Genomic DNA, 57,671 nt, shown 5'->3' with positions numbered 1-57,671 from the left:
CGGCCAAGCGCTGGATTGCCAAACTTTAGACTGTAAGTGCTTAGGCATTATTCCAACAGAGATTGACGAGCTAGACCGTCAAACGCTTAAGGCCGAAGGTTTACCTCTGCCGCACATGGGCTGGAACCAACTGTCCTTTAGCAATCCGTCCCAGGTTCACCCGCTGTTTGCCGGTGTTCCAGCCGGCAGTTACGTGTATTTTGTGCACAGCTACCGCGCACCATTAAGCGACTACACCTTGGCACAATGCCGTTATGGTGAGGACTTTAGCGCCGCCATCGGTAAAGACAACTTTATGGGCGTGCAATTTCACCCCGAGAAGAGCGCCGCCGTGGGCGCACAAATCCTAGGTAACTTTTTAAAAATGCAGTAAATGCAATCGCTTATTAGCTTTTGACTGAGCTAAGTGCGGGGGAGCTAAGTTTCTGGAACCTAAGTTTGGCTGAGCCAACTTTTTTCAGCCACAACTTTCAGCAATAAAGCGCGGCAGCAAATGCGCCAAAGAATTAAGGACAACAGATGATCATTCCAGCAATTGATTTAATTGATGGCAAGGTAGTTAGGCTCTACCAAGGGGATTATGGGCAGCAGACCACCTTCGATTTAAGCCCACTGGCCCAGTTGCAATCCTACCAAGACCAAGGGGCAAACTGGCTGCATATCGTGGATTTAACTGGCGCCAAAGAACCCGCTAAACGCCAAACGGCTTTGATTGCCAAGCTGACTACAGGGCTTAACGCCAATATTCAAGTGGGCGGCGGGATCCGCACTGAAGAACAAGTTGCCGAGTTATTATCCCTTGGGGTTAAGCGCGTGGTGATAGGCTCGCTCGCCGTCAAAGAGCCCGAGCTAGTCAAAGGCTGGTTTAACAAGTTTGGCAGCGAGGCAATTTGCCTCGCACTGGATGTGAATATCAATCAGAGCGGCGAGAAAATCGTTGCGGTTTCTGGCTGGCAAAGCGGTGGCGGTAAGAGTCTAGAATCTATCGTTGAAGACTTTAGCCAAGTGGGACTTAAACATGCGCTGGTGACTGACATCAGCCGTGATGGCACCCTCACAGGCGCCAATACCGAGCTCTATCATGAGCTATCCAGCCGCTATCCCGATATCGCTTGGCAAGCCTCGGGCGGCATTGCCACCCTTGAGGATGTTGCCGCCGTCAGAGACAGTGGCGCCGCGGGCATCATTATCGGTAAAGCTTTACTTATCAATCAGTTTAATGTGGCGGAGGCAATCCAATGCTGGCCAAACGAATAGTCCCCTGTTTAGATGTGAAAGATGGCTGCGTGGTCAAAGGCGTACAGTTTCGCAACCATGAAATTGTTGGTGACATAGTACCACTCGCGGCGCGTTACGCCGCAGAGGGCGCCGACGAACTGGTGTTTTACGATATCACCGCCAGTGCCCATGACCGTGTGGTCGATAAGTCTTGGGTGAGCCGAGTGGCGGAGCAAATCGATATCCCCTTCTGCGTCGCCGGCGGCATTAGAACCATCGGCCAAGCCCGCGAGTTATTGGCCTTTGGCGCGGATAAGATTTCGGTAAACTCACCCGCTCTTAGCGATCCGAGTTTAATCTCACGCCTGCAGGATGAATTTGGCCGTCAATGCATAGTGATCGGCATAGACTCTTTTTATGATGCGGCAAGCGACAGTTATAAAGTGAAGCAATTTACCGGCGATGAAGCCGCCACCAAAGAAACCGCTTGGTACACTCAGGATTGGGTCGAAGAAGTACAAAAACGCGGCTGCGGCGAAATCGTGCTCAACGTGATGAACCAAGATGGCGTGCGTGGTGGCTATGATATCAAACAGTTAAGCCTCGTACGCCAGCTGTGCGACGTGCCCTTAATCGCCTCGGGCGGCGCTGGCACTATGGCGCATTTTCGCGATGTGTTTATCGAGGCTAAGGTGGATGCAGCGCTGGCGGCCAGCGTGTTCCATAAAGCCATTATCAATATCGGCGAGTTAAAACAGTATTTAGCGGCCGAAGGCATCGCCATTCGCCAGTAACTCAACATCAGTAGCGATTGATAGAAATAATAAGGTATGCAGATATGACAACTGGAACCACTTCAAGCTGTTGCCAAGGCCCTGCAAGTGCAGAACTGGTTAATAGCCTCGACTGGGAAAAACAACAGGGGCTTATCCCAGCGGTTATCCAAAATCACCTATCGGGCAAAGTGTTAATGCTCGGATTTATGGATAAAGCCGCGCTGCAGCACACGCTGGCGACCGGTGATGTGACGTTTTTTAGCCGCTCTAAGCAACGTTTATGGACCAAGGGCGAAACCTCAGGCCATACCCTAAAATTGGTTGCCATCGATAAAGACTGTGATAACGACAGCCTGCTGGTGCAGGTGTTGCCCAATGGCCCAACCTGCCATAAAGGCACCGAAAGCTGCTGGCTCGATGGCAATGCTCACCCGTTTTTAAACAATCTAGCCGAACTTATCGCCTCACGTAAGGGGCAAAACCCTGAGTCGAGCTACACCGCCTCTTTATTTGCCCGAGGCACCAAACGCATCGCCCAAAAAGTCGGTGAAGAAGGATTAGAAACCGCCTTGGCCGCAGCGACTCACGATAAAGAGGAGCTGATTAACGAGGCATCGGATCTGGTGTATCACTTGCTAGTCTTGCTTGAAGATCAATCACTAAGCTTAAGTGATATTAACGCCAACTTGCTTGCCCGCCATCAAAAAGCGCAGCAAAAGTAGTCCGCTTTCAAACCTCGCAGTACCTCTCTGCCGCATGCCTTTGGGTCTACGGCAGAGTATTCTTGATTTTGCATTCAGTTACGGCCTATTCACCTGCCGTAACCAACAAAAGTTCAGCCTCCATAATCCACCTTGCTACTCTTAACCTCTGCTAAAAACGGCACGACGTCACACAAATTGTACACTTGGCTCCTGACAAAAAATCAGCAAAATACTGTTGTAATGGTTGACAAGTACACCTTAACTACCTATCGTAGCCAGCGTCCTCGAACCCGCACCGAGGCATTAACGCAACTTATTAACATTGAAGATAAATTTTAAAAACAGACGAGTTGCCTTAGTTATGTGATGTGACCAAGCCATTAGATGTGCTCAAGTCACTCGATGTTATTAAGTGCCGAATTAACCCCAAGCAAAGGCGAGTTTTATGCGTATTACCACAGCTTATTATCCCTATCTGTAGCCGCAATGGCATAGATAGGCACACTCGCCTGACCTTCCATTGTGGCCATATCCCCAACGATCCGCAGATTGCGCCACGATCACAATACAGGTACACCCACGTACCCTTTAGTTCCCAGTATCACGCGCCACTCTGCACTGCTCCTCAATAAAGCACTCAACTGAGACAGTTGAGCCATTAATAAAGACGTTTGAGCGTAAAGTTATGACACAAAATAAATTTTTCGGCAGTTTGCTACTGATTGCAGGCACCACCATTGGCGCGGGTATGCTCGCACTCCCTATCGCCTCTGCAGGACTCGGTTTTGGTGTATCGAGCATCATTATGTTGCTCCTCTGGGCGCTGATGGCCTACACCGCCCTGCTGATGGTTGAAATCCATCAATTTGCCCCGAGCGATGCGAGCCTGAACCAATTAGCCCGCACGCTTTTGGGCGCTAAGGGCCAAGTGATTGCCAGTGTTGCCCTGATGTTTTTACTCTACGCCCTGTGCGCCGCCTATATCGCGGGTGGCGGCGAGCAAGTCAATCAAAAGCTCAATGTTTGGTTAGGATTAAATCTGCCGCCACAGGCTGGCGCCATCTTCTTTACCCTGTTAGTCGGCACCATTGTCGGCTTAGGCACCCATTGTGTCGATTTGATCAATCGCGTGCTCTTTAGTTTGAAAATCATTGCGTTAATCCTAATGCTGGCCCTATTACTGCCGCAGGTCGAAGGCACACATTTACTCGAGTTGCCACTAGAGCAAGGGCTTATCGTGTCGGCCATTCCAGTGATTTTTACCTCCTTTGGTTTTCATGGCTCGATTCCGTCCGTGGTGCGCTACTTAGGCGTTGAGGTAAAAAGCCTGCGTAAAATCATGCTGCTCGGCTCGGCGTTACCGCTACTGATTTACCTGCTGTGGCAACTGGGCAGCCAAGGCGTACTCAGTCAAAGCCAACTGATGACGAATCAGAGTCTTTCAGGCTTTATCAATCAGTTAGCCAGTGTACTGCACAGCCAATACTTAAGTTCTGCCATCAGTGTGTTTGCCGATCTGGCGCTGGCCACCTCCTTTTTAGGGGTGAGCCTCGGTCTGTTTGACTTTATGGCGGCGAACTTAAGGCAGCAGGATAATGCCGCGGGTCGCAGTGTTACTGCCGCCATTACCTTCGTGCCTCCTCTGGGTTTTGCCCTCTTTTACCCGCAGGGATTTATTACCGCCCTCGGTTATGCGGCAATCGCCCTCGTGATCCTCGCGATTTTTTTACCCGTTGCCATGGTGTGGGTACAAAGACAAACGCGTGATAAAGCGAATCTGCCACAGGGTTACCGCGTCGCAGGGGGTAAGCTCGGTTTACTGTTGGCGATGCTCTGCGGAGTGGCCGTGATTGGCGCTCAACTCTTGGGATAAGCGACGCGGATAAACAATTGAGATAAACGCTATTTTACTTCAAGCCGTATAAGTGCCTGTAAAATCAAGATGAATAATCTCAGGCACTCAGTCTTGCTTCGCGCAAGATTGCCAAGTTCTTTATTAGTCAGCCAGCGGCTTGAGTGTTAAACTGCCGCTAATCCCGCTTGCCGCTCAGCATCGGCAGCCCCAAATCGCCTCACGCTCCCACGAGGAACAATAGCAAGGCGCTGATGATAAGGATGACATTCGAACCCCATGGTTAACACGCCGACATCGCCAGAACAGGAGACTGCCGAGCACGCGCATCAGGCGATGCCTCAAGAAGCGACGGCGGCCGCAGCGCCAGATTCGGCGCACCGCCGCGGTTCTACACTCAAAAAGCGCTTAAAACAAAGCCTGATTGCCACCACTGGGGCGGGCCTGTTAGCTGGCGCGGCGCTAACCATTTGGATAGTCAACAGTCAAACCGAAGCCCTGATCCTTCGCGTCGCGAATTATGCCTTAAGCGGCATGGACGGTGAGCTTAGCGATATTCGTTTAGGCCCCATGGGTTTAGAACATTGGCACATTCACTCTGCGAGCCTGCGTGTACATGACTCGCATTTAGTGATCAATAACCTGGATATTCAGCTTGAACTCAACTGGCCCAAAAGCCTTGAAGAACTGAAGCAACTTGTCCAGGTTGAGAGTTTAACTCAAAAAATCAAGCGCATTAGCACGGGCGAGATAGACGTTGAACTCGGCGCATCGCTGCTGGAGCGAAGCCCCACCATCGCCGATGAACAAACGCCAGCGTTGGCGTTAAATATCAAATCCTTACCTTTAATTGATATAGGTAAAACCACACTCAGATTAGCGCCGCAGGCAGAGCTTCCGGCCTATCAGCTGGTGATGGATAAACTCAGCCTGAATCATCAAGCTGAATTAACCACAGCCTTTAGCAGCCCTGAGGGTGAACCGTTAGCCCAGCTTGCAGCGACGCTTGGCAACGAACAATGGCGCTTGAAGAGCGAACTGAATATCGCGCCGCTACTGGAAAACCTGCATCAAATTGGCCTGCGCCAAACCCAAGGGAGCATCCTCAGCCAATTAACCCTGTGGGATCAACAGTGGCAACAACTTGGGATAGGACTAAGTGGGCAACTCAGTTCTGAGAGCACGATGACACTCGCCAGCGGCGAAATCACCAGCCGACACCGCATTCAGCAGCCCAGCATCAGCTTAAGCCATTTTGCCGACTTAACGCTCACGCCCCAGCCAGCTTTAGGGTTTGAGCTTAGTGGATCACTTGCCTCACTTAATCTCACCCTCGAGCCTTTTCGTCTTGCGCTCACGCCCAATACGGCACAGCACGCGCAGCTATTAGCCGCACTTAATCAGTCACTGCAATTGAGCGATGAAAACTCTCAAGCGCTCCTTACCCTGCTGTCGGGGCTTAAAAGCACCGAGGCGCCCGTGGGCCTTGCCTTTTCGATGACTGCGCCACTGCATTATGCGCTGACATCTCAAGCGAGCAGCCATGACCCCATAGCGCTGCCCGCATTCGAGTTAAGCACCCTAGGCAGTAAGCTTGATACACGCATTCACTTACAAGATATCCAGTTAACGCCCACGCCAGATGCTTGGAAGGTCGCGAGCCGCTGGCAACTGGCGCTTACGCAAACGACCCCGCTGTCGCTGCGGGAACTCTGGCATGCAGCACCGCAGGATCTCAGTTGGAGCGCGGGAATACTTCAAACGGCGGGACATGTCAGCGTTGCTCAGTCGGCTCAAGGGCTGAATTGGCAAGTGAGCACAGCGCCTGTGACGAGTGACTCGAATGTCTCAAGCGATACCTTACAATTTGCACTTGAAGATCTACAGCTACAGCAAACTGCGCAAGCCGCCGAGCATCAAACTAAACAGACGCAGTTAAGCCTTGGTAATATTCAGCTCAACGCTAAGGCTCCCATGACCGCGAGTGCTACCCCGTTAGCGACTCAGGATACGACTGGCGCGCAATCAACCGAGTTTGCCTTCAATCTACCGCCGCTCTCTCTCGCCCTGTCGCAGCTGCGCGTGAGCCAAGCGGTAGAGAATCTTGCGGGCACCGCCGCGAGCGCAATGCAGAGCAGTCGCAACGATATTAGCCTCAAGACGTTCTCCCTTGAGACATCAAAGGCGATGACCCTCGATTACTCCTCGTTGCAATCCATTGAAAATGCTATTCAATCGAGTCAGTTGAGTAATCAAGTGAACTGGCAAGCGCAGCAACTCTTGATTGAAAAGCAGCTCAGCGCCAAAGGCCGCACACGTAAACAGACTGTGCTTAAACTGGATAATTTGGCACTCGCGCAGACGTTAAACTGGCAAAACCAACGTCTTCACGGCCATGAACAGTGGCAAGTCGGCACGGTTGAGCTGCAAAGCGACCATCAATTACAGTTCGCCGCGCCTCACAAATCACTGCTGTTAACCGGCCAATGGGTTGTCGATACCAGCATGACAGAAGCACTATCTTTGCTTAATCAAACCCAGCCCTTGCCCGCTGAGTTAAATGTCACAGGCCATAACCAATTACAAGCACAATTTAAGCTGACACATGAGCCAGAGCAGACCCAATTTGCCATGCAAATTACCCAGTCGATGACAGAGCTGGAAGGTTTTTATCAAGACACGACCTTTGAAGGCGGGAAATTACAGGCCCAATGCGAGTTCACTTGGGGGCAATCCTATAAGGCGCCGCAAGCACCAGGCTATTTCAGCAGTTTAAGCCGACTAAACTGCCCGAATACCGTGATGACCTTTAACTTGTTCGATCCCGGCTTTCCCTTGACCGATATCGAAGTGGAGGCCGATATTGTCCTCGCCAAGGATGCCGAAAAGCTTCCCGACAATTGGCTGCAACAACTCACGGGCTTGAGTGATACCGACGTGTCTATGACTGCTAAGGGCAAAGTATTGAGCGGCCAGTTCCTACTGCCTGATTTTAATTTAAAATTACAGGACAAATCCCACGCCTATCTATTATTGCAGGGCATGAGCCTTGAGGAAGTGCTGCGCATTCAGCCGCAAATTGGTATCTATGCCGATGGTATTTTCGATGGTGTATTACCCGTGGATTTGGTCGATGGCAAAGTCTCGATCAGCGGTGGCCAACTGGCGGCCCGTGCGCCCGGTGGTCTTATTGCGATTTCGGGCAATCCGGCAGTCGATCAAATGCGTCAATCGCAACCTTATCTCGACTTTGTATTTTCGGCACTAGAACATTTAGAATACAGCCAGTTATCCAGTAGTTTCGATATGGATCAAACCGGCGATGCCAAGCTCCTAGTGGAAGTCAAAGGCCGCAGCCGAGGGATTGAACGCCCCATCCACTTGAATTACTCTCATGAAGAGAACATGCTGCAATTATTCAGGAGTCTTCAGATTGGTAACGATCTGCAGGACAGAATCGAAAAATCCGTGAAGTAACAAGGAAACCTCAGTGAAGATCATTCAATTACAGCAAGTGAGTTTAGGTGCATTGCTGCTACTGGCGGCATTGCAAGGCTGTGCGCCAACGGTAAAGATTGAGCCGCCTGATAAACCGATTGTGATTAATCTCAATGTGAAAATTGAACACGAGATAAAAATCAAAGTGGATAAGGAGCTAGATCAGCTTCTATCAGATGATAAGTTGTTCTAATCACTAAGAATTGAGGAATATACAATGAAATCAATGCCACTCAAAACCCTGCTACAAAAGCCAACATTACTCCTGTTGCTCGGCCTGAGTTTATTCAGCTTAAATGCCTTTGCCATGTCACTACAGGAAGCCAAATCCCAAGGTTACTTAGGTGAGCAGCTCAATGGCTATTTGGGCCTAGTGCAAAATAATAGCGAGGCCAAAGCCGTGATGGACGATGTGAATAACAAACGCCGCGCCCATTACGAAACTATCGCTAAAAAGAACAATATCTCCGCCGCCGATGTGGCCAAACTTGCCGGTGAAAAAGCCATCGCCGCCACAGATAAAGGCAACTATGTGCAAAACGCCCAAGGAAAATGGGTTAAAAAGTAAAGAGTTAGCACTGCTTAGCGACTAAGCACTGACAAAAACGCCTGCAATTGCAGGCGTTTTTGTCTCTATCATTGGTCACGGAATGAAAAACGTACCTGTTTTATGCTGAGGCTGTACGCCCATATCGCATCGATTACAGCACTTTAAGGAATAAGCATTTTTAGCTATCAGAACAGCCAGCGAGCCTAATATTTGATGCCTGAAATAAAGTTTGCTCAATCCAATCCCGAAAGTATGAAATACGTGAGTAATGTTCAATCACGCCATACTTGCCCTCTTCCCAATTGGTTGACTCGGCATTTTGCCATGAGCTGACACCGATAAGACAAACTGAATCGGCCGAGACGAGATACGCGGGGCCGCCCGAATCTCCTGGGCCACTTATCCCCTCCAATGGTAAGGCATTCGCATCGCGGTCAAAGATAAATTGCAGCCATTGCTCCTGCACCCCGACCACGGCGTTGTGTGCCGCACGTAATTGTTTGTCGGCTCCCGCAACGCCCACCAGCCCATTACCATAATCGCCACGTCCGACGAAGGTGGCGATTTTGCCCGTTTCGGTTGAGGTACGATTCAACTTAGCGAGTGTTGCATCCTCAATGGGAGAAGCCAATTGAACCAAGGCAATATCGTAGGGAAAGTGCCTTTCTTTCCAAAGTGGATGTTTTATCACGTCTTTAATCGGGTAAAAATGCTTTTTAAATTGCACCTTATTGCCGACCGTTAGCTCATTAGCCACGTGCGCCGCCGTCACAATCCATTGCTTATCGATAAGGCTGCCAGTGCCAAGCACGATTTCATCGCCTTTATAAAGTCCTAAAAAGCTGACCGTCGAATTATCGCTTTGCGCCGCCGCTTGATATTTCGCGTCATCCACATCATGCCTGATAATCATGGCATTGGCGGTACTGGTTATCGCCAGTAATAGTACGAACATCCATTTCATATTGAGCTCCTATCCTTGCGTATATTAATTCGCCAATATTGTGTGATGAGAATATCGAGAATGAATCATCATTAATGTCGAGAACTTAACAGCTTTTTCTCATTTGAGATATAGCCGCTGCATCCAGATTATTCAGGCGTGATTGATCAACATGACATGTTGAATGACATAGCAATTTATCCGTATAAAACAAAAGCGCAGCGAACTTGTGTTCACCGCGCTTTTTAATATTTACCCCTAGGCTTTAACTCTAAAGTTTAATCCTGAAAGGGGTTAACGATTGGCAGCCTTATTTAAAATACAAGCTATGGAATTTTAGGTGCTCTTCAATAAAGCTCGCAATAAAGTAATAGCTATGGTCGTACCCCGCCTGCATACGCAAATCTAAGGGGTAGCCTTTTGCTTTGGCGATATCACTGAGCGTTTGTGGCATCAGTTGCGCCTCTAAAAAGCTGTCGGCATCACCTTGGTCGACTAATACAGGCACTTCGTTAATCGCCAGTTTTAGCAACTCACAGGCGTCATATTGACGCCAATGCTCGCGATTTTCCCCTAAATACTCGGTAAAGGCTTTAATCCCCCAAGGCGCATTGCTTGGATTGCTGATAGGACTAAAGGCCGAGATTGAGCTGTATCTGTGGGGATTAGTTAACCCTATCACTAACGCGCCGTGTCCGCCCATGGAGTGGCCAGAGATGGCGCGCTGCCCGGTTACGGGGAAATTCGCTTCAATCAGCGCAGGCAGCTCATGCACTATATAGTCGTACATTTTATAGTGGCGATTCCAAGGCGCTCTGGTCGCGTTTAAATAAAACCCCGCACCAAGACCTAAGTCATAGGCTTTATCCGGCGCATCGGCGACATCATCGCCACGAGGACTCGTATCGGGGGCGACGATAGCCATTCCCAACTGAGCCGCAATACGCTGCGCGCCCGCCTTCTGCATAAAGTTTTCGTCGGTACAGGTGAGACCCGATAGCCAATACAACACAGGCACAGGTTTGTTGGCCGCCTCGGGTGGCAGGTAAATCGCAAAGCGCATCTCGCAATTCAGCGCCTGAGATTGATGGCGATACTGTTTGTGCCAACCACCAAAGCTCTTGTTACAGCTGATATTTTCTATGGTCATTTCAATCCCTTTCCTGTTCACTTTCAGCGTTTCGCTTGCCGTTCAAGGCTCTATCACAAGCTTAAAACGCATAAGCAGCAGACAAACCGTTAGCGGTTATCTGCTGCTGTGATGACAAACTGAGCGTTTATTTATCGAAATGGATCACGCTGCGAATGCTCTTGCCTTCATGCATCAAGTCGAAGGCTTCGTTGACTTGCTCAAGTCCCATAGTGTGAGTGATAAAGTCATCAAGCTTAAACTCACCTGCTAGGTATTGTTCAACGATTTTAGGTAATTGCGAACGTCCTTTCACGCCACCGAAGGCTGAACCGCGCCATACACGGCCCGTCACCAGTTGGAATGGACGGGTGGAGATCTCCTGCCCTGCGCCTGCAACACCAATGATCACAGACTCGCCCCAGCCCTTGTGACAACACTCGAGCGCGCTGCGCATCACATTGACATTACCGATACATTCGAAGGAGTAATCCACGCCGCCATCGGTCATCTCAACAATCACCTCTTGAATAGGTTTGTCGAAATTTTTAGGATTAATACAATCGGTTGCCCCTAATTTACGGGCAAGTTCGAATTTAGATTCATTGATATCGATAGCAATAATCCGGCTGGCTTTCGCCATGGTCGCACCAATAATGGCCGAAAGACCAATACCACCTAGGCCGAAAATCGCTACGGTCGCGCCTTCTTCCACCTTAGCGGTGTTCATTACGGCGCCCATACCTGTCGTCACACCACAGCCCAGCAGACAGATCTCTTCTAATGGCGCAGTTTTATTAACCTTAGCCAATGAAATTTCAGGTAATACTGTGTATTCAGAGAAGGTAGAACAGCCCATATAATGGAAAATGGGCTGGCCATCTTTATAGAAACGCGTGGTGCCATCTGGCATTAAACCTTTACCTTGGGTCGCGCGGATCTTCTGGCACAGGTTTGTTTTACCCGATAAACAGAATTTACATTCGCCACACTCAGGCGTGTAGAGAGGGATCACATGATCGCCCACCTGCACGCTGGTCACGCCTTCGCCCACTTGCTCAACAATACCACCGCCCTCATGGCCGAGGATCGCAGGGAATACGCCTTCTGGATCGTCACCACTTAAGGTAAACGCATCGGTATGGCACACCCCAGTCGCCACGATGCGAACTAATACTTCGCCGGCTTTAGGTAACATCACATCGACTTCTTCAATCTTGAGCGGCTGTCCCGGCCCCCAGGCCACGGCGGCCTTTGACTTGATAAACTGTGGTTTTTCGTTCGACATGCTTGTCTTTCCTTCTTTTAATCAATGGGCTTATCGATTTACGGCTTACCCTAGCCCTACTCGCTTGTAAGCATAGATTGAGGCGGATGGATAAGCTTAAAAATAGTGTGCGGTAATGCAGTCACTAGATTGTATTTATTTCCTGAGGATTGATAATCTAGCATTTTGGCAATTCATTTTTACTGAGAAGCAACAATGTACCTTTGGGATGGCATATCAGAATTTGTAGCAGTGGCCGAGGCCGAGAACTTTACCTTGGCCGCACAGCGCCTCAATGTGTCCACCGCCCACGTGAGTCGGCAAATCGGCGCGCTGGAAAATCGCCTCGGCACTAAGCTGTTTTACCGTACGACTCGCAAGGTATCGCTCACCGAAGAAGGCACGATTTATTATCGTCATTGCCGCCAATTGCAGACTGGACTCGAGGAGGCCGAGCGGGCAATTACTGATCTAAAAGGTTCGCCCCAAGGATTGGTAAAACTCACCGCGCCCGTGGCCTACGGCGAAAAATTTATCATGCCGTTACTCAATGATTTTATGGTGCAATATCCCAGCGTGGAATTTAATGTCGACTTGACCAACAGAACCTTAGATTTGATTGAGGGCGGCTATGATTTGGCCATTCGCCTTGGCAAACTCGCCGATTCCAGCCTGATGGCCAAACCCTTGAGTAGCCGCACCCATTATGTGGCTGCCTCGCCCAGTTACGTTGAAAAATACGGTGAACCCCACACGCTTTCGGAGTTAAATCAACATAATTGCCTGATCGGGAATCACAATTACTGGCGCTTTATTGAAAATGGCCGCGAACGTAATATTAAGGTACGTGGCAACCTTATCTGCAACAGCGGCTACGCCCTGCGAGATGCGGCATTAAAGGGCATAGGGATAGTGCAACTACCTGATTATTATATTGAGGAAGATATTCATGCAGGCCGACTCATCTCCTTCCTCGACGCGCACCGCGAAGCTAAAGAAGGCATTTGGGCGCTCTATCCGCAGAATCGTCACCTGAGCGCCAAAGTAAGGGTATTAGTGGATTATCTCGCGGAAAAACTGGCGATGGAGAATGCGTAGTAGCGAGTTCATCGCGGCGAACCAGAGTAACAAATCACCCAATATTGCGACCAATAACGCCGCTTGAGCTTGACGGATGACTCACTATTTAGCGCCAATTTTCCCTCAGCGTGTAATACAACATCCCTAGCGCAAGGGCCTGATTACCAAACCATTCATTCAATGGGATCCGGATATGACGCATGGCGGCGAAGAGATCGAACTCTCGCATTTGACCATCGATCGCCTGCCCCATGATCTCGGCCATAATATGGGAAGTCGCCACGCCATGGCCCGAATATCCCTGACAATAGAAGATATTCGGCGCAATCTTGCCCAGCTGGGGAATACGGTTAATCACTATCCCTGCCATGCCAGCCCAGGCAAATTCAATGTCAACGCCTTTTAACTGGGGGAAAGTGCGTTCAATCGCCGGACGCAGCTCGGCGGCAACGTTTTTAGGATCGCGGCCGCTGTAATTGGTGCCGCCCCCAAACATCAAACGGTTATCGGCGGTTAAGCGGTAATAATCCAGTACAAAGCGGCAATCATACACAGCTAAATCCTGCGGATTGAGTTGCTTAGCTAAATCTGCTGGTAATTGTGCTGTCGCACAATTACCAAGGGAGGCCGGAAATAACATGCCCCGCAGCTGAGGTCGGCCCAATTTGTGATAGGCATTACCGGCAATAAGCACACTGTTTGCCTTCACCCTGCCCTTTTGCGTGACCACAGTAGCAAGCTCTCCTTGCTGAATATCCAGCACCTGTGAATGTTCAAAAATCTTAGCGCCCAATGAAGCCGCCGCTCGCGCCTCACCAAGACATAAATTCACCGAATGCAGATGCATATTACGCCGATTGACCAGCCCACCGTGGTACAAGGGCGAAGCTAAGTAGGCGGGCATCTCATGTGCTGGCACTAAGGTCATCAATTCCCCCATGCCACGGCGATTAGCTTCATCAAACATTTGCTGTAACTCGACCATATGTGCGGGGCGATACGCCGTTTGGATATGGCCAAATTTTAAATCACAATCAATGCCATACTTCGCCACTCTGTTTTTGATAATATCGTGGCCGCGCCAACGAAGGTTCCACACATAATCTTCAGCCTCCTGACCAAGCTGACGCCGCAATTGCTTGGTCATGGCGGCATCGCCGGACAAACTCCCCGTCACTTGGCCGCCATTTCGCCCTGTCGCGCCCCAAGCAATCTTATTGGCCTCAAGTAACGCCACTTGGTAACCCTTTTCGGCCAATTCGACCGCCGTTGCCACACCGGTAAATCCACCGCCGATAATGGCCACATCGACCCGAATATCGCCTTCAAGTTCAGGATAATCAGACTCTTGCTTGATGGTGGCATTGTAATAAGACGCGCAGCGTTTAGCAGACATAGGGATCCTTTGAACAGATTTAAGCTGTTTTTGTTTTATATTTTTTACATTTGTTCAGAATTTTTGAGTATATCTAAGCTAATATCGTGGTCAACAGAAGATTGTAGAGCCGAATGAAACTCAACCCGTGCGGCCATCCCAAATCGTGCTTATCAATAGAATTTAATGCCGCATTGGCTTAAGCTACAGGCCATTACGACCGCGATGCAGACTGACACCGCGTGTTTATCAGACAAACACTTTGCCTGCCCCGCAAGGATAAATTTAGGACATACCATGTTTCAGGATCCTCAAACGCCGCCTAGCTTACTGCCTTTTTCTCAAGCCTGTGAAAATAACAAAGCGCCAATACTCGCCGTGCTACAAACCGCCTTTGCCAGCGCCAAACAGGTGCTGGAAATTGGCAGCGGCACGGGACAACATGCAGTTTATTTTGCTGAAAATCTACCTCAGCTTTTCTGGCAAACCAGCGATCAAACCGCTTACCTTGCGGGCATTAGCGCAAGATGTCGCCAACAAGGGCATCAAAAAGGTATCAACAACCTCGGCTTGCCCTTCGCACTCGATGTCACCCAACCTTGGCCCATTAATGACACCCGTATCGACGCCGTCTTCAGCGCTAATACCCTGCATATTATGAGTCAAACCATGGTTGAAGCCTTCTTTGCTGGCTTGGGTCAATACTTGCCACAACTCAATACCCTCTGCATTTACGGCCCTTTTAACTACCAAGGCCAGTTTACCAGCGACAGTAATAGTCAATTCGATCAGTATTTAAAACAAAGAGATAGTGAGAGTGGTATCCGGGACATAGAATGGATTATTCAGCTCGCCCAAGCGCAAGCCTTCACATTGGTTGCAGATACCGCCATGCCCGCCAATAATCGGCTGCTGCATTTTTCAAAACAGGAAAAATAATATTGCCGTGGTGTTATGTAACGTAATGCCAGAACCTTGAAAGACTTCATCGCCAGCATAACTCAGCAGATGCGAACCTATAATTCGCATCACTTAGAATGGAAAACTGATTTACATAAAGTTGAGTTTCGAGAATGTCAAAGTTTGGTGTGTTATTAAACCTGAAAATACTATTAGGCCGAATCACCATTCTTTTAATTGTTGAAGTGACTTTATTCGATCTCGCTGAAAAAGCATCGCTTCAAATACATCACCGAATTGATCTGTATTAATACCTAAGCCTGGCAGCGCAAAACTTGCCTGCGTAAAAAATACATTTTTGTTTTCGCTCCAAGCAATCTCCCACCAATCAAGAATCCTATCCTTAGATTGCTGCATTCTCAATTTTGTCGGAAGACGATCACTTTTATTAGCATTAATAGAGTGCTTAGTCGGAAGTAGATTCCAAAGATCGTTATTAGGCCATCGCGCAAATGGAAACGCATGGTCAATCGCAAATTCACTATGATCCAACAGATCACCACTCCAACAACAGTTCAGATCCGCAACTTGTTGCAGTTCTTGTACTCTGTCTCTGATCTGCTGCGTATTACGCTGAGCATCTTCCCACTTAAGCGCAGCATAAAAATCGACCTGGCTATAAGCATGCTGTTTATTAAGTTCATATCCAGCCATAACTGAACACCACTCGTTGATTAGTGCTGGTTCAATCCAAATACTGTACTGGGTTAACGAATCCCAAATTCGTTTGGGTACTTTAAAAATACCAAATGACTTCAGATAATTGAAATCTATTGATAGATAGCTTTTCGGGGATCTATTCGGCAGTATTTCAACTTCAAATACTGCCTTATCAGTACCTGGCAAGGTAATATATTTTGCCGGCATATTTTTGATAGTGGAGCTAATATCTTTTAGTGTGTGATGCACCGCATCTATTAATGAAGTCTCGACAAACGCAGCACCTAAATAAAAATCGTTGTTAGCAAAGCTAGCCAAACTCCCCCAGCCATTTGGTTTTATAAATCCGAGCCCTTTATTGACATTGCTGCTTTGCTGCATCGGTTTAGGGCCATCCACTAGCGGTTTATATAATTTGAGCCAGTATAACGCCACGAGTCCTAATGGTAGTAAAACAGAGTCTTCATGTTGTTCGATGACAGCTCCAGCATGCCCTTCAGCAATTCGTAATAATGCCCTCAGTAAAGCCAACTTATAGGTGGATGACTTACTATCATTTACCACGATATTTCTGATCAGTGGAAATGCGCCAGTGCCGTCATCAGGTAAGGTACATATAACTGTTTCCCAAACAACTTCGGATCTTCCAAGCTGATCAGCTTGAGATGCTCTACCTATCTCAAACTGTAAGCCGAATTGGCTTGCTAATTCAGCCACTTCTGACGAACTCACATCAAACATCAGCCTGTCATCAGGACTAGCGCCATGTCGTAACGAGATCACCATCTTCCCATTAGGTTTGAGCAATGAACTCAATTTACGAAAAGCGCGTTGGCGGAGAGATGGCGGGGTAATCATCCCGTAAATTAACTGGCGTCAAAAGTAGAATTTTCTCATAACATAAACGCAGGAGATTCTGCATGAAAACATCAAAATTTAGCGACAGCCAAATTCTGGCTATTTTAAAACAAGCCGAAGCGGGTGCGCCGGTTCCACAGCTGTGTCGTGAGCACGGCATCAGTTCGGCCACGTTCTACAAGTGGCGAGCAAAATTTGGCGGTATGGATGCCTCCATGATGGCACGGTTAAAAGAGCTGGAAACAGAAAATGCCCGGCTCAAAAAAATGTATGCCGAGGAGCGGCTCAAAGCCGAAATACTCAAAGAGGCTATCGAAAAAAAGTGGTAAAGCCGTCGTGCCGACGGGAGTTAGCGCAAAAGGCGGTGCGGGAGAAATCCATTTCGGTCAAATTGGCCTGTGCGGTGTTTCGTATCAGCGAAACCTGCTACCGCTATCAGACCAAACTGAATGACGAGAACGCAGAAATTGCGGACTGGCTGCTGCGCTTAACCACGACTTACCGGAATTGGGGCTTTGGCATGTGCTTCTACTACCTGCGCAATGTAAAACGTTGTGGCTGGAACCATAAGCGTGTGCTGCGCATTTACCGCGAGCTGGAGCTGAATTTAAGGATAAAACCCAAGAAACGGCTGACACGTGAAAAGCCTGAGCCTTTGGCGGTGCCACAGATGAAGAACCAGTGCTGGTCGATGGATTTTATGCATGACCAACTGGAAGATGGCCGCAGTTTCCGGCTGCTCAATATCATTGATGACTTTAACCGGGAAGGCTTGGCGATAGAGGTCGACTTCTCGCTGCCAGCTGAGCGTGTTGTCCGCACGCTTAATCACGTGATTGAATGGCGTGGCAAGCCCAAGGAAATCAGAAGCGACAATGGTCCTGAGTACATTGGCTCTGTCCTCAAAAGCTGGGCAGAAGCCAACGATGTGACACTGAAGTTTATTCAGCCAGGCAATCCACAGCAAAATGCCTATGTGGAGCGCTACAACCGTACAGTTCGCTACGAGTGGCTAAACCAATATTTATTCAGCAGTATTGCCGAGGTTCAGGAGTATGCGACAGAATGGCTGTGGTTTTACAACAATGAACGACCAAACAAAGCCTTGGGTGGGATACCACCCAAGTTTAAAGATAACTTAATAACTCAGACTTCTACTTCTGGCGTCCATTAAAAATGGGATGATTACCGAAATACCATTGCTCGCTATTATCGCTATCTTGTTTGATATCTTTCACGTAAAGCTGAGCAATCTCCTCTGCCCTTGCTCCTGTATAGGCCAGAATAACAGGCAACCAATAGGGAGCTTCACCGTACCTTGCCTTTTGAGCATTGGTACGTTGCCTAAACAGTGGTAGGGAGAAAATCTTTGTCAGTTCGGCATTTGAATAGCCCGGATCTCTAATCACCCTCACCGTTTCTTTGCCGGGCGATACTTGATGGCAAGGATTCTTCGGCAAGATGTCCAACTTGACTGCCTGTTGGAAATACCCCGAAATCAGCTTGAGTTCCTTGTCAGCAGTATTGATGCTCACACGAGCCAAGCCATGTTTATCTGCGATATCAATTTGCTTCTTGAAGGATAATGCTCGTATCTCTTGGCTCGGTTTACTCGGGCAGCGAATAATCCAATTGAAGAAATTACGCATGTCTAGCTTTTGGATTTGACCAATAGGCTTATCGGCAAAAAACTCTATCAGTCGCTCACAAGGGCGATTGCGGTCACCTTGCCATGATCTAAAGGCAACCTCTGAGCTCACAGTCTTCTTCTGATTATTCACCCAGTCAATCAGTTGTGAAACACTAGAAGATGCAGATAACTCACCTTCACTTTGTTTACTTGGAGTTGAACTGCTGGTGGATATAACGACAAAACCTAAATCCTTAAGCTGCTGTAATGCATCACCACTCGGTTCTGTAGGTTCGATCTTCGTATCAGGTAGATTTGGCTCAAAGCCTCGATTTATATCCCGCCGAGCGAGTTCTTCATGGTCGATTGCAGAATTACAGAGCCTGATACAAGCTTTTGCTAATTGGGTAGCTAGATACAGTCTTACAGAATGTTCATAGAGTTGACATTGTGAAAGTTCAAGAGCTTCATCAATAAATGCACTCATGTACCGCACAAAGAGTTGTTCTTCTGCCTGTTGACGGCTTGTGTCTCTTGCAGCATAGAGCACTACTAGCGGCTCACTAAACCACTCCGTCATCGCTTCGAGTCCATCGGGAGTCTCGAGCAGATATCTTGCTTGAATGTCAGCCAACCTCAGCCGCCCATGCTCACGAGCCATCCAGTAGCTGACAATAGTATCTAACTGAGCAGGCGTTATTTTCAGCTCGTTCTCTTGATTATCATAACGTGACTGAGCCAGAGCAATAATAGACTCGAACTCCGCGATCACTTCAGCAGCCTTTGTTTTGGCTTCATAGGCATCTTGAGTTTTTAGGCTTCGTTTTAGCTCTACTTTGCCATCAAGAAAGGGGCGTAAATGCTGAGGAATGCCCTTGCGGATTTTCCAGATTCGTGACTTTGGATCGCGGTATGGTTGAGTCATAAATGCCATCGTTTTGTACCACCCTTTTGTACCACCTTAAGGTGCCAAAGGTTGGTAAGCCATTGGATTTAGCAACTATAATTCATAGGTTTATGATAGAAAAGAAAAAACCCGACCATGTGATCGGGTTCTTAGAATGTGGCGGTGAGAGAGGGAGTCTACTTCATGGCATAACGTATTGAAAAACATAATCAATATAAGTCAAACATAGGGCTGCATTACTTTTTGCATTACTTCTGTTTTTTGATATTTTCTTCAATTAGACCAATGACTTACCCTGAGAATCCGACTCCTTAATTTCAGTTCAAAATAACAACATAACCAATTGTATTTAATGGCTTTTGCTCCATTTCAAAAAAATCAACAAAAATTTAAAACAAATAACGCTAATCGTCATTTTTGACTAATATTCGCACATCTGTGATTTATTTTGATAGCTTCAATGCCTAGATCAGACATCGTTTCAGTAACGGCTTCATCACTAACTGGCAAACGTAAGATAACGCTTGCATGATCTGTAAGTTCTAGTGGATCGCAACAAGATTTAAATGTTACCTTTGTTGCATCTTTTTGATACGCAAGCTTACCGATAGCACTCTCAAAGGCTTTCTCATCAATCCAACCTGTACCGAAATCAATTTCCACATGCTGAGCCCGTATCAAGCACAATTCATGATTTGAGTTTTTCACAAACGTATCCTGGTTTTTGTGAAGAAACGAGTTCACTTGGGACTTATCCAGTCCCAGCTCCTTGGCAATTTGACGTCCTTTCAGGCCTGGTGACCCATCTAACAACTCTGAGACTGCCTTCAGCAAACCATCACTCCTTTCTACCTACATACCTACCATTCGTTGCATACTTTGCGTCCACGATGCTTTAAATGCTGAATCCCCTGCGAACAACTTGTAGAGCTCAAGTTCATCTTTACGGCGTTGCAGCATAATTTCCTTGAGCATTTTTTCGAAAGCCAAATCTCTATTATGAGGATCTGGGTTGTTTTTGTATTTAGATTCGAAATCTGGGTGATTGCGGATACTCTCAGCGATGTTCACAAACTTAACTTTTTGCTCTTCAGGTGTGGCACTCCAGCCTTGGAACCATCGCTCATTAAATGTGCGAATGATTTCATCCAGCGGGTCAGTTTCTTTTTCACCGCCATGCGCCCCACGTGGGTTCGGATTTTGAGGATCAAGCTCCGCTTCTTGGTCACTAAGTTTAATGCTGTGGTTAAGCTTCACACGTTGCAAACCGTATGAACTCAGATCGACAGAATCGAGAAGCTCATCAATAGCATCTGCATCGGGATCTTCCACTTTCAATTTTGGTATTAAAAACTTCAGGAACCAAAACAGTTTTTCCCAGCAGACCATTTCATAAGGCATGATAGAAGCCATCTGCCCATAGATTTTCACGAACTGCTTGGCTTTAATCTTAAAGTCCACTTTAGCTTCAGCTTCAAGCTCCAGCTCATGGTCAAACCGTGCTGCTGCGACATCAATGATTGGGCTGAGTGTTTGGGCGTCTTCATTCTTGAAATAACGTGTCACAAAGTCTTCAACTTCATACCACTCGTACACACCTACATCATCCATTTCATCTTTCAATTCGTGCAGCACGTTTATATCTGTAGCCTGGGACAACGACGTTGCTGTGTAGAAAGGATCGAATGCTGACTGAATATCTTCAACCGAGTTGAAAAAGTCTAAAACAAACAGGTCTTCTGTTTTTTTACCCCATTTAGGCGCACTTCGATTGAGACGAGATAATGTCTGGACACACAAGACACTGGCGAGCTTCTTATCCACATACATGGCACAAAGCTTAGGCTGGTCAAACCCAGTCAGATACTTGTTTGCAACCACTAAAAGTCGATACTCATCAGTATCAAACATATCTTTGGTATCTGACTCGGCAAAACCATTAATATCTGCTTCGGTATATTCAATACCATCAACTTCTTTGGTTCCTGAGAAAGCAATGGCAATTTTAAAGGGGTTCCCTTGCTCCTCAAGTATCCGCCTTATCGCTTTGTAGTATCGAATGGCCGTCTCAATATTTTGAGTGACCACCATTCCCTTACCTTTACCTTTGAGCTTTTTCGCATTCACTACATGTGGAACAAAATGCTCCAGCATAATCTCTGCCTTGGTATCAATCGTTTGCTGGCTTCGTTCTACATAAGCTCTGAGTTTTTTCTGCGCCTTTTTGGTATCAAACTCAGGGTTATCAGCGATTGATTTCTCAATCTCATAATAACTTTTGTACGTCGTATAATTTGCCAGCACATCCAAGATGAAGCCTTCTTCAATGGCTTGTTTCATGGAATACAAGTGAAACGGCTTGAAAGAGCCATCTTCTTGGCGTTGACCAAATTTCTCTAAAGTGCTGTTTTTGGGTGTGGCTGTAAATGCCAAGTACGATGCATTCCCTCGCATCTTGCGCGATTTCATCGCCTGAAGGATTTTATCCTGGGCATCTTCGGCCTCATCGACTTCAGATTTGCCCATCGCTCGGTTCATATTGTCATGCGCCGAGCCAGACTGTGAGCTGTGTGCTTCATCGATAATCACCGCAAAGCGCTTGTCACTAAGATCAGCGATACCATCAATAATGAACGGAAATTTCTGAATCGTCGTTATGATGATCTTTTTGCCATTTTCGAGCGCCTGCTTAAGCTCAGATGACTTGTTCGCCGGGGCAATAATGTTCTTTACTTCAGAAAACTCTTTAATGTTATCCCGCAACTGCTTGTCCAATAGGCGTCTATCGGTAACCACAATTACAGAGTCAAATAACGGCTGCTCCAAGCTTTTTCCGCCTGCCACATCAGACGATGCAGGATAGGTTTCAATTAACTGATAAGCTGCCCAGGTAATCGAATTAGACTTACCTGAACCAGCCGAGTGTTGAATTAAATAAGTCTGACCGACACCGTGCTGGGCAGCATGGTCTACTAATTTTCTCACCACATCCAATTGATGGTATCGAGGAAAGAACAGAGTTCGCTTTGGTAATGGATCTTTGCTTGACCCATCCAGACGCACAAAATGCTGGATAATATTTGCCAAGCTTTCTTTGGTGAATACTTCATGCCATAGGTATGCCGTTTTATGGCCAGATGGATTCGGCGGATTACCTTGTCCAAGATTGTGTCCTTTATTGAACGGCAAGAAGAAGGTACTGCCACCCGATAACTTGGTGGTCATATACACTTCGTCGGTATCGACCGCCATATGCACTAGGCAGCGGCCAAAGGTCAGCAATGGCTGAGATGCATCTCGATCATCTCGATACTGCTTTTGGCCGTGATAACGTGCAGTTTGCCCCGTCCATGCGTTCTTCAACTCTAGCGTTATCAATGGTATTCCGTTGATAAACAATACCATGTCGATTTCTTGTAGGGGATTTTCCATGGAATAGCGCACCTGCCGAGTACAACTAAACACGTTATCCGCAAAGTTTTGCTTTACCTTCACACTACTGCTTGCCAGAGGGGCTGGATAGAGCAAATTGAAATGAGCATCGTCTACGCTTAGCCCTTTCTTAAGTAAATGAAGAATGCCATGCTTCTTAATCAGTCGGTCAAATCGTTCGAGTAACTTACGCTGCCAATCTGAGGGATTGTTCTTTTGCAGTTTGGCCAGCTCTACTTCTTGTGTCTTTTGCAGAAATTGCCAGAAGAAACGTTCATCAATGGCATATTGCATATTGAAATCAGATGGAAAGCCTGACATGTAGCCGCAATGGTTCACACCATATGGCGTAACAATCCCATCAGAAATGCCTGCTTTTTGATCTTCAAGGCAATGACCTGTGAGGGCTCTTTCAATACTAGCCTCTAACGCCTGCTCGTTAGTACTACTGACCATTGACTACTCCTTCCATGTAATGTTTTTCCAATAATTTCAACATTTTTTGCTGATGTTTATCTATTTCGATAGCAGACCATTGGCCATTTGATTGTGTGTACGTCTCAAAAATATCTTTCAGCTTTAACGCGTCGTAGCGCGGCTTGGAATCAAAATCCGCTTTTTTCTTTGCTACCGTTTGGTTGCTATATGATGAGTTTTCACCAAGGCTTAGAAGCACTAAATTACCAAAAGCATTTAATGGGCTCTTTTCTAGCTCATGATGGTACTCTTCATTTTGAGGATGAACGTGCTCAACCGAATTTTTCGAAGTGATCCGATAACGTTTTAACTTATCATCATTGGTTTTATCACCGTTTTTCCAGAGTAAGTATTCCAGCTTCTGAAACCAATAATGTTCGAATCGAGTTCCCAAAGAACTTTTAAGATAGATAGCTTGATCTTCCCAAGGGATCGTTTGTGGCGAAATATCTGATGCAAGTTTAAAGCTAGCTTCTTTTTGCGTTTCCCTAGTAAGCGACATTTTATTGTCGATGCTCTCCAATAGCGTAACCACGTCTTCATCATTCGCTTTAGGATCAGCAACCAATCGACATAAAAACGCTGTTAACCAATACTGGGCTGAGCGATCACCTGTAAAGTTTCGCACGGCTTGCAATTGTGCCAGTAAACCAAGTTCTTTGGCTTTACGATTGATATAGGCTTTATTCTTACTAATCGAGGTTAAACGTAACTGAGCATCTTCTCTGTCATCATGCTCGACCCATTTCACAACCCAGGTATCGAACTGATAACGAACCTGCCATAACAATTCGATAAACGATTTAATGGTTCGTTCATCATGTTGTAGTAACCCTTCAAAACACAACATCAGATTGCTAGCACGGATACGAGGAGTAAGATCATCCCACGATTTCTGGGTACAAAAAATTCTGAGTGTATGAATCAACAGCAACTCAAAACTGATAATTGAACGACAATAAACGGTCTCATCGTCAAAATCATCGCTTTGACTTTCAGATTGTTCAGGTTCGACATCAAAGTCCAATGATCCAGATGCTATCTCAGCAATTGACTTACCAACTCGTTGAACACTATTACTAGAGCTGACTAGAGGAAATAGCTCTGCCTGATAGTTGGCAAGATCGGTATACTCCAACGTTTGCCAGTCGGCATTTTTGAATATCTGTCTCAGATTTCGCTCAAAATAGTTATCGGTATGTTCACACGCTTGCCAAATACTGCTGTAAACGGCTTTATCTGTTGTTATGTGTTTGAACAACTTTGCTTTCAATAAATCAACTGGTTCTAGCTGTATGCCACCTGTATTTAAACTCGAAAACAACCGGTTCAAATCCATAGATGCTGGAACAATATTATTTACCCACTGCACTTGGTTAAAAATGTAGTCAGCAAAACCTTGGATATCGAAGTCTGATTGCTCTGCCAACTTATCGACTTGCTGTCTCAGAATCGTAAGGTTAGCTTCTAAATGTACTAAATACTCATCCTTACGAATATCTTCTTCACCGGGTTTCGTAATCTTGTCCAGTCCCGCGTAGCTGCCAAGCAAGTTCCGCACTGACTCTCTGATTTCGAACGTTAATCTTGGATTTTCACCTTTGATACTCACATGAGCCAGCTGAGTCTCAATCCCTACAGCCTTGAAGGCAAGTGATAACAACATCAATGTTGTGGTTCTTTGCTGCCCATCGATCAGCTCATATTCGCTTTTATCACCATTTAACGCACTCAAGACACTGCCAATAAAGTAATGTGGCTCTTTAGCTAAATAAGCATCTCGAACGTCGTCAAATAACTTAATCACTTCTTCTTCACGCCAGACGTATGGGCGCTGATAGCAAGGAATAACGAAGCCCAAATCTTTTGTCGCGATGATTTGTAATGAAAGCAGCTCTGTTTCAACCTTTGAGCTCATGCTGCCTCCGTCATTTCGGTGATATTGCAGGTTAATGAGTTAGCAAATGAAGCCGCGTACTGTTCTGGCGACAAATCCAGCTGAAAATGCTTACTTACTTCAGCAATAAAGCGCTTCTTAACACTATTGGTATCTGATTCTAAATTGCTAGGATCGACGACCAAATCAAACGCATCAAAAAAGGTAAAACACTGCTTAGTTGTGTAGCTCAAAGCAATCCAATCCAAAACTGGATAGTCCCTCACAAAACTTGAAATGGAATTTTCTCTCACCGCCTTCTGATTACTCACTCTGCGGGAGTAAACGACTCTGAATAATTTGTTCGCCGCCAACTCCAACTGATATTCACCAAACTGGCTGATGTACATCATCAGACATGCTTCATATAAACCTTGTAGATAACCACATCCTTCCAAGCCCTTAAGCCAGCATACAAAACGGTTGTAGCCTTCTAGATGCGGTAACGTCGGATGAATCCAGTACTTCTGATATAAGTTTTGAAAATACGACAAGTAACGAATAGTGTTAATACCCGCATTTAGCGGTTGTCTGACTTCGTATCCCTGTTGCGCGGCTTGTTGGACAACGTCGCCACCAATCCCGGTTAACCGCAGTATCTGACCATAAGCAATGTCATCACCTTCGGTAGTTTGTTCACCAAGTTCAGCAACGATTTGATCCCTTACCACTTTGGTTTGTAGATGTGGTGCGAGTTCTCGCAAATTCAGCTGTTGCCAATATCGTCCTTTCAAAAGAAATTTGACTGAGTTATCTAACTTACCCAAGCCTTCCCATTGGAGCGCAAATCTTGATTGATGAACCTTAGGAACCGCCCTTAAATGATGAGCTTTGATAATGTCGGGACCACCAAGTCTCACACCGCCAGTATTTTGCGTTTCAAAAAAGCGGTACGCATCATCTTCTGACTCAGTGACTACCAATGAAAACTGAATACGTTCAAAATTGATAAGCTTCGCCCACTTTGACTTATGATTTGCTATCCAATCAAGATTTGCCTTAATTTGCTGTTGGCTAAGGGGCGATTCAAAACGTAGGTCAAGCTTTTGGTGCTGTTGTAAGAGGAAACCGAATAAAGCTAAGGTTGTTATACGCTGTTGACCATCGATGATTTTCAGCTGTTGTTCATCATGGTGAAGAATAAGGCTACCCAAATAATACGATAGCTCACTATGCTTATGAAAATGCGCTTCTAAATCTTCTAGCAAGCTATCAATTTGCTGGCTTTGCCAACAATAAGGCCGCTGGTATTCAGGAATAACTAACGTTCCAGTAATCTGCTTACCATTACTCCCAAGTATTTTATGGCCTTCAAAAAGTTGTTGCGCTGAGCAAGTTGCGACACTTACCGTCATTTCACATCCTTATGTTTTAATCTCTCTGAAGCTTGCAGCAGCGGTGCCTTAAGTACCTTTTCCAGTTTAACCATATGCTCAAGATGCCAGGTAATATGATCCAGCCAAATGTCTTTATTGAATCCATCGGCTTTGGTAGAAAACTGAATACGCGATTGTTTTTTGTTATCGAGGCGAAGCCATTCGAGCGGTTCACCAAAGGCTAAATCTATCTGATCTTTTTGTTTTACCAGTTCGTCAAATAGCCACTTGTTTTCGTCACTATTAGCTCGACCTAACCATAGCTCAACGCGTAGTTCTTTTTGATTAAAAATCAGGCTAAATGGACAACCTGTTACGCCAGAGCCCGCGCATAACCAATGATCTTTGGTGGTACTGATGTTGTTATAGAGTTGGCAAGAGCTTTTCTGAAACGCCTCTAAGGCACGCTCCCAGTACTCGCGACGCACCGTATGGCGGTTTTTCAGTACCACTTCGGTGGTTTTTTCTTCCGCTTCCTTGGCATTAATGCCGATCATCAACTCTTTCGCTTCTGGCGTTGGGATGATCTGGTCAATATTAATCAGTAGCTGTTCACCCAGTGAATAAGGAGTGATTTTGAAGCAGGCAATGCTAATGCCTTGACCCAATAACCATAGCGCTGTGCTGGTCACTTCCTTGCGAAAGTTTGCCGCAACTAACATAATGCGCTGGCTGTTACCCAGGTTGAGCTTTAACTCATCCAAATCGGGCGCATCCAAAAACTCACATATTCTCACTGAGGCACTTTCAGGGGCATTTAACAGGTCAACCTCTCCTGTTACAGGCTCATAGCGGTCTAAGTACTGCTGGTAAACTTCAACTATTTGCGCTTTGGTTAAACTGGCGCAGTAGGAGGCATATTTAAGTGCTTGCCACACCACATCTCGGCCACTGTCGTCCAGCTTGTTTTCAATAATGACCAAGTTGCCATCTTTATCCAATGCCAGTAAATCTAAGCGTTCACGGCTTGCGTCCAGCACAAAAGGAAAAAGCGCAAAGCCATCAAACTCCTTTTGAATAATCAGTAGCTCTTCACCGAGTGCGGAAGGCTCGTGTGCCAAGCGGAGCCCTGAGCGGGTAGAAAGCTGAAGATGCTTGCGCTCAGTAAAGCCCAACTCACTGAACTTCTTCGTCCTAACAGGACTAATCCTGTTGGTTTGATGATTTACCGTGAACATATGCGCGTCCTACTGCTCAAACATTTCCGGGGTGATTTTTATTTTTCCTGTCACGGCGCTGTTGATCAGGGTAGTTTTGTATTCTTTGAGTTTTTCAATTTGCGACTTTTGGATATCAATCGTGCGGTTCAGATCTGGCTCAATTCCTTCAATGAACGAAATTATTTCTTGGATTTCATCTTTTGGTGGCACTGGAACCAATACACTTGCAAGACGGTCCCTTGTTAATTTTGGCTGTGCCGCACCAGAAATAAATACCGTATAGTCCAATCCGCTTAATAACTCAGCCCAGTATTTAAAACCATGAAATTTTGGCTTAATAATATGTGCATGGTTATTCACCCAATACTTTCCAGTTGCAACGAAAGCCAATGGTGTTGACTTGCTTAGCAAATTCGCGCCATCTTCAGCGATCAAGATTAAATCTTCATCAAAGATGTAGTCATCAACATAATCGATAACACCACTTGCACCGTAATACGGATATTCGCCTTGTCTCGACTCTCTCTCAACTGCACTTATTGGAACTCTTCTACTATTAAGAAACTCAAACGCATATCTCAATGACATTAAGCCCCAATGCGCTGGAATCTTACCTATCCAATCCACACCGGAGTCTTTCATTGGCACATTCGGGTCAAGTCCTTGGGTTACCGCCTGTTGGATGATGATCTGCTTACGCTCTTTCAGCAGGCTAATTTGCTGCTCTTTGATCGCAATCGCGTCGTCGATTTGCGCGGTTTTCTTGTCTAGAAAGTTGGCGATACGGGTTTGTTCTTCTAGTGAAGGAACAGATATAGTAATCGTCCGCATTTCATCGTATCGAGTAGTCCACAAATCTGCGACTATTCCACGTCCAACACGATAGTACTCCTCAATAAATGCATGACTTTTCAAAAGGTGCTCAGAAAACTTTGGATGAATCCCTTTTGGTTTAAGCACTATATTTATAAGCGATACTGATCCATCTCTGTCAGATACTCCACTAGAACCCTTCCGATCAGAGCGGCTATTTATAACAAAGTCACCCTCTTTTACTAGCTTTCTGTTATCGCCATCTTTTGTTTTGGCCGCATTATCCAATTGAGGTAGAACGCCTTTTTTTGTTACGGAGAGTGCGGGGTAGTCAATGTCTGAAACTTTAGATCTACGCTCATTAAAGCGAGTGCCTAATCGTGTTAATTCCCAAGAGGCAGGTACTCGTCCCAACCATTCAACCCCAGAATCTACATAATCGTCATATTTCGGCATCAATGCTAAACTTTGACTCGGGCTGTCCATGCCCTCGCGCTTCGCGCCAACGGCAGTGCCGTTGTTCAAATTTATTCCCGATAAATTTGTCATTAGGCTTCTCCCTGAACTTCCGCCACGTTCACACCCAATATCTGCGCAATAAGACCTTCGGCTTTTTGTTCTAGGTTGATGATGTCAGTTGCGACATCGATTAAACTACGCAGCGGTTTATGACGGTAAAAATACTTATTGAAGCTGATTTCATAACCAATTTTCACCGTATCCAAGTTTATCCATGCTTCATCAACATGAGGCTTCACTTCGTCTAGGAAGTACTGATAAATGCTTTGCTTCAGCGGGACAGATTCTGTGTCTCGCAGGTCTGCGCTCGTTTCGTAAGTGATGAACTCACCTTTTTTACCTCCTTCTTCTCTAGGAACGGGGTAATAACCAAAATCTGGCAGGTCAGCGACTTCACACTCATAGCGCTCCAGAAGGTCGTCTAATTTATCACCCGTTAATTTAACTACCTTTTTAACCACTTTCTTGGCGGTTTCGTCATACCAGCTCACCGAGTTTAGGATGGCATTTTTCTCAGGTGCTGAAAGCTTAATAGCATGGGCTTTTAACGATTTATCAACTTGGATTTTAAAGCTATTGAAGTCATCAAATTCATTGCTACCGATATCAGCCATCAGCGTTTGTGCAGTTTCAAGCAATGCTTTTAGCGCCAGCCAGTGTTTCACATCAAGCAGTTTGGCCTTAGCCTTGGCATTGAGGCTAATATCGTTCTCTTCACACCAAGAAAGAATGTCCTTCTCAATGGATTTCAAGAAGCTCTTTTTCTTGTCAGAAGCATAGCCAGTTTTTTCGTAAACACGTTCGCCGTGCTCTGCGTAAACGTGCTCCATCACTTCACTGAGCTGCTTATCAAAACGCAGTGGGGCTATTGCGTCTTGAGTGAACTTGGCTCTGCGGCGATCTGGGCGCTCGATAGTGACTTTGTAGTAGCCCAAATCATCATTGCTAAACACCTTACTGGCGATGCCAACAGGATCATTGTTTGCATCAAGCGCTCTTTCAACATCCTTACACGCGAGGTAAGTATCGGTAATTTCCGTGATGTGCTCAGGCGCAAATTCGCAGTTTTTGTTACCCAAGTTCTTACGCAACTTACGGTATAGCAAGCTGGCATCAATCAGTTGCACCTTACCTTTACGCGCCTCAGGTTTATTGTTGTTCAACACCCAAATGTAAGTGGTAATGCCGGTGTTGTAGAACAGGTTATTAGGTAACTGAACGATGGCATCTAGCATGTCGTTTTCAATGATGAAGCGACGAATGTTACTTTCGCCACCGCCCGCATCACCGGTAAAGAGCGATGAGCCATTATGAACAGAAGCAATCCGGCTGCCTAATGGGCTTACGCTTGGATCTTTCATCTTGTTGACCATTTCCATTAAGAAGAGCAGCTGGCCATCACTTGAACGTGGCGTGGCATCCACCACTTCGAGATTTCCCCAATAGTCTTTCAGGCTAACCTTAAAACGCGGGTCAATCACATCACTGCCGTCTTTAATGTGCTTCTGTTCAGACGCCCAACTCTTACCATATGGCGGGTTAGACAACATAAAGTCAAAGCGTGAAGCCGCGAACTCATCGGTAGACAAGGTTGAGCCTACTTTGATGTTCTCAGGGTTGTTGCCTTTGATCATCATGTCCGATTTACAAATCGCGTAGGTCTCGTCGTTGATCTCTTTGCCGTAAAGGTAAACATCACGGCTGTCGTTAGGGTATTTCTCTTCAATGAAGTTTTGAGATTCAGTCAACATACCACCACTACCACACGCAGGATCATATACTGTCATGGTAAGCGGCAACTGGTCTTTCACAGGGTCAAACACCAGGTGCGTCATCAGTTCAATAACTTCACGTGGCGTAAAGTGTTCGCCTGCTTCTTCATTGTTTTCTTCGTTGAACTTGCGGATCAACTCTTCGAACACATAACCCATACCCAGGTTAGTAAGGGCTGGCATCTTGTTGCCATCCGGGTCTTCGACCGTTTCATGAGTTAAATTGATGTAAGGGGAAACAAACTTTTCGACGACATCAAGAAGGACTTGCTTTGAGGCCATGTGACGAATTTGCGATTTAAGGTTAAAGCATTCAATGATCTCTTTAACATTATCGCTAAAGCCAAGCAGGTACTCTTCAAAGTTGGCGAGTAATATCTGTTGGTTATTTGTTGCGGTGTTGAATAGGGATTTCAGCGTCCATTTAGATGTATTGTAAAAGACATAGCCACTGGCCGCCTTCAATGGTTCATCATCAAGCTCCGTGGCTTGCATCTCTTCTTTTTGGAACTTTACCTCTTCAAGCACGGCTTCTTTGGTAGGTTCTAGTAACGTATCTAAACGTCGCAATACCACCATAGGTAAAATCACATCACGGTACTTACCGCGAACGTACACATCACGTAAACAGTCGTCGGCAATGTTCCAAATAAATGAGATGAGCTTGTTATGTACACTATGATCCATTTTCTTTTCCTGTTCAGTGTTGGTTGCACCCCATTAGGTTGCTGCAACGGCTTCACTATAAATTTAAAATTCTGTTCTTTATGTAACGTCTCAATGGTCGCTACATCGTTCGATTAACTTGTTCTTCCCGGCGCTAGCTTTAAGTTTGTGACACCATAAAGTGCCTGGCTGTTACGCAACCAAAGCTGATACTCAAAGCCCATTAATGAGTGTTCCGTAGAACAATCTACATGCCATTGGCGAAGCAAATACCCAGCGGTTGCTGCTCTAATCTCAACCTTTAAAACGCCACCCGTCATGCCATAGTCCAGCTCTATCGCTTCGCTGTGCTCAATACGTGGATGCGGCACTAACTCAAGCTCTACAAATCGGTTCCATTGCCGATCTTGGGTTTCGAGCTCCGTTTCAGACAAAGTGGAATCTTCAAGCACGAACGCTGCTTTAATTCGGGTCAGTACAAAGTCACGGAACTCACCATGCTTGCGGTCAAAACCACGAACATGCCAACGCAGGCCATTGTCCACCAGCGTATGCGGCACAATTTCACGTGTTGTTTCACCGCTCGATAACGACACATAGTTAATGCTCAAGGCTTTACCTTTGTGTATGGCCTCGGTAACTTTCGCCACTATCGATAGACTCGGCTTGTTTAAGTGATAAGGCGCTTCACACGCAAGAGGTGGTTTTAGCTGGCCAGAAAAACCATCACCAAAGCCTTGGCTTAAGGTGGCTAGCGTTCTGATCACATCAAAATCGAAAAGGGATATAAAAGACGCGGCCTTAAGATGTTGCTTACGCTTTTCATCATAAATTACATTTTGCCGGGCGATCTCTTTGTAACGGGCAAAATCTTGGGTCGCTACGGAAGGAGCAATATTGAATCGTTCAACGAGATCGGTTCGACGAGCCTCACCTTTGAACATTAACACAAAGTCAATGTGAGCCAGCCGCTCGCGCTGCGCAAGCGTTAAACTTTCCAATGTTAGTTGAGTCAAGGTCTATCCTTAGCATGCTCGCATGGTAGTACAACAAACTGAGAATTGTTATACAGCCTACCGAATTTAAGTAGGCTAATATTATCAACTAGTTTACCTCGCGGCTACTTCTATCGAGTGTGAAATTGTGATTTGAAGCAAAAAGTTAGCCTTCTTAGATTTGTTGAAATTTCAATCAAGCATTCATAGGCTTCGCTCAATTCACCAGACATTAATCAACCTGACATCAATCTACCAATCCTTAACTGCAATAGCATTAACTCCGCAATAGTAAAGTTGTGTTGTGGTTGATTGTTATTCAAGGTGATACTCGGTAATGACATACTTTCCAGCGAATGGTCCGAGTTCCTGTAACTCGGGCCATTTGTTATTAATGTGCCATTGTTATTCTAATGCTCATTCCGATTAATCTTTTATGAGTTATAATTCGTGATTTAGACTTCAAAACATCACGGATGTTAATTTTTCTACGACTTTAAAGTAATAGGGTAAATTCCTACTCGTCGTAATCTTCATCGTTCTCAGTAAAAAACGCCAATTCTACCGTGACATCTTTTGCAAATTCAGCACCTTGTGGACGGACCCAAACACGAATACATTCAGCAAGCGTTACAACGTGCTCATCAGAATCCCAACCAAAATCAGCATTTGGGTTAAATAAAGCTAAGGCGTTATTAAATACGTCTAAAATTTGTGCTTTTGAGTTGATTGTTCCCTCCATATAAGCCATTGAGAAATGATGTATTACTGAAGTTTCAAGCATGACAGAAGATAACCAATCAACAGAATGCTTGTAAGCCAAAATCCAGTTAGGCCCGCGAACCTCTTTAAATGTATTAGGCTTAAATCCTAATTCAGATGCCTTAGCAACTTTGTCGTTACTACCAACAAAACAAGAGCTCACTATCAAACCTTTAACCCTGCCACCTGCATCAGCAACAACATCAGCAATATGTTCAATTTCCGCGTCAGCAATTGACTCCTCGGAGCCGTGAGCACCAACATAGAGAATTTGTCGATCCTCACTCGCCTTAGCCAGATGTTCTACTGCACGCTCAAATGAACTGTTATCGTAAAAATTACAATGATAGATATTAAAGCGACGATCAGTAGCACTGTCATTGTTAAGTTTTTTCACCCCTTCAAAAAACGGCAATGAACTTGCTGCCCCCTGATTTACATTAGGGGTATACCATGGTGATTCCGCCACTAATAAAGCCACATCCTTTGCACTCATATTTTTGTTTCCTTTTTAAGTGAACTATATCGCTACTCATGATAGTTTTTTAAAGCAGCCGTTAAATCCTGTTCTATTTTTTGTCTGAGACCTAAAGGTTCCATCACTTCAACATTGGTGGCGTGCGACATAATCCACCAGCGCAGTTGCCAGCTATCAATAACGGTGGCGGTTAACAAACACCATTCATCATCAATTTTGCTAAGCTGCATATCGTCGCTTAATGGTTGTTCTTCAAGGTGGTCGGCTTGTTGCACCTTTACCCTTGCTTTAAACGTTATTAAACCCGCAGAACCTCCACTGGTGAATTGCATGCCACCAGTATCGAGATAGGCTTGCAGGTTAAAATCTCGTTTTGGATTCGCTTCGCCATAAAGCTCAGCAGCTAGCATACGATGCATAGCAAAACGACGAACATCTGTATGCTTCCCAACTGTTGCCAGTAGATACAGCACTTGGCCTCGCAGCACTAATGCTAAAGGAGCTAGTTGATAAGATTTAGGCTCAGACTGGTGAATGGGTTGATAACTCACTTCAAGCTGCTGTTCGCGTAACACTGCATTTTGTACTCGTTCCAACACCTTTTCATCAATAGTGGGTGGCGAGCAGGAAAGGTCTGGCTCAATACTGGCAAACTTTTGCGACCAATTAGCCAATGTTTTTGATTTCGATAGCGTACTTGAAGCTAGCGTAAATTGCGACTCTAGCCCCTTAAATAACAACTTAGGTAGCAACGACGTCAGCGAGCTTTGCACCAACAGCAGTGAAATACTGTCTGAAAATGAGAGCCCAGTCATCAGCTCAGTACGACTATCACGTTGCCAATACCAGCGCACCTGATGACCGTCTCTATCGCATTGCAGAGGGAAAATATCTGCCAACAATGCAAGATCACGTTGAATGGTGCGCTGCGTCTGGTTTACTCCCTCTGACGTCAAATAATCGCGAAGCTCTTCGGTTGTCTTACGTTCTGCAGTCCTTGAGAGATATTTCAAGATCATCCATTGACGATGGACTGTATTCACCGTTTTACTTGGGCACTTTAAACCATCCTTGTTCGTCATCTATCGTTCTCTGTGTCCAAATTTTCTTATATTGGCGTTATCAAAGCCAATTTCCCAAAACATTGCAAGTATTCAGCTTTAGTATGTGAACAACCTATCAAGCCATCACTCGGATACAACTCGTCAAAATAACGCACTAAAGCTTCTCCCTCACACATGCTGAAGAGAGTTCTACTACAGAGAAATAAAAACGCTTCGGGCATAATATGACGCATCAGTTCGAATAGAAACCAAGGGTCAGCATTACGCAAGTATAACTCTTGCACATAACGTTGAAAATAGGGCTCAAAGTAGTCATATGATGCCGGAAAATATAATGGCACTGTTGCCAAAGCTCGAAGAAGAGGACTTTTGGGGTAGTACTCATTTAGCACTGTCGCCGCCATAAATAATTCTGCAAAGTAACAATCAAACTTTCTGTCTCTTTTAGTTCTGAACCCTGCTTTGCCTTGTGCCAGATCATTTTCTAGTGCTGCAGAAGAGAACCAATCTGCCTCCTGCCAACGACGCTTGTCACCTCGAAAACGGCGGTTAAGCCTTTCACATCGACGGAGGTATTGATCCAACACTGTTTCAGCGGCAGTGATCAATGCTGCAGGGTTGGCATCATTTCCAGCAAAGGTACCATTCTGTATATGACGCTTTAGCGAGATATTATCTTCTAAAAATAAAGTGTACAGTCGCTGTAGTAACGGCTGGGAAAATTTGAAGCATGAGGCCGAATAGATTATGTCTTTTTTCAACCATGCCGCTAAGCCCTGTAAGGGTTTTGACCACGAGATTACAAACAGCCGCATTAACAGAAGGCTGTCAAAGTACTCGTTTTCAAACTCTTGCGATCTCCAGTCATAAATAGCCGAAAAATCATCACTTTCTTGGATAAAAATTATCGGATTATGAGAGGTTAACTCCAAACCATCCCACCCCTTAACAAAATCATTAAAAACGTAATTGAACAGCTCATCCCAATACTGACTCATCATAGCGTTTACCCCTAAATGCCAAATGATGCTGCAACTAAAGCAACATCCTGAGCAATATGATGCTAGCTTTAACGTCAAATGGTGTCGTCAATATCACTCAAAAGATAAAATTTTGAGAGAAAATTAATACTACTTTTACAGCAGATTTAACAAGATCGGGAACGATTCGAGGCCGCTCCATCCCTCTGCGCGATCCTTTCCAATATCCACTCCTGCACTTCACTTTCTACCCATGCAACAGATCTACTGCTCAGCTTCACTGCTTTAGGGAAAATACCTTTATCGACATATTTGTAATATGGTTGAACGAGCTAAGCCAGTGCTGTCAATCACATCTTTTATTCGAATAAGCTTTATGTTTGGTGTCATGCTGAACTCTTGGTAATGGTTTCATTCCATTAGCTATGCCAGTAATTTTTAACTTTTCTAAATATTTTCAGATATATATCACTCCAGTGCATAAGCCCATTAACGCTTTCAAGGAGCCTGATATGTCAACAAAAGCGATACCCACCAAAGCTGAACCTAACGACTCGATAGACCAGCCGTTCAACCAGTGGCCGCAAACTGCCGAAGAGGTCCTCGCTTCTGCCGCCAATATCATTGCCGAACGCTTTGTGAAGAAGGACGCCTATACCAATCCACAGGCCACTAAGGATTTTTTAACTTACAAACTCGGTGGTTATGAGCGGGAAGTATTTTCGGTGATGCTGCTCGATAACCAGCATCAATTACTGGAGTTTAAAGAGCTGTTCTTTGGCACCTTAGATGCCGCCAGTGTTTATCCACGGGAAGTAGTTAAGGCGGTGTTAGCCGTCAATGCCGCGGCGGTGATTTTTGCCCATAACCATCCCTCCGGTGAGTCAGAACCTTCAATGGCAGATAAGCACATCACCAAACGGTTAACCGATGCGCTGGCACTTATCGATGTGCGCGTGCTTGACCATATCGTGGTTGGCCGCACGCCAGTGTCCTTTGCTGAGCGCGGCTTACTCTAGCCAGCGTTAATGCCAACCATTTTTCAAGGAGTCCATCATGATTGAATTTACTGATAGCTTTTCACAGGCCTGTGTTGCTGAGGCCTGCGCCGCGTTTCCTGAACTGCGTAACCGTTTAGCGGTTGAACTCATTTTGCCGATGTTTGTGCGGCCACTTAATGCCATGGGCCAAGTGATTGGCAAGCCGATTGTGGCACCTAATCCACTGCTACATAAAACCGTGTTGAGTGTGTTTCACCGTGATGTGGTTGAGCACTTACCCAAGGAGATTGCCTTTTGCCGCTATGTTTGCCCCTGTGATAGTTATGGTGTGCCTACAGGTGAATGGCAGCGGGTAATCAACGGGGTGTACTTTAACCATGGCAGTAATGAACAGCCCAATTGGAGTGTGCATACCTAAAAACGATTCCCAGCCCACTAGCCATCTGTCTCCGCCGTTTGTACTCGCCTAGGTATTTATCACTGCTCTCGCTAGTCCGCTAACAAGCAAGCCACTTCTCTTAGTTTCATCCTTCAACTATTGAGGTCACTATGACAACCCTAAAACTTTTCGATATTGAGCACGCCTGGGGCCTACCCCGTAAAGTGTCTCCCCGCTTTGGTGCGAGGCTAATTTTGCGCGGCCTGCATTTGGATTATCTCCATGACCGCGCAAGCTTTGTCGGTGAATTTCCACCAGCAATTAAACAACAATTTGTCGAGGCCTTTCCCGCTATTGTTCAACAGCTTGAGCGGCTGGTGGCCACTGGCGAGATTGATGCCACCAAGCAGCACTGCGTGAGCATTGAATACGCCGGCTTTACCTGTGAGGCCGACACACTTGGCAGTCACGGCTATTTGTATATTGCGATTTATCAAACCGAAGCTAAATCAAAGCTAAGCCACTGACCACCAGCAACCTCGCCATCACTCGATAACTTGTTCTAGCTCGTAAGCTTGCACCAATCCCCTAACCGTAAGTGCCATTTCCTAAACCCAGCTTTAGAGCTCTATCAAGCAGCCCTTAGTGACTCACCTTAAACAGCTCGACCAACAACCGTTTTATTAACCCAACCGCATAGACAACAAGAGCCAAGGCGTGACTGCGCCTTGGCTCTTGCATATGCACGTAAATCAAAGAAGGAATATCCCATGACATTAACCATCAAACGTAACCAACTGCCAGCGATGCCCGATCGTTTTTACCAAGTGATTGAAAAGGAACTAGCTGAAGTCACACCAAAAGACGCCAACGCCATCACCCTTAATTTTCGCGATCCCGACTACAGCGCCGAAGCGGGTGGCTTTCATCCCGTCGAAGTTCGGCTTGAGAAGCAGCAAGATCACTGGCGTTTAGTTTACGTCACCGACTTTGCATTTCGCGGTCATCCCTTCCCTGAACTGGTTAAAGACATCGATATCTGCTTTAACAGCAAGCAGGTCTATAGCCTGTTTAGTGGCTGGATTGGGGAGCGGGAATCACAGGGGCTGATTAAGTTGTTCAGCGATAACTTTGTCAGTTACCACCAGATGGAAGTCTATCAAGTGCAGGTAAGCTTGGATTAACCCGCCTCACCGTCATTTTACGCGAACATCCTCATCCTATCTACCGGTTTCAGTACTATCGCCAGCAACAGGCCAAGCGCATCACACTCGCGCTAATCAGTCTAATTCATTGCGTCAAGCCCATATCGATAACAACCTACCCTGCCCGCAACGCCTGTCGTTCGCGGGCTTTTTGTTTTGGAGTCCACCATGAAAATACATCGCGAAACCATCCTGCCACTGCCAGAGCCCTTTTATGAAGTGTTAGAACGACAACTGGCAGCACTCAATAACCCTAACCTCAACAGCGTCACTTTTAACTACCGCGATCCCGAGTACAACGCAGAGAGCGGCGGTTATCACCCAGTGGAGATCAACCTCTACCGCCAAGGTGATTGCTGGTATCTCAATTACTTCACTGACTTTGCTTACTGCGGCGGGCCCTTCCCTGAGCTTGAGAAAGAAATGGAAGTGCTGTTTCAGGAGAAGCAGGTCTACAACAGCTTCTTTGGCCGTTGCTACCTCGAGCATGCCGACAGCCTAGTACGACTGTTACTGGAGAACTTCTGTAACTACATCGAGATGGAGGTGTACCAGGTTCAGATCAGCGCCGACTGAACTTGGTGCCCACAAAGGTATTTTGGGAACCAAGCAATGCAGGCCCGATGCGGGTTGGCGATGTGCTGGTGCCCACATTCATCACATAGCCAATTGAGGGAACCCAGCATGAACGAAGTCGAAGCGGTCAAGAACCGCGACACCATCAAGCTTATCAGTTACCTGCTCGAACGTCACTTTGGTCAGCAGATGGCCGATGTCTGGAATATCGGCCTTAACCTGGCACTGCGTATCTCTGACTTACTGGCCATCAAGTTCAGCGATATCGACGGCGACCGCTTAACTATCATCGAGCAGAAGACCGGTAAACGCGCCAGCATCAAACTCAATCCGAAGACGCTGGCATTGATTGAGGCGATCCACCAACGTCACCCTGAGCATATCTACCTGTTCCAATCCCACCGCTCGAGCCAAGCCAAAGACCGGCAGGCCCCCGCGAAACCACTGACACGGCGTGCAGTCGCCAAAGCATTTGCCTTTGTCGGTGACGATATCAAGTTAGCCCTGGGCACCCACTCGATGCGTAAAACCCGCGGCTATCACCTGTATCAAGCCTGCAAAGACATTGGCCGGGTGATGCGCATGCTGCGGCATCAATCGGAAGCGGTCACCCTGCGTTATATCGGCATTACTCAGCAGCAAATCGATAAGGACTTTGTCGAGCTGGAAATCTGAGTCAATCAACACACCCTATTCAACCCATTGGCAGATGCGACCTAAGGTTATCTGCGTTGTTTTTCTTGGAGTCCATACCATGTATACATTTCAACCCGGAGATCATCTGGTCACCAATATCGATCCGCTTGGCTTAACCGAACACCATGGCCTGTATGTGGGTCATGGCCATGTGATCCACTTATCTAAACAAGGCATCATCGAAGAAATTGCTCTGCAGCAATTTGCTGGTGGCCAGAACGTTAGAGTAAAGAAGTCCACGCTGTTTCCCCATCAGGCCATTGAGTTTGCACGCAGTCAGCTGGGTCACAGTCCATACGGCGTAGCTACAAATAATTGTGAGCACTTCGTCAATGAATGCTTAGCGGAGAGCAGTACCTCTAACCAAGTGAGTAATCTCACCCACATTGCCCTGCAAGGCTCTGCCAGAGCAGGCTTACTGGGAAGTACTGCTTCAAAGCTTGCCACGGGGACTGTCGCAAACGTCGTGTTAGCCTCTACCGCCATCAAAATGACCGGTGAATACCTTGGGCTACCCGATAACGTCAACACGCTGCTGGGGACACCTGGAGATCTTGTGGCGAAACCTGCCGAATGCCTACTAAAAGGCACCACGCAAACTCTAGGTGAAACTTATACTTGCTTAAGCCAAGGAGAGATTACCGACGCAGGGATCAAACTCGTCACCGGCAGTGTAGAAACGGGCTTAAACACCGTGTTGACGACAGCAGAAGTGGGCATCAATGGTGTAAAAGCCGGTGCTGAGCTGATAGCCGATGCATGGCATTGGTTAAGGTCATGATGCTTCTGCGACGGTATTGAGTGCTAAGTCAACCATTAGCCCCCCTATAAACGAAGCGGCATCACTCGCCGCTATCGTTTTTATCCCTCTTACCTACGCTGATGATTCACCTGATACCTAGGTAATATGTGTCCCTGTTAAGCGATACAAATTATCATTCTAATATCCTTGAGCTTATGGTGTTACTCGCACAATCGAGCGAACCGTGTAATCATTATTTTTTGTACCACGTAATGCTAAGGTATTGCCTAGTAGTACTAAGCATTACCTTTGGAGTCACAGATGAGCACAACCAAACCCGTGTCGGTTAAATTAGATGCCGATATTAAAGCCAGAGTCGAGCATTTAGCCAAAACCCGTAAACGTTCATCACACTGGATGATGCGTGAAGCGATCCGTGAATACGTTGAGAGAGAAGAGAAACGCGTGGCGCTGCAGCAAGAAGCGTTACGCGCATGGGAAGAACACCAGACATCAGGCTTGCATGTCACCGGTGACGAAGTGGTAAGTTGGCTGGAGTCCTGGGGAAGTGAAAATGAACAGGCAGCCCCTACATGCCACAAATAGTCTTCACTGCCACTGCATTACGTGATTTAGAACGCTTACGTGAGTTTCTTCGCAGTAAAAATCCCCCTGCCGCACAACGGGCTGCCAGCGCCATAATCAATACCATTAGAAAACTGGAAAGCTATCCAGACATTGGTCGGCCTATCGATGACAATGACTTTAGCTTTAGGGAACTACTCATCGACTTTGGTGATACGGGTTATCTGGCAATGTACCAGTATGATGGAGGCGAACGATTGACCGTATTGGTATCCGTCACCAAAAAGAAGCTAGATATTGATAGAGATGCATCAGTAAAGATGTTTTCTCATGGATGTGCAATTATTAATATACTGCTGCTCTCTATAAAGACAAAAGCAAGGGATTTAAGCCCCTTGCCTCAACTTCAGTATTTGTACTCGCTGTAGCAACCGTACTAAGAAAACTAATCACCAACTTGTAGCCTACCCAATAATCGACTACAACCATAATGACGACGTCCATCACCATAGGTCTTACTGTCAACTTTGGCAAAATAACTTAACCGCAGAAACAACTCACGTAAAGTATTAGTCTGGTGAATCCGACCACGCTCTAATAGATAGCAAGGCGCTTTGGGAAAGTGAACTAAGCCTTGTGCTGCAACAACATCCAACGCTAGCGCACTCGCCCAAGCTTTAACGATTCGGTTATACAAATTAGGTCTACCAAGTTCAAATACACCTAAACTTCTATAAGCGTTACCATTAAAAAACAAACAAAGATGGTAGTGTGGTCGGTTAAGTTCACCGGTTTCCTGCACCCAGATATACAGTACTTCACTTTGATGCACAAATCCTTCAGCATTCTTACACTTTGCATTATAATCTGCGTTAATTTTCGCTTTTAGAGATGCAGTAAACCGTGTAACATAACGGTTATCATCGGCGTCATAATAGTCAGGAAATCTCAAGTCAACTCTCACAGCGAAAACCTTTGAGTACCTTTTTAATGCGTGATAAATAACGATAAGGTTATTGTGTAAATACTCCCCATAGACTCCATTTTTAAATTGAAGAATTGGCAGCCCACTAAACTCCTTGGCATTTAATACGGTTAAGTTTCTATTGTTATACTGAGACATACCACACCAACCTTAAAGTAATAAAAATAACAACCCTAGGTTGTTAATATATTATTAATAACCTAGGAGTCACAGAATTTAAAAACAAACAAGTCCCTTACAGAACAAACAGTCTGAAATAAAGATACTCGTCAAGAAACAGATATCAAAACCATACATCATAAAAAAACAACTCTGATTTTATATGCAGAAAACAATCAAGCCACACAAGGTCATTTTAATTGATATTAAACAAGTTCATATCACGTTCAAAGATAATTCTGTCAAAAGGAACTCCTGGATACAAATCAATAACGACCGTGGTGTTATAATCAAAAACATCAATAAGTCTATTCGATAAAATTTCGTTCAACGCATCATTTAAATTCTTGCTTTTTCTTAACATAGGTGGACCATATTGTAAGACCTTATTCTTTTTAATATACCGAATCCCTCGATCTCGATATGAACTTAACCAAAGCGCTAACTTTTGCCCCAGAATAACCTCCATAGGGGGTGGGCAAAAGTTATTTAAAAACTGAAAAGAGTAATAGCTCACCAAGTCAATTGCTATTTTTAATGACTCAACGGATATTTTAGAGTCAAAAGGATGATCAAAATAGTGAATATTTGCTGCAGTTCTAGCAATAATTTCTCCAAGTTTTGAAGCATGATCTCTGGCATTCTCGTAAATTCCACCAGGAGCCATTTTCAATTCAATATCGTTAGATATATCAAACCATCTTTCTTTACCTTCATCTGAAAATTCTACTATTATACGTTCCATTTATTTACCCTCTAGTAATTCTTCGATTCTTTGATTGAATTGATTGATAAATTCTTTCTCATACCTGATCCCATTGGTTTTCCGACAACCGCTACGAGGCATTGGGAAGCACACTAAAAAGCGAGAAAGAAAACCATTGTCTCTTACAATATCCTGTGATTTATCCATAAATCGTTTCAATGTTTGAGGCTGGATCATGATATGTGTAGTCAACCTAACACCTGAAAGCGTATAAGAATCCGTTGTTTTTCTTGTCACTGTGACATCATCGCCACTCCAAATGGCATTGAGCACAGGCGTGTTTGACATTAGGGCACTATTGGTTAGCACACCGCCCTCACTTGACCCAAGATACGCATATGGTGAGTCATTCTTGAGTCCAAACGTAAGCGCCTCTAGCGTACTATCCTCATAAATAATTCTGAAAGCCTTTGGCCGTTGTGGTTGTTTTGCTTCATGCTCGATCAACTCTTGTAAAGGATCATTTATTTCATTTACTTCACTTACCCCATTTTCTGTTTTCCTAGATTCCTTCATTTCTGAGCAATCTTTTTTTAAGCGACTTGGATTTAGCATCATGTACCTCTCTCAAAATCTCATACTTAATTAACTGTTCTTTACAAGATAATTCACGATTTTTTTGGTAATTTTTTATCCCTTCCATTAATAAATTTTCAACCGTAGATTTCCGCTCACCTGAATCTGCGCAAGTTAATAAGTTAAGCGAGATTGGACAAATCTTCCCTGTTGGTAATTCAACATCTATATGTCCTTGTAAGGCAGTTGAAATAGCAGCAAGTGCTGTACTGACAATTAGGGGATATGCAGCTTGAGTAATTAAACATATTTCAAGTATCGTATCACCTAACAGAGTGCCTTCTCCTATTTTTGGACAAACTCCATCAGAAACTGGAAACGTACTATATATTTTTTTATTATACCGCCGCGGATGTGAATATTTATTTTCAAAACGTTCTGACATATCAGTTTTCCTTTGATAATAAGTCATATGGTCAGTGACCAGTACACCTTTAATCCATTACTGAACTCTTATTGATTTAAGCCATGCTTCAACCTCACCGAAATACCAACCTACCGCTCTGGCCCCAAGTGTAACCTTTTTAGGGAAAGTCGGATCGTATCGTGGTGATCGCGGATTTTGTTTGTCATAAATGGTAGAGCGTGATAGTCCAGTTAACTGAATAACGCTAACAAGTCTAATAATTGAATAGCTAGGAGTTGCATCAAACATAGTCACCTCATTTATGTGTAAATGTGCAAGGTCACTATAAGTAGTCTAAAAATAATTAATAAGGGAGCGAATGGATAGAAATCACTCCCCCGAAAAGTCAAAACCTTGATTTAAAACAGATTTAGCTCACCCTAACTTTTTTTCGTAAAATAATCTCAGCATATTTAACATTATCCTCTGAAAAATTGTGATCATTAAAATATGTGATTAATAAAGAATTTACTTTTGACGTGTCCTCAGTTTTGATGTGTATGCCATGTAACGCAAACGCTTTTACCAAAAAGGGAAATTTACAATCTGGATTAGCATTATCGTTGACCAATGGTTCTCTAATATTATTACCCTTAGGGTTTGGGATTAGGAAATAAGCTGCAGTCACAGCTTTCTTACCAGAGTATCCCAATGTACGTTCTATTTTTGCAGCTAGGTCCTTGGATGTGATTTTTGATTTACAATTATTTGAAAAAAGTTGATAACCTAACGCGGCTAATTGATCGAGATCACTCTGATTGCGCAAATCCTTTGGGATGTAATAAGGACTATCATTGGGGATAGAATCCAGATCATTATGTATAAAATTGAGAATGTCTGACTCATAGACGACTAATGAATCGAAGGTAATATCAATCCCAACTATGTCATTTAGCGTACTATTATCTTTAGCCCAATAATCGACGGTTTTATTGGTAAATAGGATTTCACCACAAGAGGCAGATTTCAGGAGAGTACGGGAAATTGGTTTGTCATCAATAGTCTGAATATTAGACTTTTGACTTCGGCGATTTTCTACAGCTAAACTCAATTTACCACCGGTGTCATAAATCATGATTAAATCTAACTTATTGATTCTTAAGTTTTTATGAGTAAGCAAAATGAATAGATCATTTGCTCCTAGACAACCGTAGCTGACACCCTTTATGAGTTGGACATCAGTGATTTTTTGAAGATCTCTTTCAAACTGTTCCTTATCACTTGCAGCACCACTGTAAGTAGCGACAGATCTTACTGTCTTTGAAGCTTTTATTATTCCTTGTATCCACTTAACTGGAACATCACTAGCGCGTTTAATAACCCATGCATTCTTATTATCAGGCACCCTGAAAAATATCGGCCTATCCTTATCCATCAAAAATTCTATGACAGAGGCGGCACTTGTATTCAAATTGACTGACGATAGCTGAACCACTCTTTCCATAGACTTATATCCTTAATTGTTTGCTATTTCTGCTACTAATAGCAGAAATAGCAAACGGGGTGATAACAATTTTTTTACTCTGATGGACTGTAGTGGTTTTGAAACTTGCGTACAGGGTGACTAATTTGCTTCGCGCTAAGTGTAGTTCGCCGAGTAAACATGAAAATCACAGCGTTGTTGCCTAAATGAATGAACCTTCTGTCTAAGATGCGAGCAGATCATGTAACTACCACACAGGAAGCTCATCAGATATGCAAACCAAAGCATCGCATCACCAATTGACCAGAATATTACAAAGCGCTGACCAACCGAGGCTCACTGACTTTTTGGATAGACGCACAGGCAATCAACCCCTGCGCTGCAAAAGCAAATAATCTATCGCTATAACCTTGAGAGCTCACACTACGGATGATCTCAGGGTCAATATTCAAATGATCATGCACCAATGCATTACGCTGGCCTATTACTTTACGCCAGCCACCCAACTCATCGGCTGGTTGTGCTCCTCGTTGACACAGGATCTCAAATGCTTGGTAAGCATCCTGCGGACTATGCCCTGCAAGAGCCATAGCCCAATGTTTCGCAATGCCAATACAAGCTTCAATAGAGACCTGTAGTGTGCGCTCTGCTGCGCGTTCTTCAAGATTAGATAGGGGACGCTGACTAAGTAATTGACGTAACTCTCCAAGCTCGGCTTGATACCAGCTAAGGCTTAAGCGCAATGACGTGATATAGGCATTATCCAAAATAATAAAGTGGTTTAGGGCTGAATAATCGAGTTCCATTTGCGACATAATGCGAGACTCCTCTTGCATTCTTCGACCTTCATCTCGACTAAAGATAAGTTTATTGGCATTAATGATCCCAAAAGCCAGAGGGATTGGTGCAAGGTTGATATCGACAACGGAAAGCTTTCCTTCGGCTAGCCCCAATGTTCTTTGCCAATCCATAGCAAGCACTTCAGCTCTAATACGAGTATCAAGCACACTGTCCGCCTTTACCGGGTCGAATGCAACGGCTAAATCCCAATCACTATGCTCGCTAGCATTTCCTTTCGCCTGCGAACCATACAGCCATAATACCGCCACCTTCGGATGGCTTGCAGCTAAAGCGCTTATTTGTTGTAAATACTGGCTCTGCTCGATAGTCATTGGCTTGGCTTTAGGTTTGTCATGATGTAAGTGTACAAATCCTGAGTCGGACTTCAGGAAGGGGCCGTGTGTCACGTCCCCTAACCTTTTAACTCAGGAGATAATATCTATTCGGCCTTAACAGGTCATGCCCCTAATTTTCTTGACCCCGCTGTTACTGACAAAGACCCGACTGCTGCAGTGGCAATATGATTGCTCCACCACTCCATTAACTTGGTCCGTCGCTCTAAATAGGTAGTGCGATTATAGGCGCTGCGGATTTGGTTTTTATCTACGTGGGCTAACGCTGCCTCAATAACATCACCATCAAAGCCTTGTTCATTTAAGGTAGTGCTCGCCAGTGAGCGTAAACCATGCCCCGTTGTTCTTCCCTTTAATCCCATTCGCCCTAATGCTTTGTTGATGGTTTCAGGATCTGTGTGCTTTTTAGGATCTTTAGATGATGGAAAGACAAATTGGCTCTGCTCACTAATCGGCTTAACAGTTTCGAGTATCGCGAGAGTATGCTCTGTAAGCGGGATAATATGCTCACGATTCATTTTCATGCGTGATTCAGGAATAGTCCAAAGTTTGGCATCAAAATCGATTTCTTCCCAACGGGCTCCGGCCGCTTCATTTGGCCTGGTCATTGTGTGCAATTGCCATTCAATCAAACACCGGGTCGTTAACAATAAATTGGCGTTTGCAATAGTCTGCAGCAACTCAGCTAGCTCTGCTGGTTTTAATGCTTTCAGATGTTCTACTTTGCTCTTTCTAAATACTTCTCGAATACCTGACAACGGATTAGCATGAATGTAACCAGAGTTAACTGAAAAGTTCATGATTTCATTCAGCAACTGAGCGGTACGTTTAACCGTTTCAAGATGCCCCTTCTGCTCTAGGGGCTTGAGCGCGGCAATGGCTATGGGAGCCGTGAGTCTGCTAATCGCAATACTCCCAAGTTTAGGGAAGGCATACAGCTCAAGCTTACGCCAATTGCCTTCGATGGTTTTAGGCTTAATGCTTCCCTGCTTAGAGTCCATCCACATTTGCGCAATATGCTTGAGAGTTTGAGCGTTCTCTGTTGCCGCTTTTAATTTGTTTTCAACTTTAAGTAATTGAGGGTCGATGCCTTCGGCCAAGTTTTTTCGCGCTTCTAGCGCTTTATCTCGCGCCTCAGCTAAGGATACATCAGGATATGAGCCTAAACCAAAATAGGTGGGTTTGCTGGTGGAGGGACGTATGTATCTAAATTCCCACGTTTTCCCTGCAGTGCGCACATAGAGATAGAGATTGCCACCATCTGACAATCGATAGGGCTTTGCTTCCGCTTTAGCATTGAGCACCGCTTTTGCAGTCAGCTTATTTGTACTCCTTCCCATACCGTTTTACCCTCTCAAATTAAACCCAAAAGTAATGCTTGATTTTCGCATCATTTTTCACTCGAAAATCAAGCATTACTTATCACTGAATAAATTCAGACAAATCAGGATATTGCCAAGTTAAATCTGGGCCATAAAATCGAGAAAATCAAGTAAAAAAACGGCATAAATAAAGGGTATTTTTGAAGCCAAAAGTAATGCCAAAATTTATCAAACTTCCTTGGCATTACTTTTGGCATTACTAAAAATTTCGGATGCAGTAGGATGTCATCAAACAATATAGGATGATAAGTTATTGATTTCAATAAAATACAGGTAAGAAAAAAGACGTCCTAGGACGTCTTTAAACTTGAATGTGGCGGTGAGAGAGGGAGTCGAACCCTCGATACGTTTCCGTATACACACTTTCCAGGCGTGCTCCTTCGGCCACTCGGACATCTCACCAGATTGTTGTGATTCGTTTTACGTGTTAATCATCCACGCCGCATAACGCTATAAGCTCTATTCGTAAGCTTTCGTCGTTAACGGAGCGGTACTGTACGCAAAAGCCTGTGGGTGGTCAAGTAAAAAAGAGTTGATTTCAGGCGGTTGCGCAATTGCTAAACAAACCGCCTGATAAATTGAGATTTATGTCCGACTTTCGCCATTAATTGACGTTGAACTTGTTCACTTCCTTGGACATTAGCGCCGCATCGTAGGTCAGTGCCTTGGTCAATTCCCGTAATTCATCCGAAATCCTCTGGGTATTGAGATAAATTTCACTGATCTTCAATGCATTGCGATTCACATCCTCAGACACGGCAGACTGTTCATGGGTTGCCGTGGCAATTTGCTCATTCATGCGGTCGATAATATCCACTTGCTCGACGATACGTTTAAGCTCAATCCCCGCCTGCTCGGCTTCGTGCACGCTGTTATTGGCCTGCGCGAGTCCGCGCTCCATGGCTTTAACGGCGATGCTGGCGCCCGATTTCAGTCTATCCGTCATGTTCTTAATATCCGAGGTCGAGGTTTGTGAGCGCTGGGCAAGACTTCTCACTTCATCGGCCACTACGGCAAAGCCCCGTCCCATCTCGCCTGCCCTTGCAGCTTCAATCGCCGCATTAAGTGCAAGTAGATTCGTTTGTTCGGCAATGCCGCTTATCACATCGAGCACCACCACAATACCGTGGATTTCACGGTCGAGTTCATTAATGGCTTTAGAGGCGCCATTAATATCATCGGCTAACGCCTTAATGGCGGCGCTGGTACGACCCACTTCGATATTACCCGCTTTCGCCTCATGGTTCGCTGCGGTGGAGGCTTCCGATGCATTTACGGCGTTACTGGCGATTTCTGCCACTGTCGCACTCATCTCAGTCATTGCCGAGGCCACTTGTTCGGCCTCACTGTGCCCTGCCATCACATCTTGCTCCATTGCATGGGTGCACACATCCATTTGCTCTACCGCTTGCTGTAGCTTGCTGGCGCTTGCTCGTACTTGTAGGATCACGCTCTCGAAATCATTCATCATGTCGTTGAATGCAATAGCCAATTCCCCAAATTCATCCGAGCTGTTTTGGGTTAAACGCACGCTGAGATCATAATGTTTTCGAGCCTTTGTCACCGTCGAATACACATGGTGCACACTGTCATGTAGATAACGGATAACCGACAGACTCAACAGCAGCACTAACACTAACACCACGGTTAATGTCACGAGCACGAAGAACATATGCTCGTTGGCGGTATAGAGTCGGTCTGTGGTGGTCTTAACCAGATCGGTGGAAACTTCTTGCTCAAAATCCCGTAAACGGTCGATACGTGCCGTGGATTTCGCAAACCAATCCTCTGGGTTTTGTTGCTGAATTTTTTGATTGTCTTGGTCGATTGCTATTTGTCTTACTGCCTCAACTTCTCTGACTTCGTTACCATTTTGCAGCTGACGAATACCCTCGACGAGATTGGGCGTGGCAAGTGCCAAGAAGCGCTCCAGATAAGTATTTTGCTCTGAGACTAAGGTAATAAACTTGGCATACACCTTAGGTTTGAAGCCTGCTTGACCGAAGGTTGAACTCAGTACAGCACGCTCAATCCCCGCCCGTTCCTTCATTTGTAGATAGGCACTGAATGCCGCAGCCTTAATGGCAATTTCTTGGTTAGCGCCCGCCTTTGCCGTTTCATCGACTATGGCTAATAACTGTTTATTGAGATCGGTGTAATAGGCCACTTCATCGGCCACACTGATGGATAAACTGTCGATTTGCGAACGGATCCCCGAAAGGCGACCAAGCTGCGTGTTGATCTCCCGTAGTTTAGGCGCAAACACTTCGGGTAACGCATTGTTTGAAATGAAATCTTGGAATTGTTTTAACTGGGTATCAGTCAGTTGTCTTTGACTTGGGATTTTGCCTGCAAAGGCTTTACCCGCTGAGCCAATAAAGCCTGCGCTCATGCCACGCTCTTTTTGTAGCTCATGCACCAGATTACTGTTGGTGACCGCCAATTCACTCAATTGGACGATAAGCTTAAGCTCTTGGCGATACTCATATTTTTCAATGAGAAACAAAGCACCATATAAAAAACATGCAAATAAGGGCGGCAATACAACCATGAGTAATTTTTGTTTCAAGCTGAGGTTGCCAATCCATTGCCATTTCATAGTGATTTCCTTATTAAAGCGAGGTTAAGAGATAAGACAAAATAGGTATAGCATAGGATTTACGCGAGAACGACCATTTTTACCTAATTTAGCCATTACTAAACACCTAAAAAACAGATGCTTGCATAAGCTTTTTCGGCGGTACCCCATCTTCTACAGATAATAAACTGTGTGAGAAATAGAGATTGAAAAAGTATCAATTGCAGATACACAACCAAAACAAGGGAGGACATACTCCTCCCCCGATAAGGTCAATTAGCTAAAGAGTTGTGGGAACAGCCCTTTAATACCAGCGGCAATCACCTCAATCCCGATCGACAGCATTAATAGCCCCATCAAACGGGTAATAACGTTAATCCCTGTTTTACCAAGAATTTTGTAGATGATTGACGCCATTCTGAACAGGGCGAAACTCACCAAGCCAAAAATGATCACAGTGATAAACATCGCCACAAAATTGGAGAAGGAATTATGCTCTGCGGCAAACACGATGACCGAGCTAATCGCACCAGGGCCTGCCATTAACGGCAAGGCTAACGGCACCACCGCCACGGACTCCATCGCCGAAGATTCGCGGTCTTCCTCTTGGTTGCGTTTTACTTCGCCCAATTTCCCCTGCAGCATCGACATCGCAATAATCGCGATCAAGGTACCGCCAGCGATCCTAAAGGCCGAGAGTGAAATACTGAACATATTCAAAATATGTTGTCCCGCCACTATGGTCACCAGCAGGATCACCACCACCGCAAAGTTAGCCACTTTACCCGTATGGTTACGCTCGGCTTCGGTTTGATGGCTGGTTAGGCTCACAAACACTGGCAACAAACCAATGGGGTTGATAATGGCAACCAGACCAAGAAAAAATTTAACGTAAAGTGTTAACTCCAAGTTGCAGTCCTTATTGAGCGTGTCACGCCAATTTCATCAAACTAACCGTAAGGGCAAGTATAGTAGCTTAACCGCAGATGACTGAAAAATGAGATTTTTGAGGTTAAATCACAAGTTTGAGTAATAACTGCTGGCAATCCTCGGTGGATTTTAAGCCAAAGAGGGTAAAACAGATCATAGTTACTGTATTTTTATTACATAAGAGCGCCAAACTGATTGGACGATCACACTTTCACTGCGGCTTTAGGTGTAATTTTTCACCATAAAGAAGATTTAGCGAATCGCGCATTCCCTAAATCTTTTTAGGAGTCTTAATCATGACAGTAACTAATGCTCAAGAACTGGATCTCATGGTCGAGCGCGTCGCCAGAGCGCAAGCCGAATATGCCAGTTTTAGCCAAGCACAAGTCGATGCGATTTTCCGCGCCGCCGCACTGGCCGCCGCCGATGCGCGCATATCGCTTGCGAAAATGGCCGCCGCCGAAACCCGAATGGGAGTGATTGAAGACAAAGTGATTAAAAACCACTTTGCCTCCGAGTACATTTACAACAAATACAAAGATGAAAAGACCTGCGGAATTTTATCCGAGGACCCCACCTTCGGCACTATCACTATCGCCGAGCCCGTGGGCATTATCTGTGGGATTGTCCCCACCACAAATCCCACCTCTACCGCCATCTTCAAAGCATTAATCAGTCTTAAAACCCGTAATGCGATTATTTTCTCCCCTCACCCAAGGGCGAAAGTCTCGACCACCACAGCGGCGAAATTGGTACTAGATGCTGCTATTGCCGCCGGTGCGCCCAAGGACATTATCGGTTGGATTGATGAGCCCAGTGTGGCACTTTCCAATCAATTGATGACCCATGCTAAAGTGAACCTTATCCTCGCCACAGGTGGCCCAGGCATGGTGAAAGCCGCCTACTCCTCAGGCAAACCCGCAATTGGTGTCGGCGCAGGTAACACGCCGATTGTTATTGATGAAACCGCCGATATAAAACGTGCGGTCAGCTCGATTCTGATGTCTAAAACCTTCGATAACGGCGTTGTCTGTGCCTCAGAGCAAGCGGTGATTGTGGTCGATAGCATCTACGAGCAAGTTAAAGAGCGCTTCGCGACTCATGGTGGTTATCTCTTAAATGCCGCGCAAACCGCAGCAATGCAGCAAGTCATCCTTAAAAATGGCGGCTTAAATGCCGATATCGTCGGCCAAAGCGCCGCGACCATAGCGCAAATGGCGGGCATTGATGTCCCCCACACTACTAAGGTACTAATTGGTGAGGTCACCGATATCACTGAGGCCGAAGCCTTTGCCCACGAAAAACTATCCCCATTGCTTGGCATGTACCGCGCCGCCGATTTCAGTGATGCCGTCGATAAAGCAGAAGCCTTAGTTGCCTTAGGCGGGATTGGCCACACATCAGGCTTATATACTGACCAAGACACCCAAACCGAGCGGGTGAAAACCTTTGGTTTTAGAATGAAAACCGCGCGTATTTTAATCAACACCCCAGCCTCGCAAGGCGGCATTGGCGATCTGTACAACTTTAAACTCGCTCCCTCGCTCACCTTAGGTTGTGGTTCTTGGGGCGGAAACTCGATTTCCGAAAACGTCGGCCCAAGTCATTTAATCAATAAAAAAACCGTCGCTAAGAGGGCTGAAAACATGCTGTGGCACAAGCTTCCTTCGTCTATCTACTTTCGCCGCGGCAGTTTACCCATTGCGCTTGAAGAATTGAGCGATAAAAAACGCGCCCTCGTAGTGACCGACAGATTCCTCTTTAACCAAGGTTATTGCGACGAAACCTTAAAGATTTTAAAAGCACAGGGCCTTGAAACCGAAGTCTTTTACGAGGTGGAAGCCGACCCCACACTGGCCACCGTACGCCTAGGTGCCAAAGTCGCCAATAGCTTTAAGCCCGATGTGATTATTGCCTTAGGCGGTGGCTCACCCATGGATGCGGCCAAGATTATTTGGGTCATGTACGAGCATCCCGATGTCGACTTTGCCGATTTAGCATTGCGTTTTATGGATATCCGTAAACGTATCTATAAATTCCCTAAAATGGGCGTCAAAGCCACTATGGTGGCAATCCCCACCACATCTGGCACAGGCTCTGAGGTCACACCTTTTGCCGTAGTCACCGATGAACAAACCGGTAAAAAATACCCCATCGCCGACTATCAACTCACCCCTAACATGGCGATTGTTGACCCGAATCTGGTGATGGATATGCCTAAATCCTTAACCGCTTTCGGCGGGATCGATGCGATCACCCACGCGCTCGAAGCCTATGTCAGCGTGATGGCGAATGAGTACAGCGATGGTCAAGCCCTGCAGGCACTCGACCTACTGTGCAAATATCTGCCCGATGCTTATGAGCTTGGCGCTGCATCCCCCATCGCCCGTGAAAAAGTGCACAATGGCGCAACTATAGCCGGTATCGCCTTTGCCAACGCCTTCCTTGGGATCTGTCACTCAATGGCCCATAAACTGGGCGCCGAGTTTCACTTAGCCCATGGACTGGCCAATGCGCTACTCATCAGTAACGTGATCCGTTTTAATGCGACCGACTTACCCACTAAGCAAGCCGCATTCAGCCAATACGACAGACCCAAAGCCCTGTGTCGTTACGCCGCGATTGCCGATCATTTAGCCTTAGGTGGAAGTTCAGATGCGGAAAAAGTCGAGAAATTGCTGGAAAAAATCGAGCAACTCAAGAAGACGCTGGGCATTCCAGCATCTATCCAAGAAGCGGGAGTTAACGAAGCCGACTTCCTCGCCAAACTAGACGAGCTCGCCGAGGATGCCTTCGATGACCAATGTACTGGCGCCAACCCTCGCTATCCTCTGATTAGTGAGCTAAAACAGCTACTGCTCGACAGCTACTATGGCCGCCCTTTCACCGAGCAATAGTGCATTAAATAGTCACTGAAATTGACTGGGCTTTGTTTCCTTAGTGATATAGGTAAACAAAGCCCATTATTCACTAAAGTACCGACAAAGAAATTTGAAGATATATTCAACTGGCCGACTTATCTTAAGTTTACCAATCGAATGAATCACCAGTCCCCAAGCTTATTGTCTATCCTCAACCCTATAGTTTATTAAGACTATTTCTAAGATAAATAGAGAGTGAACCTAGAGCGCTTATGGCTATATTTACCCCTATTTCTTGCGTTCAAAAAGTCGGGACAAAGAGTATCACTAAAGTCTACGATTTGGATTAACGAGGAAGTATAACGCTGTAGATATTCTAAATTGACCTTTCAGTAAATCATGTCGATTTATAGGGTAAATGAATAGTGTCAGATAAGCGGAAAACCGTGCGGAAATAATCAAAATACCAAGCTATGTTGCCAATAGCTCGAAATAAATAATGACGGCCAAGATTTGGCTAGACCGTCATTTAGGCTGCGACAACATGGCGCTGTACCCTTAATGGATGCAAGCGATTATGCATCACCTTAATGGTTTCAAATTGCGTCATGGTTTTAGCGCCTGATAACACACATTCTGGCGATAATAACATCACCAACGCGGATTGTAGGGTGTTTTCGATGACTAAGACTAATGCGCGTTGTTTTTGGCATTTAAGCTCAAAGACTTTACCCACATCGCTAAATACGCACACATCGCTGCAATCAAAAAACCATGATTTTGGCATTTGTGGTGTCAGCATAAAATGCGCGGCTGTCGCATTTAGAGCAATTTGCACTATGGCGGCATCGGTAAGGGATAAGGTTTTCGGCAACTTGTCGAGCAAGCTCATATAGAATTTGGCGTGCGCAATATTAAATTCCATGCTTGATAAGGCATCAGGAATTAATGATTTTGCTTTATAAGCCGTCAGAAATTCTATCTCGGAACCTAACGAAACGCCTAATACACCATACGAATCGTTATATTTCCAGTGCCAATCCTTTTGTGGCAATAATAACATAACGTTTACCTACTATTTGAACACTGGCACATCATAGTAGATATTTTATTCAATATCAAAATAAAAATATAAAAATACAGATTAGTTAACAATTACTTAGTAGATCTATTTAAGGATCTTAACTGCGATCTATTGATCGTTTTAGATCGCAGTTAAGATAAATGATCGTAATTTAGATCCCTATTGAGATCTAAAGATCATTATTTTAAGCGGTAAGCTTCAACAATTTCTTTAATTAACTTTGGACCTTGGTAAATAAAACCTGAGTAAATCTGTACCATAGTCGCGCCCGCATCAAATTTAGCTAACGCATCTTCTGCGCTGTTAATTCCACCCACACCAATGATCGGGATCTGACCATTTAAACAGGTGGCTAATTGTTTGATCACTTTAGTTGAAAGCTCAGTCAATGGTTTACCACTTAACCCACCACTTTCATTGGCATTCGCAAGGCCGCTAACACCGTCACGGGTTAATGTTGTGTTAGTCGCAATCGCGCCATCAAACTTGTTTTTAATCAAGGATTGAGCAATATTTTCGATTTCTTCCGTGGTTAAATCAGGCGCAATTTTAAGGGCAATTGGCACATACTTTTTATGTTTCTCGGCCAACTCAAGTTGCTTAGTTTTTAATGCGCTTAATAATTCGTCTAATAGATCGCCATATTGTAGCGATCGTAATCCGGGTGTATTCGGTGATGAAATATTCACCGCAATATAGGCTGCATAGGGATACACTTTGTCCATGCAGATCAAATAATCGTCTTTACCCTGCTCTACTGGAGTGTCTTTATTTTTACCAATATTGACCCCAACCATGATATCGGTTTTCTTTGCGATCAAATTTTTGACCAGATTATCGACACCCTTGTTATTAAAGCCCATCCGATTGATGATCGCCTTTGCGGGTTTTAATCTAAATAAACGGGGTAAATCATTACCGGGTTGTGGTCTTGGGGTCACTGTACCCACTTCCACATGACCAAATCCCATCGCATGAAAGGCATCTATCGATTCGCCATCTTTATCCATACCTGCGGCAAGACCGACAGGATTAGGAAAAGTCAGTCCCATAAAGCTGACGGGCGCGGGCGCAATATTCTGGGCATAAAACGCATTCAATGGACTATTACCTGTCATTTTCAGGCTGCCAATGGCTAAATTATGCGCTCGCTCAGGATCCATCTGAAACATGACTTTCTGTGCGATTTTATAAAACATGTATTTTCCTCGACCTAAAAAAAGCCCCGGCGATCGCCAGGGCTTCTGATTGTTATAAAAGTTTACTTATGGCCTTCGCAATGAAGGATCAGAAGGTTCAGTTCACGCAGGGCGACAGAGAACTTAGCAAACTCATGGCTTTGCGACGTTTTGAAGTCAGCGAGCATATGGAACCATCTTTCCAGTAGGGCTTGATTGGTATCAATCCACTGAGAAATAACGCTTTGAGCGTCACAGGTTGCACTGCATGTTCTTAAGACCACTGACGTCAACGCACGTTGTTGCCAATCCAACTCTTCCCTAAAGGCTGCACGAGCCAGTGCCTGCCAATGGTTTGCCACAGGCTGTGCACTGATCTGCTCTAGGAACCAATGCAGCTCAACGCGGGCACCGAGTTTGAAATATGTCTCGGCAACGAGCTCAACTGTTTTCTCTTCGGCTTGGGCAATTTGCGCAATATCCAGAGCCGAGAACAGTGTGCTCATGTTAGCCACGACGGTCGCCACATTCTGAGGCACGTTCTCTTTGATAAGAGCGTTGATCTCAGCTTGGATACCCGCCGCTTCTTCTTCTACCAAGTAGGAATGAACATTCGCTTTGATTTGTTCAAATACGGGTTTGAAGAAGGCTACAGTTTGCTCGATGCTCCAAGTACGGTTGCGGTGACGCAGGAACCAGCGGCATGCACGGCGCATATTGCGACGTAATTGATGCAGCATTTCGCCCTGAACCACAGCAGGAACAATACCGTTTAAGTCAGTGATCGCTTTAGTTAATTCAGCTAAACCAAACACTTCGCGAGCCATAGTGTAACAAATTGCCGCGTCGGCAACTGAGGCACCAGTCTCATCTTGCATACGTTGAACAAAGTTCAGACCCATGTCGTTGACCAATTCGTTGGCCAGTGACGTGGCAATGATTTCACCGCGCAGTGGGTGCGTCACCATTCTGTGGCTGTACAGTTCCTGAAGTTGTTTCGGGAAGTAAGCAATCAACAGTTGGCTCAGCAGCGTGTCTTCGGTGATTTCTTGAGTCAGTAACTGCTCTTTCAGTACCATCTTAGCGTACGCCACCAGTACCGACAGCTCTGGACGCGTTAAGGCGCGGC

The 57,671-nt window shown here is 45.4% G+C and carries 48 protein-coding genes, 1 tRNA gene and 4 pseudogenes (2 of these 53 cut by a window edge); 22 read left to right on the top strand and 31 right to left on the bottom strand.

Translation table 11 applies throughout. The annotated features are described in order from the left end of the window. The 8 genes from hisH to N7386_RS09740 all read left to right on the top strand — a co-directional run. On the top strand, positions 1-373 hold the 3' portion of the coding sequence (hisH, locus tag N7386_RS09775; RefSeq protein ID WP_126513042.1) for an imidazole glycerol phosphate synthase subunit HisH. It extends 293 nt beyond the left edge of the window; 373 of the gene's 666 nt are visible here — the last part of the coding sequence; its start codon lies off the left edge, out of view; it ends in the stop codon at positions 371-373. 146 nt (positions 374-519) lie between these two features. Continuing rightward, positions 520-1,257 (top strand): 1-(5-phosphoribosyl)-5-[(5-phosphoribosylamino)methylideneamino]imidazole-4-carboxamide isomerase, encoded by a 738-nt coding sequence (hisA, locus tag N7386_RS09770; RefSeq protein ID WP_126513041.1) that lies wholly within the window; start codon positions 520-522, stop codon positions 1,255-1,257. Next, the gene (gene hisF, locus N7386_RS09765; protein ID WP_126513040.1) at positions 1,239-2,012 is read left to right on the top strand and encodes an imidazole glycerol phosphate synthase subunit HisF; all 774 of its coding nucleotides are present in this window, start codon (positions 1,239-1,241) and stop codon (positions 2,010-2,012) included. Before hisA ends, hisF begins: the two co-directional genes overlap by 19 nt. A gap of 44 nt (positions 2,013-2,056) precedes the next feature. Then, entirely contained in the window at positions 2,057-2,716 is a 660-nt protein-coding gene (gene hisIE, locus N7386_RS09760) for a bifunctional phosphoribosyl-AMP cyclohydrolase/phosphoribosyl-ATP diphosphatase HisIE (RefSeq protein WP_023267317.1), read from the top strand. Between the two features lie 667 nt (positions 2,717-3,383). Continuing rightward, the gene (locus N7386_RS09755) at positions 3,384-4,571 is read left to right on the top strand and encodes an aromatic amino acid transport family protein (RefSeq protein ID WP_126513039.1); all 1,188 of its coding nucleotides are present in this window, start codon (positions 3,384-3,386) and stop codon (positions 4,569-4,571) included. A gap of 258 nt (positions 4,572-4,829) precedes the next feature. After that, positions 4,830-8,027 (top strand): YdbH domain-containing protein, encoded by a 3,198-nt coding sequence (locus N7386_RS09750; protein ID WP_126513038.1) that lies wholly within the window; start codon positions 4,830-4,832, stop codon positions 8,025-8,027. A gap of 13 nt (positions 8,028-8,040) precedes the next feature. After that, complete coding sequence (locus N7386_RS09745) at positions 8,041-8,241, top strand: YnbE family lipoprotein (protein ID WP_011622561.1); 201 nt, start codon at positions 8,041-8,043, stop codon at positions 8,239-8,241. A 24-nt stretch (positions 8,242-8,265) separates the two neighbouring features. Continuing rightward, positions 8,266-8,616 (top strand): YdbL family protein, encoded by a 351-nt coding sequence (locus N7386_RS09740; protein WP_011626323.1) that lies wholly within the window; start codon positions 8,266-8,268, stop codon positions 8,614-8,616. Between the two features lie 160 nt (positions 8,617-8,776). On the opposite strand, the gene N7386_RS09735 is transcribed toward N7386_RS09740, so the two are convergent. The 3 genes from N7386_RS09735 to N7386_RS09725 form a co-directional block, all read right to left on the bottom strand. Further along, positions 8,777-9,562: a S1 family peptidase gene (locus N7386_RS09735; RefSeq protein ID WP_126513037.1), complete on the bottom strand. Its 786-nt coding sequence runs from the start codon at positions 9,560-9,562 to the stop codon at positions 8,777-8,779. 289 nt (positions 9,563-9,851) lie between these two features. After that, a complete protein-coding gene (fghA, locus tag N7386_RS09730; protein ID WP_011622558.1) occupies positions 9,852-10,691 on the bottom strand; it encodes an S-formylglutathione hydrolase in 840 nt (279 codons plus the stop codon). Between the two features lie 127 nt (positions 10,692-10,818). Continuing rightward, the gene (locus N7386_RS09725) at positions 10,819-11,958 is read right to left on the bottom strand and encodes an S-(hydroxymethyl)glutathione dehydrogenase/class III alcohol dehydrogenase (RefSeq protein ID WP_126513036.1); all 1,140 of its coding nucleotides are present in this window, start codon (positions 11,956-11,958) and stop codon (positions 10,819-10,821) included. A 195-nt stretch (positions 11,959-12,153) separates the two neighbouring features. Here N7386_RS09725 and N7386_RS09720 point away from each other — a divergent pair, with 195 nt between their 5' ends. After that, positions 12,154-13,035, top strand: a complete 882-nt coding sequence (locus N7386_RS09720) for a LysR substrate-binding domain-containing protein (RefSeq protein ID WP_126513035.1) — start codon at positions 12,154-12,156, stop codon at positions 13,033-13,035. Positions 13,036-13,123: 88 nt separating this feature from the next. On the opposite strand, the gene N7386_RS09715 is transcribed toward N7386_RS09720, so the two are convergent. Further along, positions 13,124-14,413 carry an FAD-binding oxidoreductase gene (locus N7386_RS09715; protein WP_126513034.1) on the bottom strand — a complete coding sequence of 430 codons (1,290 nt, stop codon included), beginning with the start codon at positions 14,411-14,413 and terminating at the stop codon, positions 13,124-13,126. 276 nt (positions 14,414-14,689) lie between these two features. Here N7386_RS09715 and N7386_RS09710 point away from each other — a divergent pair, with 276 nt between their 5' ends. Beyond that, complete coding sequence (locus tag N7386_RS09710; RefSeq protein ID WP_126513033.1) at positions 14,690-15,331, top strand: DUF938 domain-containing protein; 642 nt, start codon at positions 14,690-14,692, stop codon at positions 15,329-15,331. Between the two features lie 183 nt (positions 15,332-15,514). Here the strand turns inward: N7386_RS09710 and N7386_RS09705 are convergent, their stop codons facing one another. Next, on the bottom strand, positions 15,515-16,753 hold the full coding sequence (locus tag N7386_RS09705) for an HNH endonuclease domain-containing protein (RefSeq protein WP_232015284.1): 1,239 nt from the start codon (positions 16,751-16,753) through the stop codon (positions 15,515-15,517). A 179-nt stretch (positions 16,754-16,932) separates the two neighbouring features. Here N7386_RS09705 and N7386_RS09700 point away from each other — a divergent pair. Further along, positions 16,933-18,044 (top strand): IS3 family transposase gene (locus N7386_RS09700; protein ID WP_126512564.1). Its coding sequence is split into 2 segments (ribosomal slippage): positions 16,933-17,185 and positions 17,185-18,044, totalling 1,113 coding nucleotides; the frame shifts between segments, so codons are not numbered across the junction. Here the strand turns inward: N7386_RS09700 and N7386_RS09695 are convergent. The 13 genes and pseudogenes from N7386_RS09695 to N7386_RS09635 form a co-directional block, all read right to left on the bottom strand. Next, on the bottom strand, positions 18,025-19,425 hold the full coding sequence (locus N7386_RS09695) for a DUF6538 domain-containing protein (RefSeq protein ID WP_279768187.1): 1,401 nt from the start codon (positions 19,423-19,425) through the stop codon (positions 18,025-18,027). The genes N7386_RS09700 and N7386_RS09695 overlap by 20 nt on opposite strands. Positions 19,426-19,818: 393 nt before the next feature. Beyond that, positions 19,819-20,241 (bottom strand): hypothetical protein, encoded by a 423-nt coding sequence (locus N7386_RS09690; RefSeq protein ID WP_232015282.1) that lies wholly within the window; start codon positions 20,239-20,241, stop codon positions 19,819-19,821. An 18-nt stretch (positions 20,242-20,259) separates the two neighbouring features. After that, positions 20,260-23,295 (bottom strand): type I restriction endonuclease subunit R, encoded by a 3,036-nt coding sequence (locus N7386_RS09685; RefSeq protein ID WP_126513031.1) that lies wholly within the window; start codon positions 23,293-23,295, stop codon positions 20,260-20,262. After that, positions 23,285-25,234 carry a DUF262 domain-containing protein gene (locus N7386_RS09680; protein ID WP_279768184.1) on the bottom strand — a complete coding sequence of 650 codons (1,950 nt, stop codon included), beginning with the start codon at positions 25,232-25,234 and terminating at the stop codon, positions 23,285-23,287. The genes N7386_RS09685 and N7386_RS09680 overlap by 11 nt, the downstream gene beginning before the upstream one ends. Beyond that, complete coding sequence (locus tag N7386_RS09675) at positions 25,231-26,607, bottom strand: DUF262 domain-containing protein (RefSeq protein WP_089067937.1); 1,377 nt, start codon at positions 26,605-26,607, stop codon at positions 25,231-25,233. The genes N7386_RS09680 and N7386_RS09675 overlap by 4 nt, the downstream gene beginning before the upstream one ends. Continuing rightward, positions 26,604-27,806, bottom strand: a complete 1,203-nt coding sequence (locus N7386_RS09670) for a DUF4268 domain-containing protein (protein ID WP_279768182.1) — start codon at positions 27,804-27,806, stop codon at positions 26,604-26,606. The genes N7386_RS09675 and N7386_RS09670 overlap by 4 nt, the downstream gene beginning before the upstream one ends. A 9-nt stretch (positions 27,807-27,815) precedes the next feature. Continuing rightward, positions 27,816-29,150: a restriction endonuclease subunit S gene (locus N7386_RS09665; RefSeq protein WP_279768180.1), complete on the bottom strand. Its 1,335-nt coding sequence runs from the start codon at positions 29,148-29,150 to the stop codon at positions 27,816-27,818. Then, entirely contained in the window at positions 29,150-31,579 is a 2,430-nt protein-coding gene (locus N7386_RS09660; RefSeq protein ID WP_279768178.1) for a class I SAM-dependent DNA methyltransferase, read from the bottom strand. The genes N7386_RS09665 and N7386_RS09660 overlap by 1 nt, the downstream gene beginning before the upstream one ends. A gap of 113 nt (positions 31,580-31,692) precedes the next feature. Then, positions 31,693-32,574 carry a WYL domain-containing protein gene (locus N7386_RS09655; protein ID WP_126513030.1) on the bottom strand — a complete coding sequence of 294 codons (882 nt, stop codon included), beginning with the start codon at positions 32,572-32,574 and terminating at the stop codon, positions 31,693-31,695. Between the two features lie 496 nt (positions 32,575-33,070). Further along, positions 33,071-33,811, bottom strand: coding sequence for a hypothetical protein (locus N7386_RS09650; protein ID WP_126513029.1), 741 nt, complete (start codon positions 33,809-33,811; stop codon positions 33,071-33,073). A 32-nt stretch (positions 33,812-33,843) separates the two neighbouring features. Further along, on the bottom strand, positions 33,844-34,875 hold the full coding sequence (locus N7386_RS09645; protein WP_232015281.1) for a WYL domain-containing protein: 1,032 nt from the start codon (positions 34,873-34,875) through the stop codon (positions 33,844-33,846). Between the two features lie 26 nt (positions 34,876-34,901). Continuing rightward, a complete protein-coding gene (locus tag N7386_RS09640) occupies positions 34,902-35,858 on the bottom strand; it encodes a hypothetical protein (protein ID WP_126513028.1) in 957 nt (318 codons plus the stop codon). Positions 35,859-36,004: 146 nt separating this feature from the next. Beyond that, positions 36,005-36,215 (bottom strand): annotated as a pseudogene (locus tag N7386_RS09635) (AlpA family transcriptional regulator). Between the two features lie 134 nt (positions 36,216-36,349). On the opposite strand from N7386_RS09635, the gene radC reads away from it, so the two are divergent. The 9 genes from radC to N7386_RS09590 all read left to right on the top strand — a co-directional run bounded on the left by radC (position 36,350) and on the right by N7386_RS09590 (position 41,449). Further along, positions 36,350-36,856, top strand: coding sequence for a DNA repair protein RadC (gene radC, locus N7386_RS09630; protein ID WP_164717945.1), 507 nt, complete (start codon positions 36,350-36,352; stop codon positions 36,854-36,856). A gap of 37 nt (positions 36,857-36,893) precedes the next feature. Beyond that, a complete protein-coding gene (locus tag N7386_RS09625) occupies positions 36,894-37,256 on the top strand; it encodes a hypothetical protein (protein ID WP_011071648.1) in 363 nt (120 codons plus the stop codon). Between the two features lie 131 nt (positions 37,257-37,387). Continuing rightward, entirely contained in the window at positions 37,388-37,744 is a 357-nt protein-coding gene (locus N7386_RS09620; protein WP_126513027.1) for a type IV toxin-antitoxin system YeeU family antitoxin, read from the top strand. Between the two features lie 243 nt (positions 37,745-37,987). Then, complete coding sequence (locus N7386_RS09615; protein WP_126513026.1) at positions 37,988-38,401, top strand: DUF2787 domain-containing protein; 414 nt, start codon at positions 37,988-37,990, stop codon at positions 38,399-38,401. Between the two features lie 189 nt (positions 38,402-38,590). After that, complete coding sequence (locus tag N7386_RS09610) at positions 38,591-38,998, top strand: DUF2787 domain-containing protein (RefSeq protein ID WP_126513025.1); 408 nt, start codon at positions 38,591-38,593, stop codon at positions 38,996-38,998. 108 nt (positions 38,999-39,106) lie between these two features. Further along, positions 39,107-39,673, top strand: coding sequence for a site-specific integrase (locus tag N7386_RS09605; RefSeq protein WP_069454522.1), 567 nt, complete (start codon positions 39,107-39,109; stop codon positions 39,671-39,673). Positions 39,674-39,752: 79 nt separating this feature from the next. Then, a complete protein-coding gene (locus N7386_RS09600) occupies positions 39,753-40,475 on the top strand; it encodes a lecithin retinol acyltransferase family protein (protein WP_126513024.1) in 723 nt (240 codons plus the stop codon). Between the two features lie 282 nt (positions 40,476-40,757). Continuing rightward, positions 40,758-41,042, top strand: a complete 285-nt coding sequence (locus N7386_RS09595; protein WP_126513023.1) for a CopG family ribbon-helix-helix protein — start codon at positions 40,758-40,760, stop codon at positions 41,040-41,042. Next, positions 41,030-41,449, top strand: coding sequence for a type II toxin-antitoxin system RelE/ParE family toxin (locus tag N7386_RS09590; RefSeq protein WP_126513022.1), 420 nt, complete (start codon positions 41,030-41,032; stop codon positions 41,447-41,449). The genes N7386_RS09595 and N7386_RS09590 overlap by 13 nt, the downstream gene beginning before the upstream one ends. A gap of 17 nt (positions 41,450-41,466) precedes the next feature. Here N7386_RS09590 and N7386_RS09585 read toward each other — a convergent pair whose 3' ends face one another. The 5 genes and pseudogenes from N7386_RS09585 to N7386_RS09565 form a co-directional block, all read right to left on the bottom strand. Then, positions 41,467-42,144, bottom strand: coding sequence for an inovirus Gp2 family protein (locus N7386_RS09585; protein ID WP_126513021.1), 678 nt, complete (start codon positions 42,142-42,144; stop codon positions 41,467-41,469). 217 nt (positions 42,145-42,361) lie between these two features. Continuing rightward, positions 42,362-43,447, bottom strand: a pseudogene (locus N7386_RS09580) (DUF3987 domain-containing protein). Continuing rightward, a complete protein-coding gene (locus N7386_RS09575) occupies positions 43,434-43,892 on the bottom strand; it encodes a DUF3987 domain-containing protein (protein ID WP_164717944.1) in 459 nt (152 codons plus the stop codon). The pseudogene N7386_RS09580 and the gene N7386_RS09575 overlap by 14 nt, the downstream one beginning before the upstream one ends. A gap of 57 nt (positions 43,893-43,949) precedes the next feature. Next, positions 43,950-44,162, bottom strand: coding sequence for an AlpA family phage regulatory protein (locus N7386_RS09570; protein ID WP_076500103.1), 213 nt, complete (start codon positions 44,160-44,162; stop codon positions 43,950-43,952). A 121-nt stretch (positions 44,163-44,283) separates the two neighbouring features. Beyond that, complete coding sequence (locus tag N7386_RS09565; RefSeq protein WP_126513017.1) at positions 44,284-45,357, bottom strand: hypothetical protein; 1,074 nt, start codon at positions 45,355-45,357, stop codon at positions 44,284-44,286. Positions 45,358-45,606: 249 nt separating this feature from the next. On the opposite strand from N7386_RS09565, the pseudogene N7386_RS09560 reads away from it, so the two are divergent. Next, positions 45,607-45,705, top strand: a pseudogene (locus N7386_RS09560) (IS5/IS1182 family transposase); the annotation flags it as partial. A 47-nt stretch (positions 45,706-45,752) separates the two neighbouring features. Here the strand turns inward: N7386_RS09560 and N7386_RS09555 are convergent. The 5 genes and pseudogenes from N7386_RS09555 to N7386_RS09535 form a co-directional block, all read right to left on the bottom strand. Then, a pseudogene (locus N7386_RS09555) lies at positions 45,753-46,508 on the bottom strand (HepT-like ribonuclease domain-containing protein); the annotation flags it as partial. Between the two features lie 125 nt (positions 46,509-46,633). Continuing rightward, entirely contained in the window at positions 46,634-47,869 is a 1,236-nt protein-coding gene (locus N7386_RS09550) for a tyrosine-type recombinase/integrase (protein ID WP_037425208.1), read from the bottom strand. 356 nt (positions 47,870-48,225) lie between these two features. Continuing rightward, positions 48,226-48,313, bottom strand: a tRNA-Ser gene (locus N7386_RS09545). Between the two features lie 202 nt (positions 48,314-48,515). Beyond that, positions 48,516-50,510: a methyl-accepting chemotaxis protein gene (locus N7386_RS09540; RefSeq protein WP_086904676.1), complete on the bottom strand. Its 1,995-nt coding sequence runs from the start codon at positions 50,508-50,510 to the stop codon at positions 48,516-48,518. Between the two features lie 255 nt (positions 50,511-50,765). Further along, a complete protein-coding gene (locus N7386_RS09535; protein WP_011622460.1) occupies positions 50,766-51,398 on the bottom strand; it encodes a YchE family NAAT transporter in 633 nt (210 codons plus the stop codon). A gap of 317 nt (positions 51,399-51,715) precedes the next feature. Here N7386_RS09535 and adhE point away from each other — a divergent pair, with 317 nt between their 5' ends. Further along, a complete protein-coding gene (adhE, locus tag N7386_RS09530) occupies positions 51,716-54,316 on the top strand; it encodes a bifunctional acetaldehyde-CoA/alcohol dehydrogenase (RefSeq protein WP_086904675.1) in 2,601 nt (866 codons plus the stop codon). Between the two features lie 493 nt (positions 54,317-54,809). Here the strand turns inward: adhE and N7386_RS09525 are convergent, their stop codons facing one another. From N7386_RS09525 to N7386_RS09515, 3 genes are all read right to left on the bottom strand, one after another. Continuing rightward, positions 54,810-55,343, bottom strand: a complete 534-nt coding sequence (locus tag N7386_RS09525) for a cell division protein ZapC (protein WP_011622458.1) — start codon at positions 55,341-55,343, stop codon at positions 54,810-54,812. A 200-nt stretch (positions 55,344-55,543) separates the two neighbouring features. After that, entirely contained in the window at positions 55,544-56,563 is a 1,020-nt protein-coding gene (gene pyrD, locus N7386_RS09520) for a quinone-dependent dihydroorotate dehydrogenase (RefSeq protein WP_011622457.1), read from the bottom strand. 62 nt (positions 56,564-56,625) lie between these two features. Next, positions 56,626-57,671, bottom strand: partial view of an NAD-glutamate dehydrogenase gene (locus N7386_RS09515; protein WP_086904709.1) — the end only. The gene runs 3,799 nt beyond the window's last position; 1,046 of the gene's 4,845 nt are visible here — the last part of the coding sequence; its start codon lies off the right edge, out of view; it ends in the stop codon at positions 56,626-56,628.

The sequence above is a fragment of the Shewanella sp. GD04112 genome, from assembly GCF_029835735.1.
Taxonomy (GTDB): Bacteria; Pseudomonadota; Gammaproteobacteria; order Enterobacterales; family Shewanellaceae; genus Shewanella.
Note: the sequence above shows the minus strand (reverse complement) of the source record. Positions and strands in the feature narration are given on the sequence as shown.

What these genes read in the sequence shown, in the direction of transcription:
- N7386_RS09715 (WP_126513034.1), bottom strand. Translation starts at nt 14,413, where the DNA reads ATGTCTGCTAAACGCTGCGCGTCTTATTACAATGCCACCATCAAGCAA.
- N7386_RS09705 (WP_232015284.1), bottom strand. Translation starts at nt 16,753, where the DNA reads ATGTTTGATGTGAGTTCGTCAGAAGTGGCTGAATTAGCAAGCCAATTC.
- N7386_RS09595 (WP_126513023.1), top strand. Translation starts at nt 40,758, where the DNA reads ATGAGCACAACCAAACCCGTGTCGGTTAAATTAGATGCCGATATTAAA.
- adhE (WP_086904675.1), top strand. Translation starts at nt 51,716, where the DNA reads ATGACAGTAACTAATGCTCAAGAACTGGATCTCATGGTCGAGCGCGTC.
- N7386_RS09550 (WP_037425208.1), bottom strand. Translation starts at nt 47,869, where the DNA reads ATGGGAAGGAGTACAAATAAGCTGACTGCAAAAGCGGTGCTCAATGCT.
- N7386_RS09590 (WP_126513022.1), top strand. Translation starts at nt 41,030, where the DNA reads ATGCCACAAATAGTCTTCACTGCCACTGCATTACGTGATTTAGAACGC.
- N7386_RS09680 (WP_279768184.1), bottom strand. Translation starts at nt 25,234, where the DNA reads ATGAGCTCAAAGGTTGAAACAGAGCTGCTTTCATTACAAATCATCGCG.
- N7386_RS09665 (WP_279768180.1), bottom strand. Translation starts at nt 29,150, where the DNA reads ATGACAAATTTATCGGGAATAAATTTGAACAACGGCACTGCCGTTGGC.
- N7386_RS09525 (WP_011622458.1), bottom strand. Translation starts at nt 55,343, where the DNA reads ATGTTATTATTGCCACAAAAGGATTGGCACTGGAAATATAACGATTCG.
- N7386_RS09645 (WP_232015281.1), bottom strand. Translation starts at nt 34,875, where the DNA reads ATGACGAACAAGGATGGTTTAAAGTGCCCAAGTAAAACGGTGAATACA.
- N7386_RS09750 (WP_126513038.1), top strand. Translation starts at nt 4,830, where the DNA reads ATGGTTAACACGCCGACATCGCCAGAACAGGAGACTGCCGAGCACGCG.
- N7386_RS09725 (WP_126513036.1), bottom strand. Translation starts at nt 11,958, where the DNA reads ATGTCGAACGAAAAACCACAGTTTATCAAGTCAAAGGCCGCCGTGGCC.
- N7386_RS09650 (WP_126513029.1), bottom strand. Translation starts at nt 33,811, where the DNA reads ATGAGTGCAAAGGATGTGGCTTTATTAGTGGCGGAATCACCATGGTAT.
- hisIE (WP_023267317.1), top strand. Translation starts at nt 2,057, where the DNA reads ATGACAACTGGAACCACTTCAAGCTGTTGCCAAGGCCCTGCAAGTGCA.
- N7386_RS09540 (WP_086904676.1), bottom strand. Translation starts at nt 50,510, where the DNA reads ATGAAATGGCAATGGATTGGCAACCTCAGCTTGAAACAAAAATTACTC.
- N7386_RS09720 (WP_126513035.1), top strand. Translation starts at nt 12,154, where the DNA reads ATGTACCTTTGGGATGGCATATCAGAATTTGTAGCAGTGGCCGAGGCC.
- N7386_RS09625 (WP_011071648.1), top strand. Translation starts at nt 36,894, where the DNA reads ATGATTGAATTTACTGATAGCTTTTCACAGGCCTGTGTTGCTGAGGCC.
- N7386_RS09695 (WP_279768187.1), bottom strand. Translation starts at nt 19,425, where the DNA reads ATGACTCAACCATACCGCGATCCAAAGTCACGAATCTGGAAAATCCGC.
- N7386_RS09565 (WP_126513017.1), bottom strand. Translation starts at nt 45,357, where the DNA reads ATGGAAAGAGTGGTTCAGCTATCGTCAGTCAATTTGAATACAAGTGCC.
- N7386_RS09685 (WP_126513031.1), bottom strand. Translation starts at nt 23,295, where the DNA reads ATGGTCAGTAGTACTAACGAGCAGGCGTTAGAGGCTAGTATTGAAAGA.
- N7386_RS09575 (WP_164717944.1), bottom strand. Translation starts at nt 43,892, where the DNA reads ATGTCAGAACGTTTTGAAAATAAATATTCACATCCGCGGCGGTATAAT.
- hisF (WP_126513040.1), top strand. Translation starts at nt 1,239, where the DNA reads ATGCTGGCCAAACGAATAGTCCCCTGTTTAGATGTGAAAGATGGCTGC.
- N7386_RS09585 (WP_126513021.1), bottom strand. Translation starts at nt 42,144, where the DNA reads ATGTCTCAGTATAACAATAGAAACTTAACCGTATTAAATGCCAAGGAG.
- N7386_RS09640 (WP_126513028.1), bottom strand. Translation starts at nt 35,858, where the DNA reads ATGATGAGTCAGTATTGGGATGAGCTGTTCAATTACGTTTTTAATGAT.
- N7386_RS09620 (WP_126513027.1), top strand. Translation starts at nt 37,388, where the DNA reads ATGACAACCCTAAAACTTTTCGATATTGAGCACGCCTGGGGCCTACCC.
- N7386_RS09600 (WP_126513024.1), top strand. Translation starts at nt 39,753, where the DNA reads ATGTATACATTTCAACCCGGAGATCATCTGGTCACCAATATCGATCCG.
- N7386_RS09605 (WP_069454522.1), top strand. Translation starts at nt 39,107, where the DNA reads ATGAACGAAGTCGAAGCGGTCAAGAACCGCGACACCATCAAGCTTATC.
- N7386_RS09710 (WP_126513033.1), top strand. Translation starts at nt 14,690, where the DNA reads ATGTTTCAGGATCCTCAAACGCCGCCTAGCTTACTGCCTTTTTCTCAA.
- N7386_RS09675 (WP_089067937.1), bottom strand. Translation starts at nt 26,607, where the DNA reads ATGACGGTAAGTGTCGCAACTTGCTCAGCGCAACAACTTTTTGAAGGC.
- N7386_RS09570 (WP_076500103.1), bottom strand. Translation starts at nt 44,162, where the DNA reads ATGTTTGATGCAACTCCTAGCTATTCAATTATTAGACTTGTTAGCGTT.
- N7386_RS09615 (WP_126513026.1), top strand. Translation starts at nt 37,988, where the DNA reads ATGACATTAACCATCAAACGTAACCAACTGCCAGCGATGCCCGATCGT.
- pyrD (WP_011622457.1), bottom strand. Translation starts at nt 56,563, where the DNA reads ATGTTTTATAAAATCGCACAGAAAGTCATGTTTCAGATGGATCCTGAG.
- N7386_RS09740 (WP_011626323.1), top strand. Translation starts at nt 8,266, where the DNA reads ATGAAATCAATGCCACTCAAAACCCTGCTACAAAAGCCAACATTACTC.
- N7386_RS09660 (WP_279768178.1), bottom strand. Translation starts at nt 31,579, where the DNA reads ATGGATCATAGTGTACATAACAAGCTCATCTCATTTATTTGGAACATT.
- N7386_RS09755 (WP_126513039.1), top strand. Translation starts at nt 3,384, where the DNA reads ATGACACAAAATAAATTTTTCGGCAGTTTGCTACTGATTGCAGGCACC.
- N7386_RS09610 (WP_126513025.1), top strand. Translation starts at nt 38,591, where the DNA reads ATGAAAATACATCGCGAAACCATCCTGCCACTGCCAGAGCCCTTTTAT.
- fghA (WP_011622558.1), bottom strand. Translation starts at nt 10,691, where the DNA reads ATGACCATAGAAAATATCAGCTGTAACAAGAGCTTTGGTGGTTGGCAC.
- N7386_RS09735 (WP_126513037.1), bottom strand. Translation starts at nt 9,562, where the DNA reads ATGAAATGGATGTTCGTACTATTACTGGCGATAACCAGTACCGCCAAT.
- N7386_RS09670 (WP_279768182.1), bottom strand. Translation starts at nt 27,806, where the DNA reads ATGTTCACGGTAAATCATCAAACCAACAGGATTAGTCCTGTTAGGACG.
- radC (WP_164717945.1), top strand. Translation starts at nt 36,350, where the DNA reads ATGTCAACAAAAGCGATACCCACCAAAGCTGAACCTAACGACTCGATA.
- hisA (WP_126513041.1), top strand. Translation starts at nt 520, where the DNA reads ATGATCATTCCAGCAATTGATTTAATTGATGGCAAGGTAGTTAGGCTC.